This window comes from Actinosynnema sp. NPDC050801 (genome assembly GCF_040673975.1).
Taxonomy (GTDB): domain Bacteria; phylum Actinomycetota; class Actinomycetes; order Mycobacteriales; family Pseudonocardiaceae; genus Actinosynnema.
Map to the genome: position 1 here is coordinate 1 of NZ_JBFAQZ010000031.1, position 57,671 is coordinate 57,671.

The 57,671-nt window shown below is 71.1% G+C and carries 46 protein-coding genes (1 of these 46 running past the window's edge); 26 read left to right on the forward strand and 20 right to left on the reverse strand.

Annotation, left to right across the window (positions count from 1 at the left end):
• Positions 1-275 precede the first annotated feature (275 nt).
• The 4 genes from yjfF to AB0K14_RS37220 all read right to left on the reverse strand — a co-directional run bounded on the left by yjfF (position 276) and on the right by AB0K14_RS37220 (position 4,889).
• A complete protein-coding gene (gene yjfF / locus AB0K14_RS37205) occupies positions 276-1,232 on the reverse strand; it encodes a galactofuranose ABC transporter, permease protein YjfF (RefSeq protein WP_360460040.1) in 957 nt (318 codons plus the stop codon).
• 74 nt (positions 1,233-1,306) lie between these two features.
• Positions 1,307-2,287: an ABC transporter permease gene (locus tag AB0K14_RS37210; protein ID WP_360460031.1), complete on the reverse strand. Its 981-nt coding sequence runs from the start codon at positions 2,285-2,287 to the stop codon at positions 1,307-1,309.
• Positions 2,284-3,795, reverse strand: a complete 1,512-nt coding sequence (locus tag AB0K14_RS37215) for a sugar ABC transporter ATP-binding protein (RefSeq protein WP_360460038.1) — start codon at positions 3,793-3,795, stop codon at positions 2,284-2,286. Before AB0K14_RS37215 ends, AB0K14_RS37210 begins: the two co-directional genes overlap by 4 nt.
• A 110-nt stretch (positions 3,796-3,905) precedes the next feature.
• The gene (locus AB0K14_RS37220; protein ID WP_360460028.1) at positions 3,906-4,889 is read right to left on the reverse strand and encodes an ABC transporter substrate-binding protein; all 984 of its coding nucleotides are present in this window, start codon (positions 4,887-4,889) and stop codon (positions 3,906-3,908) included.
• Positions 4,890-5,245: 356 nt separating this feature from the next.
• Between AB0K14_RS37220 and AB0K14_RS37225 the strand changes: the two genes are divergently transcribed.
• From AB0K14_RS37225 to AB0K14_RS37300, 16 genes are all read left to right on the forward strand, one after another.
• Positions 5,246-7,345 (forward strand): immunoglobulin-like domain-containing protein, encoded by a 2,100-nt coding sequence (locus tag AB0K14_RS37225; protein ID WP_360460026.1) that lies wholly within the window; start codon positions 5,246-5,248, stop codon positions 7,343-7,345.
• 28 nt (positions 7,346-7,373) lie between these two features.
• Complete coding sequence (locus AB0K14_RS37230; protein ID WP_360460024.1) at positions 7,374-9,851, forward strand: alpha-L-arabinofuranosidase C-terminal domain-containing protein; 2,478 nt, start codon at positions 7,374-7,376, stop codon at positions 9,849-9,851.
• Positions 9,852-9,883: 32 nt separating this feature from the next.
• Positions 9,884-11,350 (forward strand): family 43 glycosylhydrolase, encoded by a 1,467-nt coding sequence (locus tag AB0K14_RS37235; RefSeq protein ID WP_360460022.1) that lies wholly within the window; start codon positions 9,884-9,886, stop codon positions 11,348-11,350.
• A 159-nt stretch (positions 11,351-11,509) separates the two neighbouring features.
• On the forward strand, positions 11,510-12,496 hold the full coding sequence (locus AB0K14_RS37240; RefSeq protein WP_360460020.1) for a LacI family DNA-binding transcriptional regulator: 987 nt from the start codon (positions 11,510-11,512) through the stop codon (positions 12,494-12,496).
• A gap of 226 nt (positions 12,497-12,722) precedes the next feature.
• Positions 12,723-14,378 (forward strand): ribulokinase, encoded by a 1,656-nt coding sequence (gene araB / locus AB0K14_RS37245; RefSeq protein ID WP_360460018.1) that lies wholly within the window; start codon positions 12,723-12,725, stop codon positions 14,376-14,378.
• Between the two features lie 3 nt (positions 14,379-14,381).
• Positions 14,382-15,035, forward strand: coding sequence for an L-ribulose-5-phosphate 4-epimerase (locus AB0K14_RS37250; protein ID WP_360460016.1), 654 nt, complete (start codon positions 14,382-14,384; stop codon positions 15,033-15,035).
• Between the two features lie 20 nt (positions 15,036-15,055).
• Positions 15,056-16,564, forward strand: coding sequence for an L-arabinose isomerase (araA, locus tag AB0K14_RS37255; RefSeq protein WP_360460014.1), 1,509 nt, complete (start codon positions 15,056-15,058; stop codon positions 16,562-16,564).
• A 45-nt stretch (positions 16,565-16,609) separates the two neighbouring features.
• Positions 16,610-17,722 (forward strand): multiple monosaccharide ABC transporter substrate-binding protein, encoded by a 1,113-nt coding sequence (chvE, locus tag AB0K14_RS37260; RefSeq protein ID WP_360460012.1) that lies wholly within the window; start codon positions 16,610-16,612, stop codon positions 17,720-17,722.
• Positions 17,723-17,733: 11 nt separating this feature from the next.
• Positions 17,734-19,260: a multiple monosaccharide ABC transporter ATP-binding protein gene (gene mmsA / locus AB0K14_RS37265; protein ID WP_360460010.1), complete on the forward strand. Its 1,527-nt coding sequence runs from the start codon at positions 17,734-17,736 to the stop codon at positions 19,258-19,260.
• On the forward strand, positions 19,257-20,477 hold the full coding sequence (gene mmsB, locus AB0K14_RS37270) for a multiple monosaccharide ABC transporter permease (protein WP_360460008.1): 1,221 nt from the start codon (positions 19,257-19,259) through the stop codon (positions 20,475-20,477). Before mmsA ends, mmsB begins: the two co-directional genes overlap by 4 nt.
• Positions 20,478-20,782: 305 nt before the next feature.
• Positions 20,783-21,907, forward strand: coding sequence for a hypothetical protein (locus AB0K14_RS37275; RefSeq protein ID WP_360460006.1), 1,125 nt, complete (start codon positions 20,783-20,785; stop codon positions 21,905-21,907).
• Positions 21,908-21,943: 36 nt separating this feature from the next.
• Positions 21,944-23,083, forward strand: coding sequence for an ROK family transcriptional regulator (locus AB0K14_RS37280; protein WP_360460004.1), 1,140 nt, complete (start codon positions 21,944-21,946; stop codon positions 23,081-23,083).
• A gap of 201 nt (positions 23,084-23,284) precedes the next feature.
• A complete protein-coding gene (locus AB0K14_RS37285; RefSeq protein WP_360460003.1) occupies positions 23,285-24,316 on the forward strand; it encodes a LacI family DNA-binding transcriptional regulator in 1,032 nt (343 codons plus the stop codon).
• Entirely contained in the window at positions 24,316-25,602 is a 1,287-nt protein-coding gene (locus AB0K14_RS37290) for an ABC transporter substrate-binding protein (RefSeq protein ID WP_360460001.1), read from the forward strand. Before AB0K14_RS37285 ends, AB0K14_RS37290 begins: the two co-directional genes overlap by 1 nt.
• Entirely contained in the window at positions 25,599-26,543 is a 945-nt protein-coding gene (locus AB0K14_RS37295; RefSeq protein WP_360459999.1) for a sugar ABC transporter permease, read from the forward strand. Before AB0K14_RS37290 ends, AB0K14_RS37295 begins: the two co-directional genes overlap by 4 nt.
• Positions 26,540-27,394 carry a carbohydrate ABC transporter permease gene (locus AB0K14_RS37300; protein ID WP_360459997.1) on the forward strand — a complete coding sequence of 285 codons (855 nt, stop codon included), beginning with the start codon at positions 26,540-26,542 and terminating at the stop codon, positions 27,392-27,394. The genes AB0K14_RS37295 and AB0K14_RS37300 overlap by 4 nt, the downstream gene beginning before the upstream one ends.
• Before the next feature lie 79 nt (positions 27,395-27,473).
• Here AB0K14_RS37300 and AB0K14_RS37305 read toward each other — a convergent pair whose 3' ends face one another.
• The 6 genes from AB0K14_RS37305 to AB0K14_RS37330 form a co-directional block, all read right to left on the reverse strand.
• The gene (locus AB0K14_RS37305; protein WP_360459995.1) at positions 27,474-30,161 is read right to left on the reverse strand and encodes a lectin; all 2,688 of its coding nucleotides are present in this window, start codon (positions 30,159-30,161) and stop codon (positions 27,474-27,476) included.
• A gap of 198 nt (positions 30,162-30,359) precedes the next feature.
• A complete protein-coding gene (locus tag AB0K14_RS37310) occupies positions 30,360-31,466 on the reverse strand; it encodes a pentapeptide repeat-containing protein (RefSeq protein ID WP_360459993.1) in 1,107 nt (368 codons plus the stop codon).
• A 47-nt stretch (positions 31,467-31,513) separates the two neighbouring features.
• Positions 31,514-32,470 (reverse strand): hypothetical protein, encoded by a 957-nt coding sequence (locus AB0K14_RS37315; RefSeq protein WP_360459992.1) that lies wholly within the window; start codon positions 32,468-32,470, stop codon positions 31,514-31,516.
• Positions 32,467-33,678 (reverse strand): MFS transporter, encoded by a 1,212-nt coding sequence (locus AB0K14_RS37320; RefSeq protein WP_360459990.1) that lies wholly within the window; start codon positions 33,676-33,678, stop codon positions 32,467-32,469. Before AB0K14_RS37320 ends, AB0K14_RS37315 begins: the two co-directional genes overlap by 4 nt.
• 66 nt (positions 33,679-33,744) lie before the next feature.
• Entirely contained in the window at positions 33,745-35,139 is a 1,395-nt protein-coding gene (locus AB0K14_RS37325; RefSeq protein ID WP_360459988.1) for a DNRLRE domain-containing protein, read from the reverse strand.
• Positions 35,140-35,350: 211 nt separating this feature from the next.
• Complete coding sequence (locus tag AB0K14_RS37330) at positions 35,351-36,211, reverse strand: LysR family transcriptional regulator ArgP (protein WP_360460036.1); 861 nt, start codon at positions 36,209-36,211, stop codon at positions 35,351-35,353.
• A gap of 72 nt (positions 36,212-36,283) precedes the next feature.
• On the opposite strand from AB0K14_RS37330, the gene AB0K14_RS37335 reads away from it, so the two are divergent.
• Positions 36,284-36,895, forward strand: coding sequence for a LysE family transporter (locus AB0K14_RS37335; RefSeq protein WP_360460034.1), 612 nt, complete (start codon positions 36,284-36,286; stop codon positions 36,893-36,895).
• Positions 36,896-36,899: 4 nt separating this feature from the next.
• On the opposite strand, the gene AB0K14_RS37340 is transcribed toward AB0K14_RS37335, so the two are convergent.
• The gene (locus AB0K14_RS37340) at positions 36,900-37,973 is read right to left on the reverse strand and encodes an epoxide hydrolase family protein (RefSeq protein WP_360459986.1); all 1,074 of its coding nucleotides are present in this window, start codon (positions 37,971-37,973) and stop codon (positions 36,900-36,902) included.
• Between the two features lie 118 nt (positions 37,974-38,091).
• On the opposite strand from AB0K14_RS37340, the gene AB0K14_RS37345 reads away from it, so the two are divergent.
• Complete coding sequence (locus AB0K14_RS37345) at positions 38,092-38,481, forward strand: MmcQ/YjbR family DNA-binding protein (protein WP_360459984.1); 390 nt, start codon at positions 38,092-38,094, stop codon at positions 38,479-38,481.
• 42 nt (positions 38,482-38,523) lie between these two features.
• Here the strand turns inward: AB0K14_RS37345 and AB0K14_RS37350 are convergent, their stop codons facing one another.
• Positions 38,524-39,717, reverse strand: coding sequence for a hypothetical protein (locus AB0K14_RS37350; protein WP_360459982.1), 1,194 nt, complete (start codon positions 39,715-39,717; stop codon positions 38,524-38,526).
• Positions 39,714-41,225: an alkaline phosphatase D family protein gene (locus tag AB0K14_RS37355; protein WP_360459980.1), complete on the reverse strand. Its 1,512-nt coding sequence runs from the start codon at positions 41,223-41,225 to the stop codon at positions 39,714-39,716. Before AB0K14_RS37355 ends, AB0K14_RS37350 begins: the two co-directional genes overlap by 4 nt.
• 382 nt (positions 41,226-41,607) lie before the next feature.
• On the opposite strand from AB0K14_RS37355, the gene AB0K14_RS37360 reads away from it, so the two are divergent.
• Complete coding sequence (locus AB0K14_RS37360) at positions 41,608-41,925, forward strand: GYD domain-containing protein (protein ID WP_360459978.1); 318 nt, start codon at positions 41,608-41,610, stop codon at positions 41,923-41,925.
• On the opposite strand, the gene galK is transcribed toward AB0K14_RS37360, so the two are convergent.
• Together galK and AB0K14_RS37370 are read right to left on the reverse strand one after the other, a co-directional pair.
• Positions 41,922-43,049 carry a galactokinase gene (gene galK / locus AB0K14_RS37365; RefSeq protein WP_360459976.1) on the reverse strand — a complete coding sequence of 376 codons (1,128 nt, stop codon included), beginning with the start codon at positions 43,047-43,049 and terminating at the stop codon, positions 41,922-41,924. The two genes, AB0K14_RS37360 and galK, sit on opposite strands and share 4 nt — an antisense overlap.
• Positions 43,046-44,047 (reverse strand): LacI family DNA-binding transcriptional regulator, encoded by a 1,002-nt coding sequence (locus AB0K14_RS37370; RefSeq protein WP_360459974.1) that lies wholly within the window; start codon positions 44,045-44,047, stop codon positions 43,046-43,048. The genes galK and AB0K14_RS37370 overlap by 4 nt, the downstream gene beginning before the upstream one ends.
• Positions 44,048-44,305: 258 nt before the next feature.
• On the opposite strand from AB0K14_RS37370, the gene AB0K14_RS37375 reads away from it, so the two are divergent.
• Both AB0K14_RS37375 and AB0K14_RS37380 read left to right on the forward strand, forming a co-directional pair.
• Positions 44,306-47,029, forward strand: a complete 2,724-nt coding sequence (locus AB0K14_RS37375) for an AbfB domain-containing protein (protein ID WP_360459972.1) — start codon at positions 44,306-44,308, stop codon at positions 47,027-47,029.
• A gap of 55 nt (positions 47,030-47,084) precedes the next feature.
• A complete protein-coding gene (locus AB0K14_RS37380; RefSeq protein WP_360459971.1) occupies positions 47,085-47,384 on the forward strand; it encodes a hypothetical protein in 300 nt (99 codons plus the stop codon).
• On the opposite strand, the gene AB0K14_RS37385 is transcribed toward AB0K14_RS37380, so the two are convergent.
• Positions 47,321-47,902, reverse strand: coding sequence for a hypothetical protein (locus AB0K14_RS37385; RefSeq protein WP_360459969.1), 582 nt, complete (start codon positions 47,900-47,902; stop codon positions 47,321-47,323). The genes AB0K14_RS37380 and AB0K14_RS37385 overlap by 64 nt on opposite strands.
• 582 nt (positions 47,903-48,484) lie before the next feature.
• Here AB0K14_RS37385 and AB0K14_RS37390 point away from each other — a divergent pair.
• The gene (locus tag AB0K14_RS37390) at positions 48,485-49,489 is read left to right on the forward strand and encodes a sensor histidine kinase (protein WP_360459967.1); all 1,005 of its coding nucleotides are present in this window, start codon (positions 48,485-48,487) and stop codon (positions 49,487-49,489) included.
• Positions 49,486-50,244, forward strand: a complete 759-nt coding sequence (locus tag AB0K14_RS37395; RefSeq protein WP_360459965.1) for a response regulator transcription factor — start codon at positions 49,486-49,488, stop codon at positions 50,242-50,244. Before AB0K14_RS37390 ends, AB0K14_RS37395 begins: the two co-directional genes overlap by 4 nt.
• Position 50,245: 1 nt before the next feature.
• Here the strand turns inward: AB0K14_RS37395 and AB0K14_RS37400 are convergent, their stop codons facing one another.
• Positions 50,246-51,433, reverse strand: coding sequence for a S8 family peptidase (locus AB0K14_RS37400; protein WP_360459964.1), 1,188 nt, complete (start codon positions 51,431-51,433; stop codon positions 50,246-50,248).
• A gap of 241 nt (positions 51,434-51,674) precedes the next feature.
• Between AB0K14_RS37400 and AB0K14_RS37405 the strand changes: the two genes are divergently transcribed.
• Positions 51,675-53,504 (forward strand): DNA/RNA non-specific endonuclease, encoded by a 1,830-nt coding sequence (locus AB0K14_RS37405; RefSeq protein WP_360459962.1) that lies wholly within the window; start codon positions 51,675-51,677, stop codon positions 53,502-53,504.
• Positions 53,505-53,546: 42 nt separating this feature from the next.
• Here AB0K14_RS37405 and AB0K14_RS37410 read toward each other — a convergent pair whose 3' ends face one another.
• A complete protein-coding gene (locus AB0K14_RS37410; protein WP_360459960.1) occupies positions 53,547-54,737 on the reverse strand; it encodes an FAD-dependent monooxygenase in 1,191 nt (396 codons plus the stop codon).
• 84 nt (positions 54,738-54,821) lie between these two features.
• Between AB0K14_RS37410 and AB0K14_RS37415 the strand changes: the two genes are divergently transcribed.
• Complete coding sequence (locus AB0K14_RS37415) at positions 54,822-55,352, forward strand: helix-turn-helix domain-containing protein (RefSeq protein WP_360459958.1); 531 nt, start codon at positions 54,822-54,824, stop codon at positions 55,350-55,352.
• Here AB0K14_RS37415 and AB0K14_RS37420 read toward each other — a convergent pair.
• Together AB0K14_RS37420 and AB0K14_RS37425 are read right to left on the reverse strand one after the other, a co-directional pair.
• Positions 55,349-55,789 (reverse strand): SRPBCC domain-containing protein, encoded by a 441-nt coding sequence (locus AB0K14_RS37420; protein ID WP_360459956.1) that lies wholly within the window; start codon positions 55,787-55,789, stop codon positions 55,349-55,351. The two genes, AB0K14_RS37415 and AB0K14_RS37420, sit on opposite strands and share 4 nt — an antisense overlap.
• 107 nt (positions 55,790-55,896) lie before the next feature.
• Positions 55,897-56,817, reverse strand: a complete 921-nt coding sequence (locus AB0K14_RS37425; protein WP_360459954.1) for a phosphotransferase — start codon at positions 56,815-56,817, stop codon at positions 55,897-55,899.
• 203 nt (positions 56,818-57,020) lie between these two features.
• Here AB0K14_RS37425 and AB0K14_RS37430 point away from each other — a divergent pair, with 203 nt between their 5' ends.
• Positions 57,021-57,671, forward strand: the beginning of a protein-coding gene (locus AB0K14_RS37430; protein ID WP_360459952.1) for an ATP-binding cassette domain-containing protein. The gene runs 942 nt beyond the window's last position; the window shows 651 of its 1,593 coding nt (coding positions 1-651); the start codon lies at positions 57,021-57,023; its stop codon lies beyond the right edge, outside the window.

Consider the following 57,671-nt stretch of genomic DNA (forward strand, 5'->3'; position numbering starts at 1 on the left):
GCCCGATTTGACATGGGTTCGGGTGCCTTAGGCTGGACGAAGCCGGGCAGGCAGGGCGGGACGCTTTTCCCCGCCGTGCCTGCCCGGCTTTGGCCAGCCTGGGGTGCCCGTAAGGGCCCCATGTCAAATCGAGCCGGACCCGAGCGCCGAACCCACACGTCCCGAACGTAGAACTCTCGGGCCCTGAGCGTTCGACTCGCCCGTCCTGAACGTTCGACTCGCGGGTCCTGAACGTAGGACACGCCCGTTCTGAACGTAGGACACGCGCGTGTGCGTCAGGTGCGGCGGACGATGATTCGTTGCAGGGCGATGAAGGCGAGCAGGAGGGCGCCGATGACGATCTTCGTCCACCACGACGACAACGTGCCCTCGAACGAGATCAGCGTCTGGATCGTGCCCAGCACGAGCACACCCACCACCGACCCGATCACGAACCCGACCCCACCCGACAGCAGGCTCCCACCGACCACGACCGCCGCGATGGCGTCCAGCTCCATCCCCACCGCGTGCAGGCTGTACCCGGACAGCATGTACAGGCTGAACAGCAGCCCGCCGAGCGCCGAGCAGAACCCGCTGATCACGTACACGCCGATCTTCACCCGCGTGGTCGCCAACCCCATCAACCGCGCCGACGACTCGCTCCCACCCACCGCGTACACGGTGCGCCCGAACCGCGTCAGGTGCAGCACGTACACCGCCGCGAGCACCGCCACCAGCGCGATCACCACGCCGTAGGTGATGGTCACGCCGCCGGGCAGCTCGACGGTCCCGGTCGCCAGGTCCCGGAACGTCGGGTTCTTGATCGACACCGACTCGACGCTGATCACGAAGCACAGCCCGCGCGCCAGGAACATGCCCGCCAGCGTCACGATGAACGGCTGCACACCGAACCGGTGGATGACCCACCCCATCGCCAGGCCCAGCCCGGACCCGGCCGCGAGCACCGTGATCACCACCAGCCACGCCGGCCACCCGGCCTGCAACGCCGCCGCCGCGATCATCGTCGACAACGCCACCACCGACCCGACCGACAGGTCGATGCCGCCGGTCAGGATCACGAACGTCATCCCGACCGCGAGCACGATCAGGAACGCGTTGTCGATGAACAGGTTCGCCATCACCTGCCCGGACGCGAACCCCTCGTACCGCACCGACCCCACGCCGAACGTGGCCACGAACACCACGAACGTCGCGATCACCGGCAGGAACCGCTTCGGCACGCTCACGGCCATCCCGCGCGGGCGCCGGGGACCCCCGGACCGGCCGGACGGCTCCGGGCCGACCGGCGTGACAACGGCTGAGCTCTTCACGCTGGCACCCCTTGCTTCCCCCGTACCCGACCACGAACCTGAACCCGAATCGGTGCCTGCACCAGGCACACCGCGATCACCACGACCGCCTTGAACACCAGCGTGATCTCCGGCGCGACCCCGATCGTGTAGATCGTCGTGGTCAACGTCTGGATGATCAACGCCCCGAGCAGCGTCCCGGTCAACGAGTACCGACCGCCCGCCAGCGACGTGCCGCCGATGACCACGGCCAGGATCGCGTCCATCTCGATCCACAACCCGGCGCTGTTGGCGTCCGCCGCGCTCACGTTCGAGCTGATCATCAACCCGGCCACCGCCGCGCACAGCGCGGCGAACACGTACACCGTCCAGATGATCGTGCGCGCCCGCACACCGGCCAGCCGCGACGCCGACGGGTTGACCCCGACGGACTCGATCAGCATCCCCAGCGCGGTCCGCCGCGTCACCAGTGCCACCAGCCCGAGCACCGCCAGGCTGATCAGGATCGCGATCGGCAGCACCAGGAACCCGGCGCCGATCTGCCGGTACGTGGGCGAGTCGACCGTCACGATCTGACCCTCGGTGATCAGCATCGCCACACCGCGACCGGCCGTCATCAGCACCAGCGTCGCGATGATCGGCTGGATGCCGAGCACCGACACCAGGAACCCGTTCCACAGCCCCAGCACCGCGCACAGCGCCAGCGCGAGGCCCATGGCGACCCACGGGTTGCCGCCGGCGGCGATGTGCGTGCACGTCACCGCGCCCGCGATGGCCGCCACCGCGCCGACCGACAGGTCGATGCCGCGGGTCGCGATCACCAGCGTCATGCCCAACGCGATCAGCAGCGTCGGCGCGCCGTTGCGCAGGATGTCGATCAAGCTGCCGAACAGGTGCCCGTCCTGCAGCCGCAACGAGAAGAACGACGGCGTCACCACCACGTTCAGCACGAGCAGCGCGACCAGCGCCAGCACCGGCCAGAGCAGTCGGTTCTTCACGACACCACCGCCTTCTCCACACCCTTGTCCACACCGTGGTCGCCGCCGCCCGCGATGAGCGCCATCACGTCGTCCACGCCCACGTCACCGTCCAGCTCGGCGACCTTCTGCCGGTCGCGCATCACGACCACCCGGTCGGACACGCGCACCACCTCCTCCAACTCGGCGGAGATGAACAGCACCGCCATGCCTTCCGCGGCCAGGTCGGCGACCACCTTCTGGATCTGCGCCTTCGCGCCCACGTCGATGCCGCGCGTCGGCTCGTCCAGGATCAACAACTTCGGCTTGGTCACCAGCCACCGCGCGAGCAGCACCTTCTGCTGGTTGCCGCCCGACAGGTTGCCGACCGCCCGCTCCGGGTCGGCGGGCCGGATGTCCAGCAGCTCGATGTACTTGGCGACCAGCTCGTCGGCGAGCTTGCGCGGCACCGGCCGCGCCCAGCCGCGCGCGGCCTGCATCGCCAGGATCAGGTTGTCCCGCACGCTCAGGTCGGCCACGATGCCCTCGGCCTTGCGGTCCTCCGAGGAGAACGCGATACCCGCGTCGATCGCGGCGCGGGGCCCGTTCAGCCGCAGCGGCTTGCCGCCGACCATCAACCGCCCGGAGTCGGCCTTGTCCGCGCCGAACAGCAACCTCGCCACCTCGGTGCGGCCCGACCCGAGCAACCCGGCCAGCCCCACCACCTCGCCCGCCCTGATCTCCAGGTCGAACGGCGCCACCGAGCCCTTGCGGCCCAGGCCCTCGGCCACCAGCAGCGACTCGCCCGGCGCGCCGGAACGGCGCTCGATCTCCTCCAGCAGGCCCATCTCGCGGCCCAGCATCGCCGACACCAGGTCGATCCGGCTGAACGTCGCGGTGGCGTGCTCGCCGACCAGGCGGCCGTTGCGCAGCACCGTGATCCGGTCGGAGATCTCGTACACCTGCTCCAGGAAGTGCGTCACGAACAGCACCGCGACACCCTCGTCGCGCAGCACCCGGATGATCCGGAACAGCTCCGCGACCTCGTCGACGTCCAGGCTCGACGTCGGCTCGTCCAGCACGAGCACCCGGGCGTCCACGGCCACCGCGCGCGCGATCGCGACCAGCTGCTGCACCGCGATCGGGTGGCTCTCCAGCACCGACGCGGGGTCGATGTGCAGCCCGATGCGTGCCAGCAGCTGCGCGGCGCGGGCGCGCATCGCCTTGCCGTCGATGCGGCCGAACTTGCGCGGCTCCCGCCCGAGCAGGATGTTCTCCGCCACGGTCAGGTTCGCGCACAGGTTGACCTCTTGGTACACCGTGCTGATCCCGACGGCCTGCGCCTGCGCGGGACGGTGGAACAGCACGGACTCGCCCGCGTAGCGGATCTCGCCCGCCGCGAGCGGGTGCACCCCGGTCAGCGCCTTGATGAGCGTGGACTTGCCGGCCCCGTTCTCACCCATCAACGCGTGGACCTCGCCCGGGAACAGCCGGAAATCCACCTCTTGCAACGCTTTCACGCCGGGGAACTCCACCGAGATGCCCCGCATGTCCACGACCGGCTCGGTCACCGGACAACTCCCCTCACACGCTGGGTGCGGCCCCCGCCACCACGCTCGGCGGGTGGCGGGGGCCGCAGTCTGTGATCAGTGCCCGCGGCTCAGTACTTGCGGTTGGGCAGCTCGGTCTTGGCCTGCTCGGTGGTGAAGGTGCCCTCCACGGTCACGACCCGAGCCGGCACCTCCTCGCCCGCCACGACCTTCTTGGCGAGCTCCATCAGCTGCTTGCCCAGCAGCGGGTTGCACTCGACGATGAAGTTGATCTCACCGGCGGCCAGGGCGGTCATGCCGTCCTTCACCGCGTCCACGGTGATGATCTTGATGTCCTTGCCCGGCACCTTGCCCGCGGCCTTGATGGCCTCGATCGCGCCCAGGCCCATGTCGTCGTTGTGCGCGTAGACCACGTCGATCTGCGGCTGCGCCTTCAGGAACGCCTCCATGACCTGCTTGCCGCCCGACCGCGTGAAGTCACCGGTCTGGGTGGCCACGATCTTCAGGTCCGTGCCCTTGATGGCGTCCTCGAAGCCCTTCTTGCGGTCGATCGCCGGCGCCGCGCCGGTCGTGCCCTGGAGCTCGACCACGTTCTTCGCGCCCGCCGCGTTGGCCTTCAGCCACTCGCCGGCCTTCTTGCCCTCCTCGACGAAGTCGGAACCGAGGAAGGTCTTGTACAGCGACGTGTCGTCCGAGTCGATCGCGCGGTCGGTCAGGATCACCGGGATGTTCGCGCGCTTGGCCTCGAGCAGCACGGTGTCCCAGCCGGTCTCCACCACCGGGCTGAAGGCGATGACGTCCACCTTCTGCTGGATGTAGGACCGGATCGCCTTGATCTGGTTCTCCTGCTTCTGCTGCGCGTCGGAGAACTTCAGCTCGACCCCGGCGGCGGTCGCCTCCTCCTGGATCGACTTGGTGTTCGCGGTGCGCCAGCCGCTCTCGGCGCCCACCTGGGCGAAGCCCATCGTGATCTTGCCGTCGTCGTTGGCCTTGGGAGCGCCGGACGATCCCGCGTCCCCGGATCCACCGGACCCGCACGCGGTCAACGCGGCCAACAAGACCGCGGCGGCGGCGGTCGTGATCTTCTTCAACACTGGTCTTCCTCCGTGTGAACCCGAGACACTGACGGGACGGCGAACCGCGTGACGGTGGTCACCTGGGGCACAAGAGTGAACGCTCACAATCGGCCCGTCAACCCCCCGGAAACGTCAACTTCGCATCCTTGACACGTTTGTTAGGGCGGTCGTATGTTAGCGCTCACTTTTGTGACACAGCCCACCTGAACCTTCCGGATGCCCCGTTCATCCGCGGCCCCGTGCCGCGCGCAAGACGAGAGCGACGCCCCATGGTCACCCTTCGTCATCGCCCACGCACCTTCGTCGCGACCCTCGTCGCAGCGCTGGCCGCGGCGGCTTTGAGCGCCTCGCCCGCCTCGGCCGCCGATGGCCTCGTGCTGCACTATCCCCTCACCGGAACGGACGGCGCAGTCGTGGCCGACACCTCGGGCGGTGGTCGCAACGGAACCGTTATCGGCGACGCCACCCCCGGAGGGGTCGACGGCCTCCGCCTGGGCGGTGTCAACGGCCACGTGAAGCTGCCCGACCACGTCCTGCGCGGCCTGACCGAGGTCAGCGTCTCACTCCAGGTGCGCATCGCGCCGGACCAGGCGGCGCCGTACTTCATCTACGGTCTGGGTAACTCGTCGGGCACGTTCGGTGACGGCTACCTGTTCACCACCGGCAACGCGTACCGGTCGTCCATCGCCACCGGCAACTGGTCCACGGAGCAGACCGTGACGGCCGGGCGCGATCTTGCCAGGGGCGTCTGGAAAACGCTTACCTACACGCTCGGCGGCGGTACCGCCGTGCTGTACGAGGACGGCGTCGAGGTGGCGCGCAAGACCGGCGTCACGATCACCCCGGCCATGATCGGCGGCGGCTCGACGACGGCCAACTACATCGGCCGCTCGGTGTACAGCGGAGACCGGTACCTCAAGGGCTCGGTCCGCGAGTTCCGCCTCTACGACCGGGCCCTCACCGCCGCCGAGGCGCACGACCTCGGTTTCATCCCCGACGACGAGAAGGGCCGCCGCGACCTGGCCGCCATCGACCTCGGCGACACCTCCGCCGTGACGGAGGACCTCACCCTCCCGACCACCGGCCCGTACGGCTCCGCGATCACCTGGCAGTCCGGTGACCCCGCCGTCGTGTCCACCACGGGTGTCGTAACCCGTCCCGCGCCGGGCAGCGCGCCCGCGACCGTGACGCTCACCGCGACCGCGTTCGACCAGACCCGCGCCTTCCGGGTGACCGTGCGACCGGAGCTCACCGACGACGAGAAGGTCGCCGAGGCCGACGCCGCGCTGGTGGTGTGGGACGCCGACGGCATCCGCGGCAACATCACCCTGCCCGCCACCGGCCTGCACGGCACCGCGATCACGTGGAAGAGCAACAAGCCGGGGGTGATCACGCCCACCGGCGAGGTCACCCGGCCCGCGTCCGGCGGGAAGCCGGTCAAGGTGCAGCTCACCGCGGAGATCCGCGCCGGCGAGGAGACCACCCGCAAGAAGTTCAAGGTCACCGTGCTCCCGCTGCCCGAGCAGCAGGCCTACGAGGGTTACCTGTTCGGCTACTTCACCGGCGAGGGCACGGCCACCGGCGAGCAGGTCTACCTCGCCGCCAGCCGCGGCAACGACGCGCTCCACTGGGACGAGCTCAACCAGGGCAAACCCGTGCTCACGTCCTCGCTCGGCGACAAGGGCGTGCGCGACCCATTCATCATCCGGTCCCCGGAGGGCGACAAGTTCTACCTCATCGCCACCGACCTGAAGATGAGCGGCAACGGCAACTGGGACCTGGTGCAGCGCAAGGGCAGCCTGCACGTCGAGGTGTGGGAGTCCACCGACCTGGTCAACTGGTCCGAGCAGCGCCACGTGCGGGTCTCCCCGGAGACGGCGGGCAACACGTGGGCGCCGGAGGCGTACTACGACGACTCGATCGGCGCGTACGTCGTGTTCTGGGCCTCGAAGGTCTACGCCGCCAACGACCCCGGGCACACGGGCAACACCTACAACAAGATGCTGTACGCGACCACGCGCGACTTCCGCACGTTCAGCGAGCCGCAGGTGTGGGTCGACCCGGGTTACTCGGTCATCGACTCGACCGTGATCAAGCACGGCGACGAGTACTACCGGTTCACCAAGGACGAGCGGAACAACACGTCCACCACGCCGTGCAGCAAGTTCATCCTCGCGGAGAAGTCGGCGCACCTGCGCGACACCTCGTACGACTTCGTCGCCGACTGCATCGGCAAGGGTTCGGTCAACCAGGGCGAGGGCCCGACGGTGTTCAAGTCCAACACCGAGGACCGCTGGTACCTGTTCATCGACGAGTTCGGCGGCCGCGGCTACGTGCCGTTCGAGACCACCGACCTCTCCTCCGGCCGGTGGACCCTCGCCACCGGCTACCAACTGCCCAGCCGTCCGCGGCACGGCACCGTGCTGCCCGTCACCAAGGCCGAACTCGACCGCGTCCGCGCCGCCTTCCCCTGACCTCCCGCACCGGAGCACTGGAGCACGCATGTCCCGCGTTGTGATGGCCGCGGCGCTCGCCGCGAGCCTGCTCGTCGCGGTGCCCGCATCGGGCACGGCCGCAGACACCGACTACACCCTCTCGATCGACCCCACCGCCAAGGGCGCGGCGATCGACGACACCATGTACGGGGTCTTCTTCGAGGACATCAACCGCGCCGCCGACGGCGGCCTGTACGCCGAGCTGGTGCAGAACCGGTCGTTCGAGTACAGCACCGCCGACAACGCCGCCTACACGCCCCTGACCGGGTGGGCGCCGACCGGCGGCACGCTCGACGTGGTGGACGACGACGCCCGGATGAACGAGCGCAACCGCAACCACCTGCGCCTCGGCCTGCCCGCGGGCGTGATCAACTCCGGCTACAACTCGGGCGTCAACGTGGAGAAGGGCAAGCGCTACGACTTCTCCACCTGGGCGCGCACGGACCAGCCCGGCGGCACGCCGGTGCACGTCGGCCTGACCGACCCGGCCGGCCGGGACCTCGCGCCGCCGCTGGAGGTCGAGGTCACCGGCGACGGCTGGACCAAGTACACCGGCACGTTCACCGCGCGCGAGTCGTCCACCACCGGTCGACTGCTGCTCGACGCGGGCGGCTCCGGCACGCTGCGGCTGGACATGGTGTCCCTGTTCCCCCAGGACACCTTCAAGGGCCACGGCCTGCGCAAGGACCTGGCGGAGAAGATCGCCGCGCTCGAACCCGGCTTCGTCCGCTTCCCCGGCGGGTGCCTGGTCAACACCGGTAGCCACCAGGGCTACGAGGCGCCCGGCTTCGAGCGCCGCCGCTCCTTCCAGTGGAAGGACACCATCGGCCCGGTCGAGCAACGCGCCACCAACTGGAACTTCTGGGGCTACAACCAGTCCTACGGCCTGGGCTACCACGAGTACTTCCAGTTCTCCGAGGACGTCGGCGCGATGCCGCTGCCCGTGGTGCCCGCCCTGGTCACCGGCTGCGGCCAGAACCGCGCCACCGACGACCCGGCGCTGCTCCAGCGGCACATCCAGGACACGCTCGACCTGATCGAGTACGCCAACGGCCCCGCCGACTCCACGTGGGGCCGCAAGCGGGCCGAGATGGGCCACCCCGAGCCGTTCGGGCTCACGCACATCGCCGTCGGCAACGAGGAGAACCTGGCGGAAGAGTTCTTCAGCCGGTTCAGCCGGTTCCGCGCCGCCATCGAGGCGAGGTACCCGGACATCACGGTCGTGAGCAACTCCGGCCCGGACGACACCGGCGCCAACTTCGACCGCCTGTGGCAGCTCAACCGCGACGCGGGCGTCGACATGGTGGACGAGCACTACTACAACAGCCCGAGCTGGTTCCTGGAGAACAACGACCGGTACGACAGCTACGACCGCAACGGGCCCAAGGTGTTCCTGGGCGAGTACGCCTCGCAGGACAACCGGTACGCCAACGCGCTGGCCGAGGCCGCGTTCATGACCGGCCTGGAGCGCAACGCGGACGTCGTGAAGCTGGCCTCCTACGCGCCGCTGCTGGCCAACGAGGACTACGTGCAGTGGCGGCCCGACATGATCTGGTTCAACAACCACGCGTCGTGGGGCTCGACCTCCTACGAGGTGCAGAAGCTGTTCATGACCAACGTGGGCGACCACGTCGTCAAGAGCACCGCCTCCGGCACGCCGTGGAGCCCCACGCCGATCACCGGCGCCATCGGCCTGTCCTCCTGGGCCACCTCCGTGGCCTACGACGACGTCAAGGTCACCTCCGCCGACGGCCGGGAGCTGTTCTCCGACGACTTCTCGGTCGACACGGGCGAGTGGACGGGCAACGGCGCGGGCAACTGGGGCGTGGTGGACGGGCGCTTCGTGCAGTCCGACACCGCGGTGACCAACCCCCTGATGACCGCGGGCGACCCGACGTGGAACAACTTCACCGTCAGCGTCAAGGCCACCAAGCTGTCCGGCAGCGAGGGCTTCCTGATCCCGTTCGCGGTGAACGGCGCGGGCAACCCGTTCTGGTGGAACCTCGGCGGCTGGAACAACACCCGGTCCGCCGTGGACGGCGGCAACTCGTCGCGCGTGTTCCACGCCGACGACACGAAGATCGAGACCGGCCGCACGTACGACCTGCGGATCGAGGTGCGCGACCGCACCGTGAAGCTGTTCATCGACGGGCGGGTGTGGGCCGAGTTCACCGACGAGGCGAACAAGAACCCCGAGCCGTTCCGCCAGGTCGTCACCCGGGACGAGGCGACCGGCGAGCTGATCGTCAAGGTGGTCAACGCGCAGTCGACCGCGGCCCGCACGAAGATCGACCTGGGCCGGCGCACCTGGGTGGTGCCCACCGCCGCGGCCACCGTGCTGGAGGGCCTGCCGGACGACGTGAACACCGAGTTCACCCAGCCGGTCAAGGCCAGGCAGACGCAGATGCGGGTGTCGAGCTCGTTCACCCACACGTTCCCGCCGAACTCGGTCACGTTCCTGCGCATCAAGGACCGCCGCCGATGACCCCGCCCAGCACGTCCGCGATTGGAGCTCCCGTGACCCTCGACCGCAGAAGCCTGTTCCGCGCCGGCGGCGCGCTGGTCGTGGTGGGCGGCCTGACCGCCTCCGCGTCGGCCGTCTCCGCGCAGGGCGAGCCCGAGGCCGCCGCGGCCGCCGCGGGCGGGTTGCCCACCCGCAACCCGCTGGTCGAGCAGCGCGCCGACCCGTTCATCACCCGTCCGGTGAACGGCATGTACTACCTGACCGGCTCGGTGCCCGAGTACGACCGGGTGGTGATCCGGGGCGCGGCCACCCTGGACGGCCTCGCCGACGCCCGTGAGCGCACGATCTGGCGGCGGCCGTCGTCCGGGAAGATGGGCGGCTACATCTGGGCGCCGGAGCTGCACCGCATCGACGGCAAGTGGTACGTCTACTTCGCCGCGGGCGACTCCGACGACCCGTTCCGCATCCGCACCTACGTGCTGGAATCGGCCAAGGACGACCCGCGCGAGGGCGGCTGGGAGCTCAAGGGCCAGGTGGTCACCGCCTGGGAGACCTTCACCCTCGACGCGACCACGTTCGAGCACCGCGGCAAGCGGTACTTCCTGTGGGCGCAGCACGAGCCGGGCATCGACACCAACACCAACCTCTACATCGCCGAGATGGCCTCGCCCCTGGCGCTGAAGACCACGCCGGTGCGCATCGCCACGCCCACGCTGGACTGGGAGGTCCAGGGCTTCCGGGTCAACGAGGGCGCGGCGGTGCTCATCCGCAACGGCCGGGTCTTCGTGACCTTCTCCGCCAGCGCCACCGACGCCCGCTACTGCATGGGGCTGCTCACCGCGGACGAGAACGCCAACCTGCTCGACGCGCGGTCGTGGACCAAGACGCCCACGCCGATCTTCACCACGAACGACGCCACCAGGCAGTACGGCCCGGGGCACAACTCGTTCACCACGGTCGGCGACCAGGACGTGCTGGTCTACCACGCGCGTGACTACCGGGCCATCACCGGCGACCCGCTGTTCGACCCGAACCGGCACACCAGGGTGCAGAAGCTGCACTGGAACGCCGACGGCACGCCCAACTTCGGCGTGCCGGTCGGCAAGGGCGGGCCGGTGGTGCGGCTGTCGCCCGCGGACGCGCCGCAGCTGTTCGTGCGGCACTTCGAGTACAAGCTGCGGGTGGACGGCAACGTGCGCGACCTGGGCGACTCGCAGTTCCGGTTCGTGCCCGGCTTCCTCGGCGCGGGCACGGTGGCGCTGCAGTCGGTCAACTTCCCGGACCGCTACGCCCGGGTCGACGGCGGCGTGGTCCGGATCGACCCGTACGAGGACGCCGACGCCTACGGGCGGGCCGCGTCGTTCGTCCGGGCGCCGGGCCTGACCGACCGCGACGCGGTGTCGCTGCGGCTGGTCGCCGACCCGGACGCCTACCTCGCGCACGACACGGGGCGGCTGGTGGTGGCCAAGCCGGGCGGCGACCGGCGCGCCCGGGAGCGTGCGACTTTTCGGTTGGGATGACGCGTCCCTGCGCAGGTGGGAACGGTCTCTGGTGGACAATGGACCCGGAACGCCTGTCGGTGATCGCGATGTGTTATCGCTAACATCCAGTTCTACAGGCTGCAGTGTCAACAGGGAGATGGGGCGGTAGTGGAGCACAGGACCTCGCGCGATCCCGCGATGACGGATGTCGCCCGGCTCGCCGGGGTCTCGCACCAGACGGTGTCGAGGGTGCTCAACGGGCACCCCAACGTCCGGGAGCAGACCCGGCTGCGCGTGCGCGCGGCCATCGCGGAGTTGGGCTACCGGCCCAACAAGGCGGCCCGCGCGCTGGTCACCGGCCGGTCCCAGCTGATCGGGGTGGTGGCGCAGAACTCGACGCTCTACGGCCCCGCGTCGCTGCTCGCGGCGTTCGAGACGGCGGCGGCCGAGGCGGGGTTCGCGGTGAGCGTGGGCCGGGTCAACGTGCTGGACCGCAACTCCATCTCCGACGCCGTGGAGCGCCACCGGGACCAGCGGGTCGCCGGGATAGTGGTCATCGCGCCGACCGCCTCGGCCAACGACGCGGTCGGCGCCGTGTCCGCCGGCATCCCGCTGGTCACGGTGGACGGCGACCCGGAGCGCTCCACCCCGCTGGTGACCGTCGACCAGGCGGCGGGCGCGTTCGCGGCGACCACCCACCTGCTCGACGCGGGCCACCGCACGGTGTGGCACGTCTCGGGCCCGTCGGACTGGTTCGACAGCCTCGGCCGCATAAGGGGTTGGCGGTCGGCGCTGGAGGCGGCGGGCCTGGAGGTGCCGCCGGTCGTGCCCGCGGACTGGAGCGCGGCCTCCGGCTACCGCGCGGGCCAGATGCTGGCCCGCATGCCGGAGGTCACCGCCATCTTCGCGGCGAACGACCACCTGGCGCTGGGCATCCTGCGCGCGATGAGCGAGCGCGGTCGCCGGGTGCCGCACGACGTGAGCATCGTGGGGTTCGACGACGTGCCGGAGGCGGCGTACTTCATCCCGCCGCTGACGACCATCCGCCCGGACTTCCACGCCGTCGCCAAGGAGACCCTGGAGCTGCTGCTGGCCCAGGTCGGCGACGGCGACGTGGGCGCGCCGCAGCGCACCGTCGCGCCGGCGCTGGTCAAGCGGGACAGCGTGGCGCCGCCCGTGCAGTGACGTCGTCCGGCTCGTGCACCCGGTCCCGCGGGCACCGCAACATTTTCGTACCGTCTCCGCCCGTTCGCGGCTCCGCGCGCGGCCCGATCACCCCTAGGCTGTGGTCGGGCCGCGGACCGGGTGCCCCGGCCGACGAACATCACGATTGTGCACGCTCACCTGGTCTTTAAGGCCACGTTGCGGGCAGGTCTTGACGTGATGAATGTTAGCGATAACACTCCTCACCATGGCGAGCGATCCATTGGTGGTGGGTGTCGACTTCGGCACGTTGTCCGGCCGCGCGGTGGTCGTGCGGGTGCGCGACGGCCTCGAACTCGGCACCGCGGTGCACGACTACCGGCACGGCGTGCTGGACCGCGCCCTGCCCGACGGGCGCCCGTTGCCCCCGGACTGGGCGTTGCAGGTGCCGCAGGACTACGTGGACGTGCTCAAGCACGCCGTGCCCGCGGCGATCGCGGACGCGGGGGTGGACCCGGCCGACGTGATCGGCATCGGCACCGACTTCACCGCGTGCACGATGGTCCCGGTCAAGGCCGACGGCACGCCGCTCAACGAGCTGCCCGAGTTCGCCGACAACCCGCACGCGTACGTGAAGCTGTGGAAGCACCACGCGGCCCAGCCGCAGGCCGACCGGATCAACCACCTGGCCGAGCAGCGCGGTGAGGGTTGGCTGCCCCGCTACGGCGGCCTGATCTCCTCGGAGTGGGAGTTCGCCAAGGGCCTGCAGCTGCTCGAAGAGGCGCCCGAGGTCTACGCGGCGATGGACCACTGGGTCGAGGCCGCCGACTGGATCGTCTGGCAGCTCGCCGGCGCCTACGTGCGCAACGCCTGCACCGCCGGCTACAAGGGCATCTACCAGGACGGTTACCCGTCCGACGAGTTCCTGGCCGCGCTCAACCCCGACTTCGCGGGCTTCGTCACCGACAAGCTCGACCACCCGCTCGGCCAGCTCGGCGACCGGGCGGGCGGGCTCACCGAGCAGGCCGCCGGGTGGACCGGCCTCAAGCCCGGCATCGCGGTGGCCGTGGGCAACGTCGACGCGCACGTGACCGCGCCCGCCGCGCGGGCCGTCGAGCCCGGCCAGATGGTCGCGATCATGGGCACCTCCACGTGCCACGTGATGAACGCCGACGTGCTGGCCGACGTGCCGGGCATGTGCGGCGTGGTCGAGGGCGGGATCGTGCCCGGTCTGTGGGGCTACGAGTCCGGGCAGAGCGGCGTGGGCGACATCTTCGGCTGGTTCGTGGACCACAACGTGCCGCCGGAGTACCACGAGCAGGCGCGGGCCCGGGGCATCTCGGTGCACGAGCTGCTGACCGAGCTGGCCGCGCAGCAGCGCATCGGCGAGCACGGCCTGATCGCGCTGGACTGGCACAGCGGCAACCGCTCGGTGCTGGTGGACCACGAGCTGTCGGGCGTGGTGGTCGGGCAGACGCTGGCCACCCGCGCCGAGGACACCTACCGCGCCCTGCTGGAGGCCACCGCCTTCGGCACGCGCGTGATCGTGGACTCCTACACCGACGCGGGCATCCCGGTGACCGAGCTGGTGATCGCGGGCGGCCTGCTGCGCAACCCGCTGCTGATGCAGATCTACGCCGACGTGACGAACCTGCCGCTGTCGGTGATCGGCTCCGAGCAGGGCCCCGCGCTCGGCTCGGCGATGCACGCGGCCGTGGCGGCGAAGGCCTACGAGGACATCCGCGAGGCGGCCCAGTCGATGGGTTCGATCAAGCGCGGGGCGTACCTGCCGATCCCGGAGAACGTCGAGGCCTACGAGCGGATGTTCGTGGAGTACCAGGAGCTGCACGACTACTTCGGTCGTGGCGTGAACGAGGTCATGCACCGGCTGAAGGCGCGCCGGCGCGCCGCCAAGGGGGAGTAGCCGATGTCCGCCGTTGCCGACCTGCGGCGCACGGTCGCCGACCTGCACCGCGAGCTGACCCGCTACGAGCTGGTGATCTGGACCGCGGGCAACGTCTCGGCCCGCGTGCCGGGCCAGGACCTGATGGTCATCAAGCCGTCCGGGGTGTCCTACGACGAGCTGACCCCCGAGGCCATGGTCGTCACCGACCTGCACGGCGAGCTGGTGGAGGGCGACCACTCGCCGTCCTCCGACACCGCCGCGCACGCCTACGTGTACCGGCACATGCCCGAGGTCGGGGGAGTGGTGCACACGCACTCCCCGTACGCCACGGCGTGGGCGGCTCGCGGCGAGCCGATCCCGTGCGTGCTCACCATGATCGCCGACGAGTTCGGCGGCGACATCCCGGTCGGCCCGTTCGCGCTCATCGGCGACGACTCGATCGGCCAGGGCATCGTGGAGACGCTGCGCGACAGCCGCTCGCCCGCGGTGCTTATGCGCAACCACGGCCCGTTCACGATCGGCAAGGACGCCCGTGCGGCGGTGAAGGCCGCGGTGATGCTGGAGGACGTGGCGCGCACCGTCCACTTCGCACACCAGCTGGGCACGCCGAAGCCGATCGAGCAGCACCACGTCGACAGCCTTTACGCGCGCTACCAGAACGTCTACGGGCAATGAGCCCACGAGGGGAGCCCCGCATGTCGCCTGCTGGGAAGCCGCAGGTCTGGTTCCTGACCGGGAGCCAGCACCTCTACGGCCCGGACACGCTAGAGCAGGTTGCCCAGCAGTCACAGCAGATCCAGCGGATGCTCACCGAGTCGGGGAGGATCACCGCGGAGGTGGTGTGGCAGCCGGTGCTGACCGACACCGCCGCCATCCGCAACGTGATGCTCGCGGCGAACGCCGACCCGTCGTGCATCGGCGTGATCGCGTGGATGCACACGTTCTCGCCCGCCAAGATGTGGATCACCGGGCTGGACGCGCTGCGCAAGCCGCTGCTGCACCTGCACACGCAGCTCAACGAGGCGCTGCCGTGGTCGACCATCGACATGGACTTCATGAACCTCAACCAGGCCGCCCACGGCGACCGCGAGTTCGGGTTCATCCAGACCAGGATCGGCGTGCCGCGCAAGACCGTGGCGGGCCACGCCAGTGACCCGCTGCTGGCCGAGCGGATCGACGGCTGGGTCCGCGCCGCCACCGGCTACAGCCACCTGAACGGGATGAAGTTGGCCCGGTTCGGCGACAACATGCGTGGCGTCGCGGTGACCGAGGGTGACAAGGTGGAGGCCGAGCTGCGCTTCGGCGTGTCGGTGAACACCTACGGCGTGAACGACCTGGTCGAGCTGGTGGACGCGGTCGACGACGACGAGATCGACCTGCTGGTCGCCGAGTACGCCGACACCTACCGGCTCGCGCCGGAGCTGGACAAGGGCGCGGAGCGGCACGACTCGCTGCGCTACGCGGCCCGCATCGAGGCCGGGCTGCGCCGGTTCCTCACCGACGGCGGGTTCGGCGCGTTCACCACGAACTTCGAGGACCTGGGCGGGCTGCGGCAGCTGCCGGGCCTGGCCGTGCAGCGGCTGATGGCCGACGGTTACGGCTTCGGCGGCGAGGGTGACTGGAAGACCTCGGCGCTGCTGGCCGCGGTCAAGGCGATGGGCACCGGCACGGGCCGGGGCACGTCGTTCATGGAGGACTACACCTACCACTTCGGGCCGGGCGAGCCGAAGATCCTGGGCGCGCACATGCTGGAGGTCTGCCCGACCATCGCGGCCGACCGGCCCTCGTGCGAGGTCCACGCGCTGGGCATCGGCGGACGCGAGGACCCGGTGCGGCTGGTGTTCGACGCGGCCTCGGGTCCGGCCGTCGTCGTGGGGTTGGCCGACCTGGGGGAGCGGTTCCGGTTGGTGGCCAACGAGGTCGAGGTCGTGCCGCCGGACGAGCCGCTGCCGAACCTGCCGGTGGCCCGCGCGGTGTGGAAGCCCGCGCCGTCACTGTCCACTTCGGCCGAGTCGTGGCTGACCGCAGGCGGTCCGCACCACACCGTGATGACGCAGGCGGTGGGCGCGGAGGTCCTGCGTGACTTCGCGAACATGGTGGCCACGGAACTGGTGGTCATCGACAAGGATACGACGACCTCGTCGTTCAGCGACCGCCTGCGCTGGAACCAGGCGTACTTCCGACTCGCGCAGGGCCTGCGATAGCAGCTCCTGGGCACGCACCACCGCCACCCCGAGGAGATAGAAACAATGAAGTTTCCACGGTTCGCCGCCGTCACCGTGGCGGCAGCCCTCACGCTGTCGGCCTGCGGTTCGGCCGAGAAGACCGGTGACCAGCAGTCCGGGTCCACCGAGGGCGCCCTGGTCGGCGTGACCATGCCGACCCGTTCGTCGGAGCGCTGGATCCACGACGGCGACAACATCAAGAAGGCGTTGGAGGAGAAGGGCTACAAGGTCGACCTCCAGTACGCCGAGAACGACATCCCGACGCAGGCCAACCAGCTCGAGAACCAGATCACCAAGGGCGCGAAGCTGCTCATCGTGGCCTCGATCGACGGCACCGCGATCACGTCGCAGCTGCAGCAGGCGCAGGACGCCAACATCCCGGTCATCGCCTACGACCGGTTGCTGCGCAACACCGACAGCGTCGACTACTACGCCACGTTCGACAACTTCAAGGTCGGCGTGCAGCAGGCGACGTCGCTGCTGACCGGGCTGAAGGTGCTCAAGGCCGACGGCACCCCCGGTGACGCGAAGGGCCCGCTGAACATCGAGCTGTTCGCCGGTTCGCCGGACGACAACAACGCCACGTTCTTCTTCAACGGCGCGATGTCGGTGCTCCAGCCGCACATCGACAAGGGCACGCTGGTGGTCAAGAGCGGCCAGACCGACTTCAAGACGGTCGCCATCCTGCGCTGGGACCCGGCCACGGCCCAGAAGCGCATGGAGGACCTGCTGACCTCCTCCTACGGCGGCGCGCAGGTGCACGGCGTGCTGTCCCCGTACGACGGCCTGTCCATCGGCATCCTCTCCGCGCTCAAGAGCAGCGGCTACGGCACCGGCGGCAACCCGTACCCGATCGTCACCGGCCAGGACGCCGAGGTCGCCTCGGTGAAGTCGATCATCGGCGGCGAGCAGTACTCGACCATCTACAAGGACACCCGCGAGCTCGCGGCGACCACCGTGAAGATGGCCGACGCCGTGCTCAAGGGCGGCAAGCCCGAGGTCAACAACGAGAAGGACTACGACAACGGCAAGAAGGTCGTGCCGTCGTACCTGCTCGAATCGGTGATCGTGGACAAGGGCAACTACCAGAAGGTGCTCGTCGACAGCGGCTACTACACCGCGGATCAGCTGAAGTAGGTTTGCACACCATGTCCGACGAAATCCTGGTGATGCGCGGCATCACCAAGCGGTTCGCCGGGGTCACCGCGCTGCACGACGTCACGCTCGCCGTGCGGCGCGGTGAGATCCACGCGATCTGCGGTGAGAACGGCGCGGGCAAGTCCACGCTGATGAAGGTGCTCTCCGGCGTGCACCCGCACGGGTCGTACGAGGGCGAGATCGTCTTCGAGGGCGAGCCCTGCTCGTTCGGCGGCGTCCGCGACAGCGAGCGGCGCGGCATCGTGATCATCCACCAGGAACTGGCGCTGTGCGGTCAGCTGTCCGTCGCGGAGAACCTGTTCCTCGGCAACGAACGGGCCAAGCGCGGGTTCATCGACTGGAACCGCACCAACCACGCGGCGGGCGCCCTGCTCGCCCGCGTGGGCCTGCGGGAGAACCCGACGACGCCCGTGCACGACCTGGGCGTCGGCAAGCAGCAGCTGGTGGAGATCGCCAAGGCGCTGGCCAAGGACGTGAAGCTGCTGATCCTGGACGAGCCGACCGCGGCGTTGAACGACGACGACTCCGCGCACCTGCTCGACCTGCTCGACGGGCTGCGCGACGAGGGCATCACCTCGGTGATCATCTCGCACAAGCTCAACGAGGTGACCCGGATCGCCGACAGCATCACGATCCTGCGCGACGGTCGCACGATCGAGACGCTGCCCGCGAAGGACGTGACCGAGGACCGGATCATCTCCGGCATGGTCGGTCGCGACCTGGAGCACCGGTTCCCGCCGCGCACGCCCAAGATCGGCGACGAGGTGCTGCGGATCGAGGGCTGGACCGTGCACAGCCCGTCCCAGCCCGACCGGGTGGTCGTCGACAACGCCACCCTCGTGCTGCGGCGCGGCGAGATCGTCGGTCTCGCCGGCCTCATGGGCGCGGGTCGCACCGAACTCGCGATGAGCGTGTTCGGGCGGACCTACGGCGTCGGCATCTCCGGCCGGGTCGTCAAGGACGGCCGCGAGATCGACACGCGCACCGTCCGCAAGGCCATCGAGCACGGCCTGGCCTACGTCAGCGAGGACCGCAAGCGGTACGGGCTGAACCTGATCCAGGACGTCAAGCTCAACGTGTCCGCGGCCGGGCTGGACAAGCTCGCGCCGCGGGGCTGGGTGAACGAGAACGAGGAGCACTCGGTCGCCGAGAAGTACCGCCGCTCGATGAACATCAAGACGCCCAGCGTCGCCACCCCGACCTCCTCGCTGTCGGGCGGCAACCAGCAGAAGGTCGTGCTGGCGAAGTGGATGTTCACCGACCCGGAAGTGCTGATCCTCGACGAGCCGACCCGCGGCATCGACGTCGGCGCGAAGTACGAGATCTACTCGATCATCAACGACCTGGCCGACCAGGGCCGTGCGGTGCTGGTCATCTCGTCCGAGCTGCCGGAGCTGCTCGGCCTGTGCGACCGGGTGTACGCCCTGTCCGAGGGCCGGATCACCGGTGAGCTCGACCGCGCGGACGCGACCCAGGAACGCTTGATGCACCACATGACCCAGGGACAGACCTCATGACCATCGAGACCACGGCCAAGGCGCTGAAGACCCAGGCGGGGCCGCAGCGCAGGTTCACGATCAACCTGCGCCAGTCCGGCATCTACATCGCGTTCGCGCTGATCGTGGTGCTCTTCACGGTGCTGACGGACGGTGCTCTGCTGACACCGCAGAACATCTCCAACATCATCGTGCAGAACTCGTACGTGCTGATCCTGGCCATCGGCATGATCCTGGTGATCATCGGTGGGCACATCGACCTGTCCGTGGGCTCGGTGGTGGCGCTGACCGGCGCGATCTGCGCGGTGCTGACCGTGCAGATGGGTCTGCCGTGGCCGCTGGCGGTGCTGATCACGCTGCTCGCGGGCGCGGTGATCGGCGCGGCGCAGGGCTACTGGGTGGCGTTCTTCGGCATCCCGGCGTTCATCGTGACGTTGGCGGGCATGCTCGTGTTCCGCGCGCTGACCCTGACGGTGCTGGGCAACCAGGGCATCGGGCCGTTCCCGGACCAGATCCGCACCCTGGCCAACGGCTTCACCGAGGGCTACCTCGGCAACGTCGGCCTGGGGGCGCTGGGCGGCGCGGACCTGGTCAGCCTGCTGGTCGGCGTCGCGGTGGTGGCCGGGTTCGCGTTCAACCAGTGGCGCAACCGCAAGGCCAGGCTGAGCTACGGGCAGGTCGTCGACCCGTTCCCGATCTTCGTGGCGAAGATCGCGCTGGCGGCGGCGGTGATCCTGGCCGTGGTCGTGCAGCTGGCCCGGTTCCGCAACCTGCCGTGGGTGCTCGTGCTGCTCGCGGTGCTGGCGCTGGGCTACTCGGTGATGGCGAACAAGTCGGTGTTCGGCCGGCACATCTACGCCATCGGCGGCAACCTCCAGGCCGCGACGCTGTCCGGCGTGAAGGTCAAGCAGGTCACGTTCTGGGTGTTCGTGAACATGGGCCTGCTGTCCGCGCTGGCGGGCGTGATCTTCGCCGGTCGGCTCAACCAGGCCGGTCCGACCGCGGGCAACGCGTTCGAGCTGGACGCGATCGCGGCGGCGTTCATCGGCGGCGCGGCGGTCCAGGGCGGCGTGGGCCGGGTGGTCGGCGCGATCACCGGCGGCCTGATCATGGGCGTGATCAACAACGGCATGTCGTTGATCGGCGCGCCCAGTGAACAGGTGATGCTGGTCAAGGGCCTGGTGCTGCTGGCAGCCGTCGCCTACGACGTGTGGACCAAGCGCCGCGGGCGCGCCTGACCGCTCCGCCGGTCGGTGACCCGGCACGACTCCACCCCTGCGCCCCCGGCCATCGCGGTTCCGCCCGCGACGGCCGGGGGCGCGGTCGTGTCGACCTCGGGTGGGGCTTGCTCGGGTGGGGCTTGACGGGCATTCCGTTGTCCGATTCACTACCGGGTAGCCCTGGGAACGCTCCCAGGCCGCGTGCCAGGTGACGGCCCGTCACGTCCCTCGACGGGCCGTCACCATCACACTCCCTCGGACATGTCGACCCCAAGGTCTCCGCCGCCACCAGGAAAGCGCTTACCAACCCAGGAGATCCCCACATGAAAGCACTACTCGCCGTGTCAGCGTTGACAGCGGCGCTACTCCAGGTCACCACCGCCCCGGAGGCCCACGCCGCCTGCGGCGACGGCACATACCACGCCGAGGTGACCGGGTCCGGCAGCAGCTTCACCGCCCGTCGCGGTGGCAGCACGGTCTACACCGGCAGCAGCCTGCGCGCCGCGATGCAGGCGGCCAACGACAGCCTCACCGCGAACCGCACCTACAAGGAGCGGATCGTGGTCCGGGCGTCCGGCTCGATCCCCGCGGGCGAGCGGTACTCGATGCGCAGCTACACCACGATCGACCTGTGCGGCACCATCAACGTCACCGGTACCGGCTCGGGCGACTACGCCCCGGTCTACGCGCGCGGCGTGCGCGACATCGAGGTCCAGAACCTCACCCTCACCGGCACCCCGCTGTACGGCATCTTCATGCGCAACGTGACCAACGTGGTGATCGGCAACGTGAACATGCGCCTGTCCAGGGGCCTGGGCGTGCGCATCGACAACCGCGGCGACACCAGCCAGTGGACCCGCAACGTCCGGATCGACTACGCCTACGTGCAGGGCGCCAGCTCGCACGCCGTGGAGACCTACGGCGTGGACGGCCTGACCATCGGCACGGTGGTGGCGCGCGGCGTCGGCGAGTCGGGCCTGCTGCTCAACCAGACGATCAACGCCACCGTGGGCACGGTCGACGCCGAGAACGCGGGCACCGGCACCGGCTACGCCGCGTTCCGCACCGCCAACCGCAACGGCCGGATCGGCAGCAGCTACCCCATCAACGTCCGGGTCGGGCAGGTCATCGCCCGCGGCGGCGGCCGGGGCATCTTCTGCGTCTCGGAGAGCGGTGGGCTCCAGGTCGACCGGGTCACCATCTCCAACACCGGCAACAACTCGATCCTGATCGAGAACTGCTACAACGTGAACATCGCCGCCCAGGGCGGCAGCGTCACCGGCGGGGGTGAGATCCGCCTGGCGGCCCGCAGCGAGTTCCCGATCACCAGGGACATCCTCATCCAGAACCTGACGGTCACCAACTCGGCCATCACCGAGAGCCCGTGCGGCACGAACACGACGTTCCGCAACAACACCCTGGTCAACAGCAGGCAGAACATCTGCTAGCGATCCGGCCGGGACGGGTCCGGGTATGTTCGGTCGGTGACCTCGGGAACCGACCCTCGCACCGCCCCGTCCTGGCCGGACCTGCCCGAGGTCGCCCGCGACGTGCTGCTGGAGGTCCTGGTCCACGGCGCCATGCCCAGGTCCGAGATCGCCGCCCGCCTCCACCTGTCCCGCCCCACCCTCACCAGGGTGACCCGCACGCTCGTGCTGCACGGCCTGCTCGTCGAGGGCGAGACCCAACTGCGGTCGTCCACCGGCAGGCCGTCGGAGATGCTCCACGTGCGGGGCGAGTCGCACCACTTCCTGGGCGTGAAGCTGACCGCGGACCGGCTGTTCGCGGCGGTCACCGACCTCACCGCGACGGTCGTCGAGACCACCGACCAACCGCTGCGCTCCACGGCGCCGGCCGACGTGGTCGAGCAGGTCGCCGAGGTCGCGGCGGCGTTCCCGGGGCTGACCGCGATCGGCGTGACGCTCGGCGGCATCGTGCGCGACGGCGTGGTGGTCGAGGACGAGTTCCTCGGCTGGGCGGACGTGGCGCTGGGCGAGCGGGTCGCCGCCGCGACCGGCGTGCCGACCGCCGTGGACAACGACGTGCAGGCGTTGACCTCGGCCGAGCACTGGTTCGGCGCGGGCGCGGGCCTGGAGTCGATGGTGCTGATCACCGTCGGCGCGGGCGTCGGCTGCGGCCTGGTCGTGGACGGTCGGCTGGTGCGCGGCGCCCACGGCCTGCCGCCCCGGATGGCCCACATCCTCGTCGACCCGAGCGGGCCGCTGTGCGGTTACGGTCACCGCGGCTGCGCGTCGAGCTACCTGATGACGCACGCGATGCTGCGCCGGCTCGACGACCGACCCACCTACGACGAAGCCGTGGCCCGGGCCCGGGCCGGCGACCCGGACGCCAAGCGGGTCTTCGACGACGCGGGCTACGCGCTGGGCGTGCTCATCGGCACCGCCGCGAACTTCATCGACCCGCAGAAGGTGCTGCTCACCGGCGACGGCCTGCCGCTGTACGAGGTGTCCGGGCAACGCGTGACCGAGGGTGTCGAAGCCGCCTACGAGGCCGACCCGGCCCTCATCGACCTGGACGTCCAGCCCTTCGACTTCGACGAGTGGGCCCGCTCGGGCGCCGCGCTGGCCATCCGCGCCGCGCTGACGGGCCCACCCCGCGCCTGAAGCCGAAAGAGTTGCGTTCCGGTCACGGACCTTCCCACTCCTTGACACAGTGGTGTGGCCCGCGACACAGTACCGCCCGTTTTGAGCGGTCAAACGGCGGTCGAAGTGTTCGGACGAGTGCACTCCGTGACGGCCGCGACATGAGCACGAAACAGCGCCGACGAGCACCGAACCAGTCGAACCGGGGGAGGGGAGCAGGCCATGGCGCGTCCCGGCGGTCCGGCGACGATCCGCCAGGTGGCGCTGCACGCCGGTGTCTCCCGCCAGACCGTGTCCAACGTGCTCAACGCGCCCCACCGGGTCGACCCGGTCACCCGGGAGCGCGTCGGCACGGCGATCGAGGCGCTCGGCTACCGGCCCAACCGCAACGCGCGCAACCTCGCCGCCCGCCGCGCCGGGCTCATCGGGTACCGCGTGCCGGTCCAGGACACCCCGAACTCGTTCATGGACCGCTTCCTGCACCTGCTCACCGCCGAGTTCGAGCGCTCCGGGCGGCACGTCATGCTGTTCACCGGCGCCGGCGTGGACGTCTACGCGGACCTGGTCGCCCAACGCGCCGTCGACGCGTTCGTGCTCGCCGACACCGTCGAGCACGACCCGCGCCACCGGTGGCTGGCCGACCACGACGTGCCGTTCGTGTCCTTCGGCCGGACGTGGTCCGGGTGCCAACCCGGCCCGTGGGTCGACCTCGACGGCGCCGCCGTCTGCCACCGGTTGGTCGACCGGTTGCACGACCTGGGCCGCAGTCGCATCGCGTTCGTCGGCAGGCGCGGTGTCCCCGGTCGGTTCCTGGACCGGTTGCGCGGCTGGAAAGCCGGTTGCACCGCCCTCGACCTGCCCTCGGACCGGCTCGCGTTCGCCGAGGCCGACACCGTCGAGGCGGGCGGTGCGGCGATGCGCGACCTGCTGGACTCCGAAGTCCCTCCGGACGCGGTGATCGCGGTGAGCGACCCCCTTGCTGTAGGTGTGCACCGTGAAGTGCGCCGCCAGGGGCTCCGGCCGGGGACGGACGTCGCGGTGACGGGTTTCGACGACTCACCGATGGCGTCCGTTGTGGACGGCGGTCTCACCTCGGTGCGGCAACCCGTCGAGAGGTTCGCCCGCACCGCGGTCGACCTGCTGGACAGCGCGAACGGCGATCGGGGTGTGTTGCTGCCGGGGCGGATCGTCAGCCGCGGCAGTGCCCCGGTCCGCTTGACAGAGCAAGACGTGAACGAAGGGGAGTCTGGGTAATGGGCGTTCGGACAACGGCGTGGCGGGCAACTGCGGCGCTGGGTGTGGCAGTACTCCTGGCTTCGTGCGGCAGCGGGGGCGACGGAGGCGGCGAGCAGACCGGCGGTGCGCTCGAAGGCCGGGGCGAGGTCACCTTCGCCACCGGCAAGGACACGTCCGGCAACATGCAGAAGCTCGTCGACGAGTGGAACGCCTCGCACGCGAACGAGCAGGTCCGGATCATCGAACTGCCCGAGTCCGCCGACGCCCAGCGCCAGCAGATGGTGCAGAACGCGCAGGTCAAGTCAGACGCCTACACGATCCTCAACCTCGACGTGGTGTGGACGGCCGAGTTCGCGGCCAACCGCTGGGTCGTCGAGCTGCCCGCCGACCAGTTCGACCTGGGCAAGTTCCTGCAGCCCGCGGTGAAGACCGCGCAGTACCGCGACAAGCTCTACGCCGCGCCGGTGTACTCCGACGGCGGCCTGCTCTACTACCGCAAGGACCTCCTCGACGCGGCGGGCGTGAAGCCGCCGAAGACCTGGGCCGAGCTCACCGCCGCCTGCCAGGCGGTCAAGGCGACCCAGCCCGCGATCGGCTGCTACGCCGGTCAGTTCGAGAAGTACGAGGGCCTGACGGTCAACTTCGACGAGGCCGTGCACTCCGCAGGCGGCGACGTGGTCGACTCCACCGGCAAGCCCGTGGTCGACTCGCCCGAGGCGAAGGCCGGGCTGGACACCCTGGTCACCGGCTTCCAGCAGGGCATCATCCCGGAGAAGGCCATCACCTACAAGGAGGAGGAGGGTCGCCGCGCGTTCCAGGCGGGCGAGCTCCTGTTCCACCGCCAGTGGCCCTACCAGTGGAACCTGGCCGGCAAGACCGACGGCTCCTCGCAGGTCGCGGGCAAGTTCGACGTCGCGCCCCTGCCCGGTCTCAAGGGCCCCGGCAGCTCCACCCTCGGCGGCCACAACTTCGCGATCTCCGCGTTCGGCAAGAACAAGGCCACCGCGCTGGACTTCATCAAGTTCTTCACCGGCGAGTCCTCGCAGCGGTCCAACCTGCTGGCCACCTCGCAGGCGCCGACCCTCGCGAGCCTGTACGACGACGCCGAGCTGATCAAGCAGTTCCCGTACCTGCCGACGCTGAAGGAGTCGATCCTGTCGGCCAAGCCGCGCCCGCAGGCGGTCCGCTACGGCGACGTCACCCAGGCGATCCAGGAGGCCGCCTACGCCGCGTTGACCGGCGAGAAGACCAGTGACGTGGCGCTCAAGGACCTGCAGGCGAAGTTGCAGGAGCTGCTGAAGTGACGGCGGTCGCCCATCGCGCCCGAGGTCGTGCCGGGAGCGCGACCTCGGGCGCGGGGCGACTCGCCGCGGCGCTGCTGTCACCGACGTTCGTGGTGCTCGGACTCGTGGTCGGGTACCCGCTGGTGGCCGCGCTGCGCGAGTCGGTGTTCCGGGACGGCACCGACCTCGACGAGAGCGGTTTCGTCGTGGAGGGCTCGCGGTTCGTCGGCGTCGACAACTACACCGCGATCTTCGTCGGCGAGTCCGCCGCCCGGTTCTGGAACGCGTTCGGCAACACCACCGTGTTCACCGTCATCACGGTGACGCTGGAGGTGCTGATCGGCGTCGGGATGGCGCTGGTGATGCACCACGCGATCCGCTGGCGTGGCATCGTGCGGGCCAGCATCCTCGTGCCGTGGGCCGTGCCCACCGCCGTGTCGGCGCTGCTGTGGCGCTGGATCTTCCAGGCCGACGGCGTGGCGAACGCGATGATCGGCCAGCAGATCCTGTGGACCACCGAGGGCTGGCAGGCGAAGTTCGCGGTCATCCTCGCGGACGTGTGGAAGACCGCGCCGTTCGTCGGCCTGCTGGTGCTCGCCGGGCTCCAGATCATCCCGAACGACGTCTACGAGGCGGCCCGCGTCGACGGCGCGTCGCCGTGGCGGCAGTTCTGGCAGATCACGCTCCCGCTGGTCAAGCCGGCCCTGCTGGTGGCGGTGCTGTTCCGGGTGCTCGACGCGCTGCGCATGTTCGACCTGCCGTTCGTGCTCATCGGCAGCCGCAAGGAATCGGTGGAGACGCTGTCCATGGTGGCCTTCGACGAGGCGGCGAGCCTGCGGTTCGGACCCGCGGCCGCGTACGCGACGATATTGTTCGTCTACGTGGCCGTCACGGCCTTGGTGTTCGTGCGGTTGCTCGGCGCGGACGTCATCGGCGCCGCCAGGGAGAAGGCGCGCAAATGACCGCCACGACCCAGACCAGCGGCAACGGCGCGCCGTGGAAGCGGGTGCTGACCTTCGGCGGGCTCGGGCTGATCCTGGTCTACTGCCTGGCGCCCTTCTACTGGATGGCGGTGTCGGCGTTCCGCCGCCCGTCCGACCAGTTCGAGCTCACGGTGCTGCCCGCGCCGTTCTCGCTGGACAACCTGACCGCGGTGTTCGCGCCCGGCGTCGGCTTCGGCCGTTCGCTGCTCAACAGCCTCGTGGTCGCGGGCGTCACCACGATCCTCACGCTGGTCATCGGCGTGTCCGCGGCGTACGCGCTGGCCCGGTTGCACTTCCGGTTCAAGAACGCGGTCGCGGCGCTCATCATCGCCACCTCGATGTTCCCCGGCATCTCCCTGCTGGTGCCGCTGCTGGCGCTGTTCACCGACATCGGCTGGATCAACACCTACCAGTCGATGATCGTGCCCAGCCTGTCGTTCGCGCTGCCGCTGGCGGTGTGGAACCTGACCGCGTTCTTCCGGCAGATGCCGGAGGAGCTGGAGCAGGCGGCGATGATCGACGGCTGCACGCGCGGCCAGGCGTTCCGCAAGGTGATCCTGCCGCTGGCCGCGCCGGGCATCTTCACCACCGCGATCATCACGTTCATCGCGGCGTGGAACGAGTTCATCATCGCTTTGTCGATGGTCAACGACAGCACCATGCAAACTGCTACGGTCGCCATCTCCCGGTTCACCGGGGCGTACGGTTTCGACCAGCCGTTCGGCACCCAGATGGCCGCCGGTGTGATCGTGACCGTGCCGCTGGTCGTCGTGGTGCTGCTGTTCCAGCGAAGGATCATCGCAGGCTTGACCGCAGGTGGCGTCAAGTAGCCGCCTGGCGGTGTCATCGGCCGGTCGTCACGTGTTGGGAGAGCCGTGGCGACCGGCCAATTAACCTCCTCGTGTCCACTCAGGGCAGGCGCCACACCTGGGCGCCGGTGCCGTTGCAGTCGTGGATCTGGAGCTGGACGCCGTTCGTGGTGGTGCTGTTGGGCACGTCCAGGCACTTGCCGGACGGCGGGTTCACCAGGGTCGTCCCCTTCGGCCACCACTGCTGCGCGCCCGTGCCGTTGCACGTCCACAGCTGCACCTTGGTGCCGTTGACGCGCGCGCTGCCGTTGACGTCCAGGCACCGGCCCAGCGCCCGCAGCGTGCCGTCCGAGGCCACCGTCCACTGCTGCGCGGCCGACCCGTTGCAGTCCCACAGCCGCACCACCGCGCCGTCGGCGTTGGGACCGGGGTCGCCGTCCAGGCACTTGCCCGCCAAGCCGCCGACCGGGCCGGTCCGCGCCGGGGTGGGGCCCACGTCGAACGACGGCGGCGCGTCGGCGGCCGCCGCGCCCCAAGTGGACGGCGTAGCGCCGAGGGTGAAGTCGAGCGTGCCGCCCTGCGCGGTGAACGACGCGGGCAGCCACGGCCTGCCGGACGTGGCGCCGTCGACGCGCAACGACTGGACGTACTTGACGGTGTCGGAGGCGTTCGGCGCGGTGATCGTGATGGTGGCGCCGTTGCCGCGCCTGACCGTCGTGGTGGGGAACTGGGGACTGGCCAGCACCAGCTCGGCGCGACCGGGCGCCTGCGGGTACAGGCCCAGCGCCGCCCACACCGCCCACGACGACATCTCGCCCAGGTCGTCGTTGCCGACCAGGCCCTCCGGTGTCGGCGGGAACAGCGACGTCAACGCCCGCCGCACGACGTCCTGCGTCTTGTGCGGTGCGCCGGCGTAGGCGTACGCCCACGGCGTGTTGAGCGTCGGTTCGTTGCCCAGGTAGGCGTAGGGCTTCTTCGGCCCGGCGTTGAGCTCGGTGAAGAAGGTGTCGAGGCGCGAGGTGACCGCGGCGTTGCCGCCCATCGCGTCGAACAGGCCCCGGTGGTTGTAGGGCACCATCCACGTGTACTGGGCGGCGTTGCCCTCGACGTACTCGTTCTCCTGCGTCGGGCTGAACCCCGGCCAGGTCAGGTTGGTGTTGCGCGGTTGCAGGTACTTGCCGCCGGAGTGGAACAGGTTGCGCCAGTTCTGCGCGCGGCGCAGGAAGTTCTCCGCCGTGTCGGCGTCGTTCAGCCTGGCCGCGAACTGGGAGATGGCGAAGTCGGCGCTGGTGTACTCCAGTGTGGTCGCGGCCGAGCCCCACACGTCACCCAGACCGGTCGGCACGTACCCGTAGTCGTTGTACTGCAACCAACCGGGGCGCTGGCGGATGTCGTTGACACCGGACACCATGCGGCGCAACGCGTCGGCGGTGTCGAAGTCCGTGCCGCCGAACGCGTGCGCGGTCGCCACGATGATCGCCATGGGGTCGCCGTTCATCACGCCCGTGCCGCCGTTGGCGACCGTCCAGCGGTCGAAGTAGCCGCCCTGGGCGGCCTGGTTCACCGCGGACTGCGCGATGTCGGCGGCCTCGCGTGGTCCCAGCAGGGCGATCAGCGCGATCTGCGACCGGTAGACGTCCCAACCGGAGAAGTTCGCGTACTGGGTCCTCGTGGTGGTGTGGGTCTGCCGGTCGAAGCCCGCGTACTGCCCGTTGACGTCGCTGAACACGTTGGGGTGCAGCAGGGAGTGGTACAGCGCGGTGTAGAGGGTGCGGAGCTGGGTCGCGGTGCCGCCGGTCACGTCGATGCGGCCGAGCCACCCGTTCCACGCGGCCCGGGCGGCGGTGCGGACCTCGTCGAACGACCGCGTGCCGGTTTCCGCGGCGAGGTTGGCCCTGGCGTTGTCGAGGCTGACGAACGAGATGCCGACCCGAGCGCTGACGGTGGTGGCGTTGAAGGACACGAACGCCGACGCGGCGAACGGCTGCACGTCCTCGGTGGTGGCCGAGGGGGCGGGCAGCTCCTGCGTCTGGGCGGACTTGGGCGCGGGCGCGACGCTGCCCCGGCTGGTGCCCTCGACCGCGCGCCCGCCCGGTGTCACCCGGCCGTCGGCGATGGTGGCGGTGGAGGCGAACGGCTGGTCGAAGGTGACGTGGAAGTGCAGCCGGTAGCGGTTGCCCGCACCGCAGAACCCGCCGCTGTCGGTGAAGCCGGACAGGCTGTCGGTCCCGATGGTGATCGAGCCGCTCGCGGCGTTGAAGGCGCGGCCGGCGTCGACGGTGAGCGAGGCGCGTTGGCCCGCGGGGTAGGTGAAGCGGGCGACGCCGGAGCGCTGGTTGGCGGTGAGCTCGGTGCGGATGCCGTTGTCGAAGCGGACCGAGTAGTAGCCGGGGGAGGCCTGCTCGTTGGCGTGGGTGAACGTCGAGTGGGACGCGGGCGTGGTGCCGAGGGACGGCATGAACGGCACGGTGCCGAAGTCGCTGCACCCCGGGCCCGACAGGTGGGTGAGGCTGAAGCCGCGGATGCGGTTGTCGTCGTGGTGGTAGCCGCCGTGCTGGTGGGTGACCGTGTCGGGGCTCCACTGGAGCATGCCGAACGGTGCGACGGCGCCGGGGAAGGTGTTGCCCGCGCCGCCGCCGTGCCCGAAGTCCGGGCCGCCCGGCTTGGTGCCGACGAACGGGTTGACGTGCTGGGCGGGATCGGTGATGGCGTGTGCCGTGCCGGTCTGGAGCGGGACGGCGAGCGCGACGAACGTGAGTGCGGCGACAGCCGCGGAGCGGAGACGCATCTGAACCTCCGGCAGGGGTAGGAGGCCTGACAACGTTGTCAGATGACCATTCTCCCACTGGACGCGCAGGTCAGGAACCCGCTGCGCGGGGGAACGGTGTTGGGCCGGAGATGTCCGATGGACAAGGCGGTACTTTGTATGCAAAATCCTCTATAGCTTCAGTGTAGACTGAATACAATCCGTCGGCGATCGGACCGCTCAAGCAGCGGCGAACGGCAGCCGCAGCCCGGCGGGCACGGGCGTCCCGGTCGGCCAGAGCTCGGCCACGGGCGGCGGCTGCTCCTCATCGACCCTCGACAGGTCCACGACACCGCCCTTGAACCTGGCGCCGTCGAAGGACACCGCGCCGCCGACGAACCGGGCGTTGTCGAACGACACGATCCCGCCGGCGAACGTGGCGCCCGCGAACGACAGGCGGCCGGTGATCGTGGCTCCGGCGAAGGTGACGGTGCCCGAGTCGGTGAACGTGGCGCCGGTGAAGTCGCCGCCGTCGAACACGGCGCCGGAGAAGTCGAAGTCGTGGCCGCGCCAGCTGCGGGGGTCGTGCTCGGGTAGGTGGAGGTTGTCCCGGACGAGCCGGATGACGGTCAGCCGGAGCTGCCTCTCCTGGCTGTTCGACCGGGGCTCGTAGGGCTGGCGCAGGTAGGCGCACAGCACGTCGATGCAGCCCTGGCGCGCTTCGGGCGCGTCGTTGGCCAGCGCGGCGAACGCGTACACGCCCGCGGTGCGGGCCGAGGCGTCGGGCGCGCCGAGGAGCTCGGCCGCCTTGCCGTAGCGGTCGAGTAGCACCTTGCTGTCCTCGCGGTAGGAGTCCACCTCGTTGAGGTGTTGCCGGCGGTAGGCGACGGTCAACGCCACCACGGCGCCGATGCCCCCGACGACGGTCAGCACGACCTTCACCGCGTCGAGCCGGTCCTGGACGCTCCACGTCGGTCCGGCCGGTCGTCCGAGCACGCCCCACAGGACCACCCCCAGACCCACCGCGACCGCCGCGGCCAGCACCAGTAGCAGCGTCACGTGCGCGATCAGCGGCATGGCCGGCGTGCGCGGTCGGCGTCCGAGCGCCATCGCCGCCGTGCGCCGCCGACCGCCGGCCAACAGCGCCACGCCGGCCAGCGCCAGGGCCACCACCGGCCAGGACCGGCCGACCCACCGTCCGGCGGCCATCGTCGCCTGCCACCACCACTGGGGCGTCAGGCTGACCACGGCGGCGATCAGCAACCCCGCCGCCAGCACTTGCCGCGTCCGCGGCCTGCGGGGGAAGCCCAGGACGGCACGGCTCACTTGCACTGGCTGCTCGCTCATGCCGACATACTGGCCGAGGTGCCCGGCGCCGGTGGCGAGAACGCCGCTCACTCCACCGGTGCGGGCGAGTTGGCTTCGGGTACGAGCAGGGCCGGTGTCCCGGAGCCGTCCGCGGGCACCGCCCAGACGTCGTTGACGCCGTCGCTGCGCTGGATGCCGTAGGCGATGGTCCGTGCGTCGACCCAGGCCGGTTGGTCGTCCACGCTGCGCGTCTCCGCGAGTGGCGTCACCGCGAGGGTCGCGATGTCGAGCGTCGACAGCCGCCAACCTTGTTGCGGGTCGCCGTTGATGGCCGCTTTGTAGGCGATGGACCGCCCATCGGGTGACAGGGAGGGGCACTCCACGTTGTCCGCGATCGACCGCAACGTGCGCGCCGCGAAGTCGCCCTCCATCAGGTAGCGGTGACCGCCGGTGGACATGGTGGCGTAGAAGCGGTTGTCGTCGGCGGTGAAGGTGACGCCCCAGAAGTTCCGGTCGACCGCGGTGGTCGCCACATCGTCTACTGTGGACGTGAACTCCTCCAGTGAGGTGACCAGGGCGCCGGTCTTCGCGTCCAGGATGCCGGTGCTGGTGGAGAAGCCGTTGGCGGCGTAGGAGTGACCGTCGACGAAGAGTGTCCACGCCACCATCCGGCCGCTCGCCGATACGCGCGTCCGGTTCGGAAAGCCGGTGAGCGGCACGGTCCGCACCTCGCGCAGGTGTGGGTCCAGCACGGCCAGCTCGCCCGCCTTGAACGCGCCGACCGGCCGCAGGCAGGACGTCGTGCCACCGGCGGTGTACACGCGGTCGCAGTGCTGGGACGTCACCTCGCGCGGCCCGTCGGGGTCGGACCGGGACACCGTGGAGAGTCGGCCGTTGCTCAGCACCATCAGCCGTGGCCCGCTGACCGCGGTCGACGCGACCTCGTCCGGCTCGGGCTTCGACAGGGCGGTGTACGTCACGGCGACCGCGCCGAGCAGCACGGCGACGAGTGCGGTGATCAGGAGGCGGGTGCGGGTGGTCATGAGCGGCGTCCCAGGAGTGCGGCGGTGGCGGCCAGGGTGAGCGCGACGCCCGCGGCGGCCAGGCGGGTGGCGGCCTCGGGGCCCCAGAACTGCCAGGCGAGACCGAACAACACGGACGAGCCGAGGTACGCCAGGGCCTGCCCGCTCTGGATCAGGGCGATGCCGGTGGTGCGCATCCGCTCGGGCAGCAGCGGCCCGGCCAACGCCATCAGCACGCCGTCGGTGGCCGCGTAGAACACCCCGTACAGCGCCACCACCACGACGACCAGCGCCCACCCTCCCAGCGGCCCGAACAGCAGCAGGTACACCGCTCCCAGCGCCACGTAGCCGCCCAGCATGACCGGGAGCCGGCCGACCCGGTCGGCCAGCGCGCCCAGCGGTGCGGCCAGCAGCAGGTAGACCAGGCTGGTGCCGACCGCGAGCAGCGGGAACCACCCGATCGACAGGCCCTCGCGCTTCTGCAGCAGCAGGTACACGAACCCGTCGCCGATCGTGGCCAACCCCAGCAGCGACGCCGTCAGCACGACCCGCCGCACCCCGCGGTCGCGCCACAGCCCGCCGATCGCCTTGGCCCGCACGGGTTCGGACGGCACGGGTGAGCGGTGGTCGCGCACGAACAGCACCAGGATCACCACGCCGAGCGCGGCGATGCAGAAGCTGGTCATGAACACCGAGTCGAACGACCCGCCGGCCAGGGCGAGGACGGCCAGTGCCACGAGCGGTCCGGCGAACGCGCCCATGCCGTCCATCGCCCGGTGCACGCCGAACGCCCGCCCGAGGTCGCCGGCGGGGGTGGACAACGTGATCAGCGCGTCGCGCGGTGCGGTGCGCAGTCCCTTGCCCGCCCGGTCGAGGGTGATCACCGCGCCGAGCGCGGCGGTGGAGCCGCCGGCCAGCAGGAGGCCCACCTTGGCGACGGCGGACAGGGCGTAGCCGAGGCCGGCCACGCGCTTGCGCCGGTCGGTCCGGTCGGCGAGGTAGCCGCCGACGAGCCGGAGCAGGGTGGTGGCGCCGGTGTAGACGCCGTCGATGACGCCGTAGGCGGCGGGGCTGAGCTGGAGCCCGACGACGAGGTAGAGCGGCAGGACCGCGGTGACCATCTCGGACGAGACGTCGGTGACGAGGCTGACCGCGCCGAGCGCGAAGACGTTGGCGCCGATCCCCTTCCAGCCGGCGGTCTTGGGACGGGTGATCGTGGACAGGTACACGGCGCACCTCCGGAGCGGGCGGGCGCCGCGCCCGGCCGGGGACGACCGGGCGCGGCGGTCGTCGGGTCAGTGACAGGCGGTGGTGCCGCTGTCGGTGAAGGTCTGGCCCGCCACGGGCACGAACTGCCAGTCGAAGCTGTTGCTGTGCAGGGTCAGCTTGAGCACGCCGTAGGTGCTGCTGTTGCGGACCTCGCTGTTGGGTCGGATGGTGCCGAAGCCGTAGTGGCTCGCGCCGCCCATGCCGGCGACGAACGTGCGGATGCCGCGGGTGGTGTCGAGGCCGCCGTTGGGGTTCTGCGGCGCGAACCGCTCGTACTGGTGGTTGTGGCCGAACAGCACCACGTCGGCGTTGTGGTCGTACAGCGCCTGGAACAGCGGGCGCGTCGCGGTGGAGGGGGAGTGGTTGGCGCCGGAGGTGAACAGCGGGTGGTGCCAGTACGCCGCGGTGCAGGGCTTGGTGCTGGCGGCCAGGTCGGCGCGCAGCCACTGCTCCTGCGCGGAACCGGCGGCCATGCCGATGTTGGAGTTCAGCGACACGACGTGCCAGTTGCCGAGGTCGTAGGAGTAGTAGCCGCGACCGGACGGGCCGGCCTGCGCGCCGAAGTAGTCGTAGTAGCCGGTCGCGCCGCTGGTGCCGTAGTCGTGGTTGCCCGGCGACGGGCGGGTGCGGGCCTTGTGCCTGCCCCAGGTCGGGTCGTAGTAGTTGGCGAACTCGGTGGCGGTGCCGCTGTTGTAGACGTTGTCGCCGGTGGTGAAGACGGTGCCGGGGATGTTGTCGAGCAGGGCGGCGGTGGCGGTGTCGCCCGAGCCGGAGTTCGAGATGTCGCCCACGCCGACGAGGACCGGGTCGCCGCTGGGCGGTGGCGTCGTGGTGGTCGTGGTGGTGCCGGTGGTGACCACGAGCTGCGGCGCGGTGGCGCCGGTCTCGCGGGAGTCGTAGTCGGCGCCGTCAGTGCTGCTGGAGGTGACGCCGAAGCTGACCGTGCCGTTGGCCCGCACGTGCGGGGTCACGTCGACCTCGTACCAGGCGTTGCGGGCGACGGAGCCGAGCGCGCCGAGGGTGGCGCCGTCGATGGCGGGCTGGTTGTTCCAGGTGACGGCGGTCTCGGACCAGGTGGTGTCGGTCATGGCGCGGAACGTGCCGCCGGCCGGGCCGGCGGCACCGGAGACGTCGTCGGTGTGCAGGCGCAGCTTGGCGCTGCCGACCGTGCCGGAGACGCCGGAGACGGTGAACTTGAGGAACATCCGCTTGATCGGCGAGCCGTCCACGCCGAGTTGGCCGGAGGTGCCGTGGTTGGTGCCGGTGGCGGAGTTGTCGACGTGGGTGTCGGCGGTCGGGGTGAAGGTGGTGGTGGCGGCCGTGGCGGTGGGCACATGCTCGGAGGAGGCGATGGCGGTGAGGGTGGCGGCGGTGACGACGCCGATGGCGAGCAGGGCCAGGGGCGCTCTGCGTGCTGACATGCGAAACCCTTCGTCTCTGGAACGACGGCAGTGAGGGCTTGGCAGACAGTAGGGACGTGCGGACACTGCGTGGTGATGGTCGGGCGGCCGGGCGGTGAACGACCGGCGAACCGCTCACACGTACATCACCGATGGGTGTATCCGGCGCCGGCCTGAGGAGTCGCCGGTGCGGCTCGGGCCGCGGCGGGTACCCGGCCCGGTCTGAGGGCCTTCAGTGCAGTTCCGCCGCGGCGGCCCGGAACACGGCGTCGGCGACGCGGGCCAGTGGCGGCGAGTCGAGCTTCCACTGCTGCCAGTGCAGCAGCACGTCCACGGGCTTGTCGGGCGCCAGGTGCACGAGCCTGCGGTGGGTGGCGATCTGGTGCTCGGTGAGCAGCGCCCAACCCGCGCCCGCGGCCACGGCGTCCTCGAACACGTGCCCGTCGGGCAGGTGGTGGCGGCGGGCGGAGGCGTTGCGGCCGGAGAGCTCGCGGCAGAACCGGTCCTGGAGGTCGTCCTTCTCGTCGAACACGATCACCGGCGCGTCGTGCAGCGGTCGGCCGTCGGCCAGCCACCGCCGGGTGAACCGCTTGGTGGCCACGGCGTGGTACCGGATGCTCCCGAGTGGACGGACGACGCAGCCCTGCACCGGCTGCGGTGTCGACGTGACCGCGCCGACCACGAGGCCTTGGCGCAGGAGTTCGGCGGTGTGGTCCTGGTCGTCGCGCCGCACGCTCAGCACCAGGCCCTCGTCGGTGGCCAGTTCCCGCACCACGCGGCGGAACCAGGTGGCCAGCGAGTCGGCGTTGACCGCGACCGGGATGGGGGTCGGGTCCTCGACCAGACCGAGCGCCTCGCGCGCGTCGCGGTCCAGCAGGGCCTGCTGCCGCCCGTACCGGGCGATCACCTCGCCGGAGTCGGTGAGCCGCGCGGGTTTCGAGCGGACCAGCAGCACCCGGCCGGTCCGCTGTTCCAGCAGCTTGATCCGCTGGCTCACCGCCGACGGCGTGACGTGCAGCGCTTTGGCTGCGGCGTCCAACGTGCCCTCGTCCACGACGGCCAGCAGGGTGCGCACGCACTCCGGATCGAGCATCACGAGTGCTAATGATACGTAAGAAACCGTAGCTGGTCTTATGCCCGGGTGCTTCCTACCGTCGACGGTGTGATGTACGCGCTGTTGGCCGGGCTCGGCACCGGACTGTCCCTCATCGTCGTGATCGGCGCCCAGAACGCCTTGGTGCTGCGCCAAGGCGTGCTGCGCCGACAGGTGCCCGCGATCGTGGCCATCTGCGCCGGTTCGGACGCGCTGCTGATCGCGCTCGGCGTCGGGGGAGTCGGTGCGGCGCTCACCTCGTGGCCGTCGGCGTTGACGGTGGTGCGGTGGGTCGGCGCGGTGTTCCTGGTCGGCTACGGCGTCCTGGCGGCACGGCGGGTGCTGCGCCCGGCCGCGCTGGACCCGGGCGGCACGACCTCGGGCGCGGCGGGTGCGGGTGCGACGGGTGCGGCGGCGATCGTCACCTGCCTGGCGCTGACCTGGCTCAACCCGCACGTGTACCTGGACACCGTGCTGCTGCTGGGCACCGCGTCCACCGGGTTCGGCGGCGACCGGTGGTGGTTCGGGGCGGGCGCGATCGCGGGCAGCGTGCTGTGGTTCAGCGCGCTCGGTTTCGGTGCGCGGTGGCTGACGGGTGCGTTCACGCGGCCCTCGGCGTGGCGGGTGTTGGACGCCGCGGTCGCCGTGGTGGTCACGGCGACCGGCGTCTCCCTCGTCGTGTAGACCGCTACGAGCGGCCCGCGAAGAAGGTCCGGATGTCCTCGGCGAGCAGGTCCGGCGCCTCCATCGCGGCGAAGTGGCCGCCCCTCGGGAACTCGCTCCAGTGCTCGACCCGGTACCCCAGCTCCGCCAGGGGCCGCACGGGCAGCACGATGTCGTGCGGGAACACGGCCACGCCGAGCGGCGCGGGGCAGGCGTTCGAGCCGATGCCGGACTCGCGGGTCAGCCGGGCCGACGAGCCCGCCGTGCCGGTGAGCCAGTACAGCATCACGGTGGTCAGCACCCGGTCCACGTCGATCTCGGAATCCGGGTCGGTCCACTCGGTGAACTTCTCCGCGATCCAGGCCAGCTGCCCGACCGGCGAGTCGGTCAACGCGTAGGAGATCGTCTGCGGCCGGGTCGCCTGCAGGATCTGGTAGCCGGGCCGGTTGCGCATCATGGCCCGGGTCCGGTCCAGCCGCTTCTCGTCCTCGGCGGACAGCTCGACGCCCTCGACCGGCGCGGTGGGCAGGAAGTTCACGTGCACGGCCACCACGTGGTCGGGCGCGGCGACGGCCATCGCCCTGGCGATGCCGGAGCCCCAGTCGCCGCCCTGCGTGCCGTAGCGCCGGTAGCCCAGCCGGTCCATCAGCTCGGTGAACGCCCGCGCCACCCGGTGGACGTCCCAGCCGCGCGAGGTCGTCGGGCCGGACAGGCCGAAGCCGGGGATCGACGGGATGACCAGGTGGAAGTCCCGCGAGAGCGGCTCGACGACGTCCAGGAACTCCAGCACCGACCCCGGCCAGCCGTGCACCAGCACCAGCGGCAGCGCGTCGGCCTTGGTCGAGCGGACGTGCAGGAAGTGCACCCGCTGGCCGTCGATCTCGGTGGTGAACTGCGGCAGGGCGTTCAGCTCCGCCTCGTGCCGCCGCCAGTCGTAGGCGTCGACCCAGTGGTCGACCAGCGCGCGGACCTCGGTGAGGGGGAAGCCGTAGTCGAACCCGGCGTCCGGCAGCTCCTCGGGCCACCGGGTGCGCGCCAACCGGTCGGCGAGGTCGTCCAGGTCGGCCTGGGGGACGTCGAGGGTGAAGGGCGTGATCATGGTCCACAGCTCCGTTGGTCTCACCAATGTTGGTGAAGCCAACGATAGCGGAAGATGTTGGTTGTGCCAACGATTTCGTCCGGCGGATCGTCGGACCACCGGTCTATCGTCTGCGCCCATGGCCACCTGGGACGACGTGCACCGCATCACCGCCGCGCTGCCCGAGGTCACCGAACGCCCCTCCTACGACGAACGGCCCGCGTGGCGGGTGAAGGACAAGGCGTTCGCGTGGGACCGACCGCTGCGCAAGGCCGACCTGGCCGCGCTGGGCCCGACCGCGCCGGACGGCCCGGTGCTCGCGGCGAGCGTGCCGGACCTAGGCGCGAAGGAGGCGCTGCTCGCCGACGACCCGTCGGTCTACTTCACCACCCCGCACTTCGACGGCTACGCCGCGGTGCTGGTGCGGCTGGACGCGATCGGCGTCGACGAGCTGGAGGAGCTGCTGACCGAGGCGTGGCTGTGCCGCGCGCCGAAGCGACTCGCGAAGCAGTTCGAAGCCGACCGCTGACACCCGCGGCACGCCCCTGGGCAGGGGCGCGCCGCACGTGGCTCACCAGGTGCTGTTGACCAGCCCGGTGCCCAGGTAGACCTGGTCGAACCCGTTGCCGTCGTTGTCGTCGGTGTAGACCACGGTGATCCGACCCCAGGCGTCGACGCCCAGCGCGGGCTCGTCCTGCCTGCCCGTCGCGGTCGACACCGTCGGCACGCGCGGCAACCTGCCGGTGACCGTGCCGTCCGGGTTGAGGCCCTGCGACACCACGTCCTGCGCCTCCACCGACGACACCACGACGTTCAGCTGGTCGTCGATGCCGATCTGCGGGTCGGTGCCCGGCAGCACCACGTCGGCGGCAGTCCGCGCCGCGCCGCCCGCGGCGAACGACCGCACGCCCACCTGCGCGGTGCCGGTGTGGTCGGTCTCCCAGGCCACCGCGTGGTCGCCGTTGAAGTTCGCCGCCACGACCGGCCGCCGCTGTTGGCCGTCACCGCTCGCGTTGGCCACGCCCTGCGCCAGCTTCACCCCGCCGGACGGGGTGAGGATCTTGCGGCCGACGTTGAACGACCCGTTGCCGTCACCGTCCTCGTCCCACACCACGATGGCGTTGCCCGCCGCGCCCATGGCCACGTCCGGCCGCTGGTGCGTGCCGCCGGTCGTGTGCACCTGCGCCTCGTACGTCTTCGACGTCACCGACGCGAACCCGGCGACGCGCACGGTCGCGTTGGTGGTGGTCTGCTTGTCCTCCCACACCACGGCGAAACCGGCGGTGTCGGGGTCGGCGGCCACCGCGGGGTTCAGCTGCTGCCCGGCGGTGTCGGCGTTGGCCCGCGCGGACCCGGTGACCGTGCCGCTGGTGTTCAGCACCCGCACCTGGATGTTGTAGAAGCCGTTGCCCTCGCCGTCGTCGGCCCACACGACGACCGCGGTGCCGTTGTCGTGCACCGCCACGTCCGGCTGCACGTGCCGCCAGTTGCCCGTGCCGCCCGTGGACAGCTTCTTCTCGTAGCGCGACACGCCGTCCTTGAACAGGCGTACCCACACGTCGCTGTGCACGGGGTCGGTGGGCGTAGCGTCGTCGCGGTCGTCCTCCCACACCACGGCGGTCCAGCCGTTGCGCACCGCCGCCACGGCGGCGTTGTCCTGGTCGCCGGTGGCGGTGCTGTTCGCGGCGGTCCAGGTGACCGCCGCCGAGGCGGTGCCGGCGCCCAGCAGCATGAGCGCCACGATCATCGTCATCAGCTTCTTCACGGTGCCTGCAATCCGGGGTTGCCCGCCTGGACGACGTAGCTCTGCAACGTCCGGACCGGGTAGTCCCGCGTGGTGACCCGGTCCAGGAAGCGGAAGTCGACGTTCATCTGGGTGGGTGAGGTGACGGTGCGGACGTACCCGCGCAGGTTCTTGAAGAACTTGACGTGCGGGTTGAGGCTCGACAGGCCGGTGTCCGCGGCGCTGCCGTCGCCTCCCGAGGTGACCGACGTGGTCACCAGCTCGGTGCCGACCACCCGGTCCTGCGCCCGGTAGTCGTTCATCAGGTTGCTCGCCCACGACCGGTGCACGTCACCGGTCAGCACCACGGTGTTGCGCAGGCCCGCGGCGTCCCAGCCGCGCTGCAACCGGCCGCGGTTGGCGCTGTAGCCGTCCCACGAGTCCATCGACTTCGCGCCGTCGGCCGAGGCCAGCTTCTGCGCGAAGAACACCTGCTGGCCCAGGAAGTCCCAGGTGCCCAGCTTCTGGCGCATCCCGTCGAGCAGCCACGCCTCCTGGGTGCCGCCCAGCAGGGTGCGTGCCGGGTCGTCGGCCTCCGCGCACACCTTCGTGCCGTCGCCGCACGCCTGGTCGTCGCGGTACTGGCGGGTGTCGAGCATGTGGAACGTGGCCAGCCCGCCCCAGCGGACCCGGCGGTAGAGCTGCATGTTCTCCGCGACCGGCGCCTGCGCGGCGCGCAGCGGCATGTGCTCGTAGTAGGCCTTGTACGCCGCCGCACGCCGCACCTTGAAGTCGCCGGCGGGGGAGGTGTTGCCGCGCACCAGGTCCGCGTAGTTGTTCTCCACCTCGTGGTCGTCCCACACGACCAGCCACGGCGCGGCGGCGTGCGCGGCCTGGAGGTCCACGTCGGTCTTGTACTGCGCGTGCCGCACCCGGTAGTCGGCCAGGTTCGCGATCTCCGCGGCGGGCGCGAACTGGCGCACCTTGGTGGTGGTCGCGCCGCCCTCGTAGATGTAGTCGCCCAGGTGCAGGATGAGGTGCGGGTTCTCCTCGGCCATCCGCCGGTACGCGGTGAAGTAGCCCTCCTCGAAGTGCGAGCAGGACGCGAACAGCATCGTCAGCGACGGGCTGGTGCCGGCCGCGGGCGCGGTGACGCCGCGGCCGACGGGGGAGATGTGCCCGGCGGCGCGGAACCGGTAGAAGTACTCGCGACCGGGCAGCAGGCCCGCCACCTCGACGTGCACGCTGTGCGCCCACGACTGCGTCGCGGTCGCCGTGCCGCTGCGCGCGATCTCGGTGAACCGCCGGTCCGCGGCGACCTGCCACTCGACCGCGACGGAGGCGCTGCCCATGCCGCCGAGGCCGTCGGCGTTGAGCGGGCTGGGCGCGAGGCGCGTCCAGATGACGAAACCGTCCGCGGCGGGCTCACCGGAGGCGACGCCCAACGTGAACGGGTAGGAGATGGCGTTCGCGGTGGTGGGCGCGAGGACCGTCACGCCGGCGCTCGCGATGCCGCCCGCGATGAGCGTTCGTCGGGTCAATGGGGACATCGGCTCTCCTTCGGTGCAGGGCCGGGAAGAACGCGTTCCGGTACTGCGTACACGCCGAAGGTGATCAGCGGCCATCCCCGACGTGTACGCCCGGTGGAGTGCGGGAGGCCTGCGGCGGGGGTGGGATGACGGTCCCCGCAGGGCGTCGCCCGAACGTCCCAGGTGAACGCCTGCCCAACTAGGCGACGTATTGGTGAGCGATAAACTTCCCGAATGGCGTCGAGCGTCGCTGATGTGGAAGTCCCATGCGGTCGCTTCGGCCCGGCACTTCGGACGGGTGACCCGGAGGGCGGGTGTCCGCAGTCGAGTGGTGGTCACTCGACCGCGGACCTACCTTGGCGGTGGGGGAGCACCCGACAACTTCTGATCGACGAGGTGCACCATGGCGAAATTCCTGATCCACGCCAAATACACACCGGCGGGCTTCCAGGGTGTGGTCAAAGAGGGCTTCGCCGTGCGTGAGGCCTACGTTCGCACCCTCGCGGAGTCCATCGGTGGGAAGGTCGAGGCGTTCTACTTCGCCTACGGTCCGGACGACGTGGTCATCGTCGTCGACGCCGAGCCCTCCGCGGCTGCCGCACTGTCGCTCGTGGTCAACCAGAGCGGCAGCGTCCAGCTCAGCACGACCCCGCTGCTGACCGCAGCGGAGATGGACGAGGCGCGGACCAGGATCCCGGACTACCGGGTACCCGGCGCCTAGGCGGTAGCTGCTCGACAGCCACTCGACGCCGCCGGGAGGTGGTCCGCCCGGCGTGCCCCGGCCGCCGCGGTCGCGGTCCAGCAGTCGGGGGTGGCGAAGCCGTGTTCGGCGAACGAGGTGCGGACGGCCGCGGCACAGGCTTCGACGGCGGTCGCCTCCACCAGTGAGATGACGCAGCCGCCGAAGCCGCCGCCGGTCATCCGGGCGCCCAGCGCGCCCGCCGTCAGCAACGCCTCCACCGCCACGTCCAGCTCCGGCACGGTCACGTCGTAGTCGTCCCGCAGTGACGCGTGCGAGGCGGTCAGCAGCGGGCCGATGTCGCGGATGCGGTCGGCGCGGAGCAGTTCCGCCACCTCCAGCACCCGCCGGTTCTCGCCGACCACGTGCCGCACCCGGCGGGCGAGGCGGTCGGGCAGGTCGTGCTCGGCGCGGTCGAGGTCGCGCAGCGCGGGCACGCCCAGCAGTTCCGCCGCGCGGTGGCAGTCGCGCCGTCGCGCCGCGTACTCGCCGTCCACCAGCCGGTGCGGCGCCTTCGTGTCCACCACCAGCAGCGTGAGCCCGGCCGGCGCCAGGTCGAACGGGATGTGCTCGGTCGCCATCGTGCGCGTGTCGAGCAGCAACGCGTGCCGTTCGCGGGCCAGCAGTGACGCCGACTGGTCCATGATCCCGCACGGCATGCCCACGAACTCGTTCTCCGCGCGCTGCGCGATCCGCGCGAGCGTGCGGCGGTCCAACGCGACACCGGACAACTCCGTCACCGCCAGCGCGGTGGCGCTCTCCAAGGCCGCCGACGACGACAACCCGGCGCCCAGCGGCACCCGGCCGTCCACCAGCAGGCCGAAACCGCCGATCCGGTGCCCCTCCTCGCGCAACGCCCACACCACACCCGCCACGTAGGCGGCCCACCCGGTCACCACGCCCGGCGCGAGGTCGACCACGCGCAGCTCGGCCACACCGCTCGCCTGGCGCGACGCCACCCGCAGCACCCCGTCGTCCCGGCGGGCGGCGGTGATCCGCACGACGTGCGGCAACGCGATCGGCAGCACGAAACCGTCGTTGTAGTCGGTGTGCTCGCCGATCAGGTTGATCCGACCCGGCGCCTCGAAGACCCCGTCACGCGTCATCCGTCACCCCTCGTGCTCTCCCGGACCACCAACGAGAACGGCGTCCGCAGGTGCTCCGGCGGCCGCTCCGGGTCGTCCACGCGCTTGCGCAGCAGGTCCACCGCGGCCCGCGCGATCGCGACCTTGTCCGGCGCGACCGTGGTCAACGAGGGCAGGCTGTAGGCGCCCTCCTCGGTGTTGTCGAACCCGACTACCGCCACGTCGGCGGGCACGCGCACACCGCGCTCCGCCGCGGCGCGCACCGCGCCGACCGCCAGCAGGTCGTTGAAGCAGAACACCGCGTCCGGCGGCTCGTGCGCGGCCAGCAACCGCGCCATCGCCCCGGCACCGTCACGCCGGTGGTAGTTCAAGGCCGTCGCCACCAGCTCGTCGCGCACCGGCAGGCCCGCCTCGGCCAGCGCCAGCCGGTAGCCCTCCAGGCGTTGCGCCGCCGTGCCGCGGTGCGGGTGCGCGCCGATCGCCGCGATCCTCTTGCGGCCCAGGTCGACCAGGTGCGCCACGGCCACCCGCGCCGCCTCCACGTTGTCGATGCCGACGTGGTCGATCGGCAGGTCCACCGAGTGCTCGCCGAGCATCACCACCGGGATGCCCGGCGCCAGCTCGCCGAAGTCCCGCGCCTCCAACGCCTCCGGGCTCACGATCGCGCCGTCGATCATGTGCGGGCCGAGCGAGGCCAACGTGTCCCGCTCACCCTCGCGGGTGCCCAGGGTCTGCTCGATCAGCACGTTCCACTCGTGCTCCTGCGCCGCGTCGAGCACCAGCCCGGCCAGCTCCGCGAAGTACGGCACGACCAGCTCCGGCAGCACCAGGGCCAGCGAGCCGGTCCGGCCGCGGCGCAGGTTGCGCGCGCCCAGGTTGGGCCGGTAGCCGGTGGTGAGCAGCGCCTCCTCGACCCGGCGGCGGTTCTCCGGCTTCACGAACGCGTAGCCGTTGACCACGTTCGACACCGTCTTCACCGACACGCCCGCCAGCGCGGCGACGTCCTTGAGCGTGGCCAAGCGGCACCTCCGGTGCTCTGGTCGGGTGCTCGGTCGCCCGGCGGCCGATCCCGGCACGGGCGAATCTCGGCAACGACCGGGATGGTAGCCGGCCCGCGCAGACCTTTACAACGTTGTATCAACGATGTAAGAACGGGAAGTGACCCAGGTCACCCACCACCGACATCGCCGGCGCCCACATCGCCGAGCGCCCACGTCATCCAGCACCCGAGTCACGAGCACCCACGTCACCAGCACCCTGCCGACCGTGGAGCCACCATGCGCAAGCTGTTGTCCGGTCTGACCGGACTCCTGGTCCTGAGCACCCTCGTCATCGCGCTGCCCGGCACCGCCTCCGCGGCGGTCTGGCAGCCCAAACCGGCGCCCCTCACCACCCCGTGGACGGGGCAGGTGTCGCCGACCAACGCGTTGCCCGAGTACCCGCGCCCGCAGCTGGTCCGGTCCGACTGGCTCAACCTCAACGGCGTCTGGGAGTTCGCCGGCGCGCCCAACCTGTCCTCGCCACCGTTCGGCCGCACCCTCGCCGAGGGCGTCCTGGTGCCCTACCCGATCGAGTCCGCGCTGTCCGGGATCAAGCGGCACGAGGACCACATGTTCTACCGCCGCACGTTCACCACGCCGGCCGGCTGGAACGGCCGCCGGGTGAAGCTCAACTTCGGCGCGGTGACCTGGGAGACCCGCGTCTGGGTGAACGGTGTCGCCGTCGGCGTCCACACCGGCGGCTTCGACGCGTTCTCGTTCGACGTCACCGACGCCCTGCGGGCCGGCGCCAACGAGGTCATCGTCGGTGTGCGGTCGACCGTCGACGGCAGCCAGTACCCGATCGGCAAGCAGCGCCGCAACCCGAGCGGCATCTTCTACACCGCCGCGTCCGGCATCTGGCAGACGGTGTGGCTCGAACCGGTCGCCGCCAACCACGTCACCCGCCTCGACACCACACCGGACGTGCCGGCGGGCGTGCTCGACCTGGTCGTGCAGGGCACCGCCGGCCAACCGGTGCGGGCCGAGGTGCTCACCGCAGGCCGGGTCGTCGGCACCGCCACCGGCACGGTGGGCGCGCACCTGCGCGTGCCCGTGCCCGACGCCAGGCTGTGGTCGCCGGACGACCCGTTCCTCTACGACCTGCGGGTCACCCTGGGCGGCGACGTCGTCACCGGCTACTTCGGCATGAGGTCGCTGGGCAAGGCGGTGGTCGGCGGTGTGGTGCGCCCGCTGCTCAACGGCAAGTTCGTGTTCCAGCTCGGCACCCTCGACCAGGGCTACTGGCCCGACGGCATCTACACCGCGCCCACCGACGCCGCGCTGCGGTTCGACCTGGAGCGGCAGAAGGCGTTGGGCTTCAACATGGTGCGCAAGCACATCAAGGTCGAGCCCGCCCGCTGGTTCTACCACGCCGACCGGCTCGGGCTGATGGTGTGGCAGGACATGCCGTCGCTGGACGCGGTCGACGACGTGCCCAACGGGCGCACGCACTTCGAGTCCGAGCTGCGCCGGATGATCGAGCAGCTCAAGGGCATCACGTCGATCGTGCAGTGGGTGCCGTTCAACGAGGGCTGGGGCGAGTACGACGCCGGCCGGATCGTCAACCTCGTCCGGTCGATCGACAACACCCGGCCGATCAACCACAACTCCGGCTCCAACTGCTGCGTCTCCGACCCCGACCCGGGCAACGGCGACGTCATCGACGACCACGCCTACCAGATGTCCAGCGCCACCCGGCTGCCCGACGCCAACCGCATCGCGGTGCTCGGCGAGTTCGGCGGGCTGGGCCGGCGCGTCGTCGGCCACGAGTGGCAGCCGGGCGCCGGCTTCGCCTACGGCGAGCTGTTCCCCGACGAGACGTCCCTCACCGGCCGGTACGTGGAGATCACCAAGGAGGTCGGCCGGTTCGTGCACTCGCGCGGGCTGTCCGCGTCGGTCTACACCGAACCCTACGACGTGGAGAACGAGGTCAACGGCTTCTACACCTACGACCGCCAGGTGCTGAAGATGACCGAGGCGCGGGTGCGCGAGGTCAACCGGCGGGTGCTGGCGATCGCGAGCGGCACCGAGGTCGGGCGCGGCGAGGCGATCTCGCTGAGGGTCACCACCGCCGGCTTCACCGACCGGCACCTGCGCCACCGCGACGCGCTGGCGCGCACCGACGTGATCGGCGACGACACCGGCCGGTTGGATGCCACGTTCTGGGCCAGGCCCGGGTTGTCCGACGCGGCCTGCCTGTCGTTCGAGTCGCGCAACTTCCCGGGGCGGTTCCTGCGGCACTCGGCGTCCCGGGTGCGGTCGGACGTCAACGACGGGTCGGCCGGGTTCGCCGGGGACGCCACGTTCTGCGCGCGCTCCGGCAACGGCGGCACGCTCCTGGAGTCGCGCAACCTGCCCGGCCACTTCATCCGGCACTACCAGGAGGGTGTGTACCTGGCGCGGTCGAGCGGGACGAACCCCTGGGACAGCCCGACGAGCTTCGCGGCGGACACGACGTGGGCGGCGGTCGTCCCGCTGTGGCGCAGCGGCGCGGACCTGCCGCTGGACCAGGCGCGGTCGTTCCGGGTGACCACGCCCGGCTTCACCGACCGGTACCTGCGGCACCGCGACGCACTCGCGCGCACCGACGTGGTGGGCGCGGGCAGCGACGCGTTGCTCAAGGCCGACGCGACGTTCATCGTGCGGCGTGGCCTGTCGGAGCCGTCGTGCTACTCGTTCGAGTCGCGCAACCTCCCGGGCCAGTACCTGCGGCACGCGGCTTTCCGGGTGAGGCTGGGCGCGTCGGACGGCAGCGACCTGTTCCGTCGGGACGCCACGTTCTGCGCCCAGCCCGGCGCCGGCGGCGTGCGGTTGGCGTCGGTCAACGAGCTCGGCGCCAGCGTGCGGCACTACGCGGAGGAGGTGTGGGTGGCGGTCAACGGCGGTGCCCACGTGTACGACAACCCGACGTCCTACGACGCGGACGTGAGCTGGGCCGTGACCGCGCCCTGGGCACCGTAGCGGGTCGGTGAGTCCTTTGTGGACCCGCACGGTGGTGCTGCTACCGTGCGGGTCCATGAAAGGTCCCGCCGTGCTCGGCACGGTGCTGCTGTGCGTCCTCGCGCCGATCGCCATGGTGTACGGGTTGATGGCGTTCACGCCGACGGGCAGTTGCGAGTACTCGGTGTCGGGCGTCTGCTCGTACGGTCGGCTGCCGATGATCGTGGCGGCCGGCGGCACCGCGCTGGTGTGGGCGGTGTCGGTGGTGCTGACGTGGGCCGGCACCCGTGGCCGGCCGCGAGTGTTCGTGCCCTACGCGGCGCTCGCGGTGATCGTGCTGCTGCTGTTCGCCGCCGGTCGCGTCGCCGGCGGGTAGACGGACAGGGCGAGCCACAGCAGCGCGCCACCGACGACGACGTGCAGCGCGCTGGTCAGCGGGGTGTCCGGCAGCCGTGCGGCGAAGGTGAAGACGGGCAGCGCGACGGCGTAGGTCCACACCGGGATCGGCGGGTGGACGCGGGCCTTGATCATGCTGATCGCGAACAGCACCGTGCCGATGGCGAAGATCAGCGCGCTGGCCGTCAGGACGGCCACGGTCGGCGCGGCGAGCACCGGTTCGTCGAGGTGGAACAGGACGATGTTCAACGCGTAGGCGGCCGCCCCGAACAGCCCGAGGCCCACGAAGTTCACCACGTACCCCACGGCGCCCAACGTGGTCCTCGGCTGCTTCAGGTACAGCGCGGTGAGCAGCGGCGCCGCCAACGCGGGCGACACCCCGATCACGAGGCTCGTGGCGGTCGTCTCCCCGACGAACCCCTCGACTGCTCCCGGCAGGGCGATGAACAGGCCCGACAGCGCGCCGCAGAGGGCGCCGAATCGCAACAGCAACGTCATGCCGGGAACGCTAGGAGCGCGCCCCGGCCCACCGGGAGTGCCGACCGGCCACTTCCCGGGGTGCCGATCGACACGTGCCGCCCCCTGCCCCCTGCCCTGGGTCCGGGTCTGGGTCCGGGGCGGGGCAGGGGCAGGGCGGCGGGTGGCGGGCGGGTGGTGTGGCGGGCGGCGGGTGGCGGGTGGCGGGTGGGTGGTGTGGCGGGCCTGGGTCGCATGCTGGGTAGCGGGCCGGGTCGCGGGGCTGGGTCGCGTGGCTGGGTGGTGTGGCGGGGCTGGCTGGGTGGTGTGGCGAGGCCCGGCGGTGTGGTGGGGCTGGGCGGTGTGGTGGGGCGGGGCGGTATGGCGGTGTGGCGAGGCATGGTGGCGGGGGTGGGGCGTGCCGGGGTGGGGTGGTTTTGGGCGGTCGGGTGGTTGGTCGCGGCCTCGTTGTTTCAACCGACGTTCGACTTCGTCGATAACGGCGTTTTCTGCATGGGTTTTTCACGGATCCGCGAGATTCACCCGTTCGTGGAGGCGTCCGGGGTCGGGCCGGTGGGTCGGCGGAGAGGATCCGGAACGCGGTGTGCCACGTAGCCTGCGGGTGTGCGTCCTCTGTCGTGGTTGTCGCCCCTGCTGTGCGGGGCGGTGTTGGTGGCCGGCGGCTACGCGGGGGTCGCCGGGCTCGGGGAGACGCGGTGGGTGCCGTTCGTGCTCGGCCTCGCCGCCATCGTCGCCGTGGACGCGGTCGGATCGCGCTTCCCGGCCGCCGCGGTCCTCGCGGTCCAGGCCCTGCTCGTCGTGCTGGTCGCGTTCTCCGACGGCTCCGGGATGGCGCGGGTGTTGTTCTTGCTCCTGCCGTTCGCCGCCTACTTCGCGTTCGGGCGGGTGGTCGCGGTGGGGGTAGGGGCGGCCAGTGTGGTCTTCCTGGTCGTCGCCTTCCAGCTCACCGTGCCGGGGTGGACGCGGTCCGTCGAGCACGTATCCGACCTGCTGATGTTCGGCATCGGCCTGGTCCTCGCGCTGGCCATGGCGGAACTGTCGGCCGCCGCCGAGCGCAACCGGGTGGCGCGGGACGTCCACGACGCCCTCGGCCACCACCTCACCGCCGTGTCGGTGCTGCTGGAGAAGGCTTCGGCGTTCCGCGACCGCGACCCGGCGTCGGCCGACCGCGCGATCGAGGACGCCCGCGAGTCGGCGCGTCGGGCGTTGGAGGACGTGCGCACGTCGGTCCGCGCCCTGCGCGAGCCCTTCCGGTTGGCCGAGTCGCTGGGGCACCTCGCCCGCGGCCTGGGGGTGTCCGTCGCCTGCACGGGCGACGAATCCCGCTACGCCCCCGGCGCCCTGCTGGCCCTCTACCGGGCCGCGCAGGAAGGGATCACCAACGCGATGCGCCACGCCGGGGGTTCACGGGTCACCGTCACCGTGCACTGCGGGCCGCGTGAGGCACGGCTCGTCGTCGCCGACGACGGACCGGGTTTCCCGCGCGACCGCGAGGGCTTCGGGTTGCGCGGCCTGCGGGAGCGGATCGCGCAGGCCGGGGGCTCCGTGCGGGTCGACGGCGACGCGGGCACCCGGCTCACTGTGGTCGTGCCGAGGGCGACGCCATGAGCGACGTGCGCGTGGTCGTGGTGGACGACCAGCAGCTCATCCGGGAGGGCATCGCCGCCCTGCTCGGCATCCAGGCCGGCATCACGGTGGTCGGCACGGCCGGTGACGGCCAGGCCGCCGTCGACCTGGCCGTCGAGCAGGACCCGGACGTCGTCCTGATGGACGTGCGGATGCCGGTGCTGGACGGCATCGCCGCGCTCGGCCTCCTCCGCCGCCGCAACCCGCGCACCAGGGTCGTCATGCTCACCACGTTCGACGACGAGGAGTACGTGGTGCGCGCCCTGAGAGCGGGCGCGAGCGGCTACCTGCTCAAGGACCGGCCCGCCGCCGAACTCGCCGCCGCCGTCCGGCTCGCGCACTCGGGCGTGGTCCAGTTCGACCCGGCCGCGGCGGCCCGGCTGGCGACCGCGCTCGACCACGACCGCCCGCCGGGCCACGACCGCCCGCCGGACCACGAACACCCGCCGGGCCGCGAAGACCCGCCCGGTCCGGAACGCCAACCCGGTCCTGAACACCCGCCGAGCCCCCAACACCCGCCGAGCCACGAACGCCCGCCGGGTCTCGAAGGCCTCACCGATCGCGAGGTGGACGTGCTGCGGCTGGTCGCCACCGGCGCCACGAACCGGGAGATCGCCCGACGCCTGCACCTGAGCGAGGGCACGGTGAAGAACCACGTCTCCCGCATCCTCGGCCGGCTCGGCCTGCGCGACCGCACGCAGGCCGCCGTCCACGCCCGCGACCGCGGGCTGCGCTGACCTACACCGGGATCATCCCCATGAACAGCAACAGGTTCGGCGACCCCGCGCCGGGGTTGGTGACCACACCCGGCGTGGCGTTGGCCCGCAGCGCGTTCGCCACGGTCACCGCCGAGTCACCGGGGAACCGGTGCCGCCACAGCGCCGCCACGCCCGCCGCGTGCGCCGACGCCGTGGAACCGCTGATGGTCGAGTACGCGGTGTCCGACGTGCCCCACGCCGAGGTGATGTTCACGCCCGGGGCCCACAAGTCGATGCACGGGCCGTAGTTCGAGAAGCTCGCCTTCGCGTCGTTGGCGTCGGTCGCGCCCACGGTGGTGGCCAGCGGCGTGCTGCCGGGGGAGTAGTTGCACGCGTTGGCGTTCGAGCTGCCGGACACCACCGAGTAGTGCACGTCGGCGTTGATCGACCTGGTGATGGCGTCGTTGAACGGCTGGTTGAGCCCGCCGCCGAGGGTCATCAGCGCGACCGCCTTCCGCCCGCTCGCCGCCGCGTCGCGGGTCACCCAGTCGATCCCGGCGATGATCTGCGAGTACGTGCCCGAGCCCTGGCAGTTCAGCACCCGCACGGACACCAGGGTCACGTCCTTGGCCACGCCGGTGGTGCGGCCGCCGACCGTGCCCGCCATGTGCGTGCCGTGGCCGTTGCAGTCGTTGCCGGGCGGTGTGACGCCGCCGACGGTGTCCAGGCCGGGCACGGCCGCGCCGTCGAACTCCTGGTGCGTGTACCGGATGCCGGTGCCGAAGATGTACGCCCGCACCGAGGAAGCGGTGTTCGGGTAGGTGTAGTTCCGGTCCAGCGGCAGGGAGCGCTGGTCGATCCGGTCCAGCCCCCACGACGGCGGGTTCGGCTGCACGGCGAGCTCCTGCGGCTCCAACCGCACCCGCACGTCCTGCGCGACGTAGGCGACGCGCGGGTCGGCGGCGAGCCGGCCGGCCTGCGCGGCGCTGCCCCGGATGGCGAACCCGGACAGGGCCGTCCGGTAGGTGAACGTGACGCCCGGCGCGGCGGACCGGGCTGAGGCCAGGTCCTCATGCCGCTTGAGCACCACGATGTAGCTGCCCGCCACGGCGTCCGGGTGCCCTTGGTACAGCACCGGGGCGGTGGCGTGAGCGGGTGTGGCGTGAGCTGGTGCGGCGACGAGCCCGGCTAACAGGGCAGCCGCCACCGCTGTGCGTCCGATTCCCACAACTCCTCCAAGTTCGTGCAGGGACTTGAACCACAGCACGCCCACGCCCGCGACGACAGGTCCGATCAGAGTTCAACGATCAGTCGTCTGATGGTCAACTTTCAGCCGTCTCGGGGGTGGAGACTGCATTCGGTGGCCAGTCGTTGGGCCGAATGGGTGAACGAGCATCGTAAGGGCTAACGCCTGATCGGGGGACAGCGACAGCAAGGCCACCGGCGCGCACACACAGGGGGTTGCGCTCATGGTCAAGAAGAACAACGGCTTGCAGGCATCGCTGAGGCGGTTCGTGCGCACCAAGGGCGCCGATTACCTGCGTGACCCGAACGTGTCCTCGATCGGCATCGGCTACAAGGTCGCCGACGGCGAGCCGACCGACGAGATCGCCATCCAGTTCACCGTCCGGCAGAAGGCCGAGCCCGAGGCGCTCCGCGCGCTCGGCACCGCGCTGCTGCCCGGCACGATCGAGGTGGACGGCGTCGCCGTGCCCACCGACGTGCTGCAACGCGACTACCGGGTCGACTTCCACGTGGTGGAGGAGACCGTCAGCAACGTGCGCAAGACGCGCATCGACCCCGTCGTGCCGGGGGTGAGCCTGGGGCACGTGCGCGTGTCCGCGGGCACCTTCGGCTGCGTCGTCTACGACCGGGTCGACGGCACCCCGTACGTGCTGAGCAACTGGCACGTCCTGCACGGACCGCAGGGCGCGCTCGGCGAGGACGTGGTGCAGCCCGGCGTGCACGACGACAACCGCACCGACCGCAACCGGCTGGGCCGGCTCGTCCGGTCGCACCTGGGCGCGGCGGGCGACTGCGCCATCGCCACCATCGAGGACCGGCGGTTCGAGTCGGAGATCCTCGACCTCGGCGTGGCCGTGGACCGGCTCGGCGAGCCCGAGCTGGGCGACAAGGTCGTCAAGAGCGGCCGGACGACCGGCGTGACGCACGGCGTGGTCCGCCGCGTGGACACCCTCGTCAAGATCGACTACGGCCCCGGTGTCGGTCAGCGCCAGGTCGGCTGCTTCGAGATCGGGCCGGACCCGGCGCGCCCCGCCGCCGACGGCGAGATCAGCATGGGCGGCGACTCCGGCTCCGCGTGGGTGTTCAAGGCGTCCAACGGCAAGACCGGCAAGACGATGGCCGGCCTGCACTTCGCGGGCGAGGCCGGTGACAGCCCGGACGAGCACGCCCTGGCGTGCCTGTCCGGCTCGGTGTTCGAGAAGCTGGGCATCACGCTCAACCCGCCGAGGAAGCTCCGGGTGGCGGCGGCACCGGTCGGGTTCGACGAGGACTTCCTCGGCACGCCCGCGGGCCTGCCGGAGCTGGGCGAGTCGGCGCGGGCCGACGCGGTCGAGCTGAACGGGTCCGTGGTGGTCGACTACACGCACTTCTCGCTGGCGCAGAGCAAGTCGCGCCGGTTCGCGTTCTGGGTGGCGTGGAACATCGACGGTGGCGACCTGAAGTCCATCAACCGCACCGGCATCCCGTTCGTGCTCGACCCGCGGCTCCCGGCGCGGTTCCAGGTCGGCGACGAGCTGTACCGGGGCAACCGGCTCGACCGCGGGCACGTGGCGCGGCGCGCGGACTTGCTGTGGGGGCCGAAGGCGGTGGCGGAGCAGGCGAACGTGGACTCGTTCTTCTTCACCAACATCACGCCCCAGATGGACGACTTCAACCAGAGCATGCGGCAGGGGTTGTGGGGTCGGCTGGAGGACGCGGTGCTGTCCGACGTGGACGTCGACGACCTGCGCGTGAGCGTCTACGGCGGCCCGGTGTTCCGGTCCGACGACCGCGTGTTCCGGGGCGTCGCGCTGCCGCGCGAGTACTGGAAGGTCATCGCGTTCGTCTCCGCCGGGACGCTGAAGGCGCGGGCGTTCGTGCTGACGCAGAACCTGAACCAGCTGGAGTCGCTCGACCTGGACGAGTTCCGGGTGTTCCAGGTGGCGTTGGGCGAGGTCGAGGAGAGGTGCGGCTTCACGTTCCCGGCGGCGCTGAAGGAAGCCGACGCGCTGGTCGTGCCCGAGTCGCTGGACGACCGCGCGCCGTTGGAGGCGTTGACCGACATCCAGTGGTGAGCGACCGGTCTCCGCGGCGCGAGCCGCGGAGCAACGGGTCCTTCACCCGACCGGCGCGTAGTCCTTGAGGACCACCGAGTCGTGCAGCCGCACGCCGTTGCCGTTCATCCTGGCCAGCGCCCGTCCCAGGGGTCGCGGCAGGCGGGCGAACAGTCGCATCGCCTGCCGCAGCACCCACAGCTCCCGCGTGCTGGCGGGGATGAGCCGTCTCGCCGTGCCCACCGCGAACGCCCGGCTGCGGCGCACGTAGTCGCCGATCTCGGCCTCGTACGCCGGGAACGCGACCGCCGGGTCGCCACCGGCCGCGGCCAGCTCGCCCGCCAGCACGTACGCGCCGACCACGGCGAGGCTCGTGCTGCCGCCGACCGCCGGACCGGGGCAGAACCCCGCGTCACCGACCAGCGTCACCCGGCCGCGCGACCACGTGTCCATGCGCAGCTGGGTGATCGAGTCGAAGTAGAACGTGCCGTCCAACCGCTCCAGCCACCGCGGCACCTCGCCGCCCGCGCCCGCGAACGCCTCGCGCAGCAGCTGCTTCTGCCGCGGCAGGTCCCGGTAGTGGTAGTCCAGCGGCCGCTCGGTGCGGAACAGGAACACCGCCCGCGCGTCCGGCAGGTGGTCGGCGCTGTAGATGGCGGCGATCCGGTCGACGTCGGAGTAGGCGATCGAGCTGTCCCGCAGGCCCAGGTAGTTCGGCAGCGAGAGCACCGCCAGGTAGGCGCCGATGAACAGCTCCGGCACGTCGCCGAACACCAGCCGCCGCACGTTCGAGTGCAGGCCGTCCGCGCCGACGACCAGGTCGAACCTGCGCGGTGCGCCGTGCTCGAAGGTCACGTCGCCGTCGTCGCCGATGGAGGTGATCGAGTCGCCGAACACGTACTCCACGTCGTCGCGCGTGGCGTCGTGGAACACCTCGGCGAGGTCGTCGCGCATGATCTCGACGTGCCGGTCGGAGACGGCGCCGAACAACCGGCCCAGGTCCACCTCGACCGGGCGCTTGCCGGGGGTGTGCACCACCATCCGGTCGGTGCCGGTGACCCGCTCCATGAGCCGCGGCAGCACGCCCATGCGTTCCACGACGTCCATCGCGGGCCGGAACAGGTCCACCGCGTGGCCGCCGGTCTTGCGGGGCTCGGGCGCCCGTTCGACCACCGTCACCTCGAACCCGTACCGGGTCAGCCAGTGGGCGAGCACCGGCCCGGCGACGCTGGCGCCGGAGACGAGAACCCTCATGACCATCCTCCTTACTTAACGGATGGTAAGTTCGCGGGCGGTCGGCGCGCAAGGGTCGACTGACCGGTCGTTAAGCTGGGCGGCATGGCCAGGGGCTCCGACACGAAGGCACGTGCCCAGGCGGTGGCGCGCGAGCTGTTCCTCCGGCAGGGCGTGCGGGGGACCAGCCTCCAGGAGATCGCGGACCGCCTCGGGGTCACCAAACCCGCGCTCTACTACCACTTCGCGTCACGCGAGGAGCTGGTGCGCAGCATCGTGCAGCCGTTGATCGACGACGGCGACGCGTTCGTGGCCGAACTGGAGTCACGCCCGCCGCAAGGCCCCCGGCCGTTGCTGGAGGGCTACTTCGACTTCCACTTCAAGCACCGCGAGGTCGTCGCGCTGATGGTGCGCGAGCTGGTCGCGCTGTCCGACCTGGGCCTGGTCGACCGGGTGCTGGACTGGCGCCTGCGGCTGGCCGTGCTGCTGGTCGGCGACCAGCCGTCACTGGCCGACGCGACGCGCGCCACCGTGGCCCTCGGCGGCCTCGCCGACTGCGTGCTGGTGTTCGCCGACGAGCCGGTCGACGCCCTGCGCACGGCCGCCGTGGACGCCGCCCACGCCGCGTTGGGCTAGTCGCGGGCGGTGCGCTCGACGTAGGTGCGGAGGTTGTTCAGGTGCAGCCGCCAACCCGCCCGGTGCTCTGCGGCCAGGGCCTCACCACCCGGCAGCGCACCCCACCCCGAGTGCCGCAGGCGGACCGACGTCGTGCCACCGTTCTCGGTGAGCCGCACCTCGACCCGCGTCGTCGCCGGCCAGTCCTCGTCCGCCCACGACAGCACCAGCAACTGATCTGGGACGACCTCGGTGACGGTTCCGCTGGTGAGCACCTCCCGCCCGTCGCCGTCGGTCCAGGGCTCCTCGAACCGCCCGCCGACCGTCGCGTCGAGGTCCAGGTCGCCCCACCAGCCGGCCCGCAGCTCGGCGACGGTGATCGCCCGCCACACGTCCGCCGCCGGCTTGGCGATCGAGGTGGATTCGTCGACTAACGGCTCGGGCTGCTGCTCAGTCACGAGCCCGGATCCTACTGACCACGAACGAGATCCGCTGCGGCGAGGTTGCGGCTCCTACCGCTTCACCCTGACGGGTGACGACCGTGGAGTCGGAGCACCACCGGCTGTTAGGCGTTAGCCCGGCGGAGGCGTTCGGCCGCCTGCGCGCGGACGGCCTCGCCGGACAACGGGGTGTCGCCGTGCAGGGCCTCCCAGCGCGCGTTGTGCGCCGCCGGCCACAGGCTGGCGGCCCACGCGAGCTCCAGCTCCTCCGAGGTGAACCGGCGTCCCCGGAGCTCCTGGTAGGCCGCCAGGAACGCGTCGGAGCTGTCGATCGGCGCGAGGGTCGGCGGCGTGGTGCTCGGGAACGACCCGCACGCCGCGCCCACCAGCGCCGCCTCCGGCTGCCACGCCAGGCTGTCCCAGTCGTGCACGGCCCACACGTCGCCGTCGCGCCAGCGCAGGTTCTGCGCCTCGAAGTCGGCGTGGCCCAGCACGCACGGCAGGTCGGCGGCCAGCAACCGCTTGCGGGCCCGTTCGGCCGTGTCGACCACGTGCGCGGGCACGGCGGCCTGGTCCCGGTCGTCCAGCAGCGCGATCGCGGGCCACAACCCGGGATCCGCGTGGTCCCACCGCGCCCAGCGCGGGTTCGGCAGCGGCGGCGCGACGGTCACGTCGGCCAGTTCGGCCATCAGCCGGGCGAACACCGCCGCGTAGCGCACCGCGACGTCCGGCGAGTCGCCGCGCAGCAGTTCACCGCCGGGCCGCGACTCCTCGGCGTGCACGGCCAGCGCGCCGACGCCGACCGCGGGCGTGAGTGGCCGGGCGCACGGGAAACCCCGTTCCGCCAACCGGGCCTGCGCGGCGACGCACGACGCGGCCCGACCGCCGTCCTCCCGCGCCTTCACCACCACCTCGCGCCCGTCGGCCAACCGCAGCCCGAACACCGCCGACATCTGCCGCAGCTCGAACAGCACGCCGACCGGCTCGTCACCCAAGTGCTCCGCGCACCAGGCCGGCAGCCAGTCCGGCAGGTCGTCCGACGGCATGGTGACGACTGTGCCAGGTGTACCGGACCACCTCACGCGTCGCGCGGAAATCGGATGCGACTGGCTGCGCGGTCGTCGTAACCTCGTGACGTGATGCAGCCGCAGTTCTACCTCTGAGGGACGACGCCTCCGCCGGTACCGCGAAACCGCGATACCGGACCTCGTCCTTCCTGCTCATCACCTCTCGTCGGAGGCATTCCCTCATGTCGTCCCACCTTTCGCCCGCCCTCGTGCGCGCGGCGCACGTCCGCGTGTCCGATGTGCACGTCTCCTTCGGCGGCCGGCCCGTGCTCGCCGGGGTCGACCTCGTCGCCGCCGCCGGTGACCGGGTCGCCGTCGTCGGCGAGAACGGCCGAGGCAAGACCACCCTGCTCCGCGTGCTGGCGGGCAGCCTGCCCGTCGACCGCGGCGAGGTGCACCGCGCGGGCTCGATCGGCGTCGCCGACCAGCAGATCCCGCTCGGCGCCACCGACACCGTCGGCGCCCTGATCGACCTCGAACTGGCCACCGTGCGCGCCGCCCTGGCTCGCCTGGAGGACGCCACCGAGGCGCTCGCCGACGGTCGTCCCGGCGCGGACGACGCCTACGCCGCCGCCCTCGCGGAAGCCGAGGCGCTCGACGCGTGGGACGCCGACCGGCGCGTCGAGGTCTCGCTGGCCGCCCTCGACGCCGTCGCCGACCGCACCCGCCCGCTCGGCACCCTCTCGGTCGGGCAGCGCCACCGGGTGCGGCTGGCCTGCCTGCTCGGCGCCGGGCACGCGGTGCTGCTGCTCGACGAGCCGACCAACCACCTCGACGCGGGCGGGCTCGACCACCTCACCGAGCGGTTGCGCGCCCACCCGGGCGTGGTCGTG

Coding starts and splice junctions, on each gene's coding strand:
- yjfF (WP_360460040.1), bottom strand. CDS start 1,232: ATGGCCGTGAGCGTGCCGAAGCGGTTCCTGCCGGTGATCGCGACGTTC.
- AB0K14_RS37215 (WP_360460038.1), bottom strand. CDS start 3,795: ATGCGGGGCATCTCGGTGGAGTTCCCCGGCGTGAAAGCGTTGCAAGAG.
- AB0K14_RS37230 (WP_360460024.1), top strand. CDS start 7,374: ATGTCCCGCGTTGTGATGGCCGCGGCGCTCGCCGCGAGCCTGCTCGTC.
- AB0K14_RS37240 (WP_360460020.1), top strand. CDS start 11,510: ATGACGGATGTCGCCCGGCTCGCCGGGGTCTCGCACCAGACGGTGTCG.
- araB (WP_360460018.1), top strand. CDS start 12,723: ATGGCGAGCGATCCATTGGTGGTGGGTGTCGACTTCGGCACGTTGTCC.
- AB0K14_RS37250 (WP_360460016.1), top strand. CDS start 14,382: ATGTCCGCCGTTGCCGACCTGCGGCGCACGGTCGCCGACCTGCACCGC.
- araA (WP_360460014.1), top strand. CDS start 15,056: ATGTCGCCTGCTGGGAAGCCGCAGGTCTGGTTCCTGACCGGGAGCCAG.
- chvE (WP_360460012.1), top strand. CDS start 16,610: ATGAAGTTTCCACGGTTCGCCGCCGTCACCGTGGCGGCAGCCCTCACG.
- mmsA (WP_360460010.1), top strand. CDS start 17,734: ATGTCCGACGAAATCCTGGTGATGCGCGGCATCACCAAGCGGTTCGCC.
- mmsB (WP_360460008.1), top strand. CDS start 19,257: ATGACCATCGAGACCACGGCCAAGGCGCTGAAGACCCAGGCGGGGCCG.
- AB0K14_RS37275 (WP_360460006.1), top strand. CDS start 20,783: ATGAAAGCACTACTCGCCGTGTCAGCGTTGACAGCGGCGCTACTCCAG.
- AB0K14_RS37285 (WP_360460003.1), top strand. CDS start 23,285: ATGGCGCGTCCCGGCGGTCCGGCGACGATCCGCCAGGTGGCGCTGCAC.
- AB0K14_RS37290 (WP_360460001.1), top strand. CDS start 24,316: ATGGGCGTTCGGACAACGGCGTGGCGGGCAACTGCGGCGCTGGGTGTG.
- AB0K14_RS37300 (WP_360459997.1), top strand. CDS start 26,540: ATGACCGCCACGACCCAGACCAGCGGCAACGGCGCGCCGTGGAAGCGG.
- AB0K14_RS37305 (WP_360459995.1), bottom strand. CDS start 30,161: ATGCGTCTCCGCTCCGCGGCTGTCGCCGCACTCACGTTCGTCGCGCTC.
- AB0K14_RS37310 (WP_360459993.1), bottom strand. CDS start 31,466: ATGAGCGAGCAGCCAGTGCAAGTGAGCCGTGCCGTCCTGGGCTTCCCC.
- AB0K14_RS37315 (WP_360459992.1), bottom strand. CDS start 32,470: ATGACCACCCGCACCCGCCTCCTGATCACCGCACTCGTCGCCGTGCTG.
- AB0K14_RS37325 (WP_360459988.1), bottom strand. CDS start 35,139: ATGTCAGCACGCAGAGCGCCCCTGGCCCTGCTCGCCATCGGCGTCGTC.
- AB0K14_RS37330 (WP_360460036.1), bottom strand. CDS start 36,211: ATGCTCGATCCGGAGTGCGTGCGCACCCTGCTGGCCGTCGTGGACGAG.
- AB0K14_RS37335 (WP_360460034.1), top strand. CDS start 36,284: ATGTACGCGCTGTTGGCCGGGCTCGGCACCGGACTGTCCCTCATCGTC.
- AB0K14_RS37340 (WP_360459986.1), bottom strand. CDS start 37,973: ATGATCACGCCCTTCACCCTCGACGTCCCCCAGGCCGACCTGGACGAC.
- AB0K14_RS37345 (WP_360459984.1), top strand. CDS start 38,092: ATGGCCACCTGGGACGACGTGCACCGCATCACCGCCGCGCTGCCCGAG.
- AB0K14_RS37355 (WP_360459980.1), bottom strand. CDS start 41,225: ATGTCCCCATTGACCCGACGAACGCTCATCGCGGGCGGCATCGCGAGC.
- AB0K14_RS37360 (WP_360459978.1), top strand. CDS start 41,608: ATGGCGAAATTCCTGATCCACGCCAAATACACACCGGCGGGCTTCCAG.
- galK (WP_360459976.1), bottom strand. CDS start 43,049: ATGACGCGTGACGGGGTCTTCGAGGCGCCGGGTCGGATCAACCTGATC.
- AB0K14_RS37375 (WP_360459972.1), top strand. CDS start 44,306: ATGCGCAAGCTGTTGTCCGGTCTGACCGGACTCCTGGTCCTGAGCACC.
- AB0K14_RS37380 (WP_360459971.1), top strand. CDS start 47,085: ATGAAAGGTCCCGCCGTGCTCGGCACGGTGCTGCTGTGCGTCCTCGCG.
- AB0K14_RS37385 (WP_360459969.1), bottom strand. CDS start 47,902: ATGACGTTGCTGTTGCGATTCGGCGCCCTCTGCGGCGCGCTGTCGGGC.
- AB0K14_RS37395 (WP_360459965.1), top strand. CDS start 49,486: ATGAGCGACGTGCGCGTGGTCGTGGTGGACGACCAGCAGCTCATCCGG.
- AB0K14_RS37405 (WP_360459962.1), top strand. CDS start 51,675: ATGGTCAAGAAGAACAACGGCTTGCAGGCATCGCTGAGGCGGTTCGTG.
- AB0K14_RS37410 (WP_360459960.1), bottom strand. CDS start 54,737: ATGAGGGTTCTCGTCTCCGGCGCCAGCGTCGCCGGGCCGGTGCTCGCC.
- AB0K14_RS37415 (WP_360459958.1), top strand. CDS start 54,822: ATGGCCAGGGGCTCCGACACGAAGGCACGTGCCCAGGCGGTGGCGCGC.
- AB0K14_RS37425 (WP_360459954.1), bottom strand. CDS start 56,817: ATGCCGTCGGACGACCTGCCGGACTGGCTGCCGGCCTGGTGCGCGGAG.